The following is a 57671-nucleotide window of genomic DNA, read 5'->3' on the forward strand; positions in this document are numbered from 1 at the left end:
TGTAAAATTATTAATTGAAGAATTAGCCATCGCAGACCCACTTACTGGTTCTAAAAATTGGACAGACGTTAAACAATTTAACTTAATGTTTGGGACAAAATTAGGCGCTTCTGCAGAATCTGCAATGGATTTATATTTACGTCCAGAAACAGCACAAGGTATTTTTGTAAACTTCTTGAATGTGCAAAAAACAGGAAGAATGAAAATTCCTTTCGGAATCGCACAAACAGGAAAAGCATTTCGTAATGAAATTGTAGCTCGTCAATTTATTTTTAGAATGCGTGAATTTGAACAAATGGAATTGCAATTTTTTGTAAAACCTGGAACGCAAAAAGAATGGTACAATACGTGGAAAGAAACCCGCTTAAAATGGCATTTATCGTTAGGAATGGGTACAGAAAATTATCGTTTTCATGACCACGAAAAATTAGCACATTATGCCGATTCGGCAGCTGATATTGAATTTAAATTTCCCTTCGGATTTAAAGAATTAGAAGGAATTCATTCCCGTACCGATTTCGATTTAAAAGCACATGAAGATTTTTCAGGAAAGAAATTACAATATTTCGACCATCAAGAAAATAAAAGCTATACGCCTTATGTCGTAGAAACTTCTATCGGATTGGATAGAATGTTTTTAGCTGTTTTTTCAAATTCGCTACAAGAAGAAACCCTAGAGAACGGAACAACCAGAACCGTATTGAAATTACCCGCAGTTTTAGCACCTGTAAAAGCCGCTATTTTACCACTAGTTAAAAAAGATGGTTTGCCAGAGGTTGCTCGTGAAATTATGCACGATTTACAATGGGATTTTAATGTTTCTTATGATGAAAAAGATGCCGTTGGTCGTCGTTATCGTCGTCAAGATGCCAATGGAACACCATTCTGTATCACCGTAGACCACGATACCTTACAAGATAATATGGTTACCATTCGTCATCGAGATACCATGGAACAAAAAAGAGTGCCTATTTCAGCATTGAAAAATATTATTGAACAAGAAGTTGCCGTGAAAAATTGGTTGCAAAAAATGTAAAGATACGCTCAATTAAAAATAACATATAATCAAAAATCCTATCATTCATAAGATGATAGGATTTTTATATTTTTGTCAAAAGTATCTTCCAAAATTAAAATCAAACTAAAATTAAACTAATGAAAACAATCCTAAAAATATTATTCATCATCTTTTTACTTTGGATGCTTACAGGTGCCTATTTTTTAAATACAGAACACCTAAAAGCACCTATTATAATGGGACTTGGCGTTTTATATATGGCATTTATATTGATGCCCTTATTTATTTTTTATCGCTATAAAGATGGAAAATATAAAAAATATGTCATCAATACAGGACAACAAGTAAAAACTACTCAAAAGACAACAGGAAAAATATCAGAAAAATAAAAAAAGTTAAATAAACAGTATCGAAGCTCTTTTACAAAACGTATTTTTGCTCAAATTTATTATCTTGAAAATTATCCATTCCATTTTTGATTTTAAACCAACTCAAAAAACAATTGTAACTATTGGAACTTTTGATGGCGTACATATCGGACATCAAAAAATAATTCGAGAATTAGTTGCCGAAGCAAAAGATTTTGATAAAAAATCAGTGCTTTTAACTTTTTTTCCGCATCCAAGAATGGTATTGCAAAAAGATGCTACTATCAAACTTATCAATACCATTGATGAACGTGCCGAACATCTTGAAAAATTAGGACTCGATTATCTAATTATTCACCCGTTTAGCAAAGAATTTTCAACACTTACAGCACTCGATTTTGTACAGAATATCTTGGTAAAACAATTTAATACTTCCAAATTAATTATCGGATATGACCATCATTTTGGTAAAAATAGAGAAGGAAATATTACCCAATTAACCGAATATTCGCATTTATACGACTTTACAGTCGAAGAAATTCCTGCACAAGATATTGACCAAGTTTCCGTTAGTTCTACCAAAATTAGAAAAAACTTAGCCGATGGACACTTAAAAACTGCCAATAATTATTTAGGATATCCGTTTTCTTTATCAGGAAAGGTAGTTCAAGGAAAACAATTAGGTGGGAAAATCGGGTTTCCTACCGCAAATATCGAAATTCCTGAATCCTATAAATTAATTCCGAAAAAAGGCGTGTATGTTGTTAGCGCAATCATTCAAAATAATACCGTTTTTGGAATGATGAACATCGGAAATAGACCAACCGTTCATGGAAAAAATCAAACTATTGAAATCCATTTCTTCGATTTTAAAACCGATTTATATCATCAAAATATAACCGTCGAATTATTGTACTTTTTAAGAGAAGAACAAAAATTCGATTCGCTAAATGATTTAGTTATCCAACTTGAAAAAGATAAAAATACAAGCCTCGAATATCTGAAAAAATAAACTTGAAAAATTACGCCAAAAGCTACGTTAATAAGAACGCCCTCCCTGAACATCTAAATTAAAAATAACTTTTAAGCGTAATTTCGGGGGAAATAAGACCATTTACACTTCTTTTTTAAAGAATTTCTATCGAAAAATATAATTTTATTTAAAATAAAAAGTTGCGTTAAGAGCTAAATTTTAATATACACCCTTCACGATATAAAAAATAACAAGATAACTCTTAGACGCAACTCTTAGATAATCTTAAGTAATCTTTAAAAAAATATTTAAAGCAAATTTAAAGCATTGGTACTAGAGTAAAATGACATAGTTGTCATTATATTTTAAGATGTTTTTAAGAATTTTATGTCAAAAAATGATACTCTCCAAAGAAGAGATAATCCTAAAAAAAATGGTGCTTTGTCTTAAAATATTACGTGATAAAAATGGAATTAGTTCTAATGATTTTTATATTGATACAGGTATTCATTTAGCTAGAATTGAACAAGGAAGAACCAATATAACCATACTCACACTCGAAAAAATATGCGATTACTTCAATATAACCATGTTAGATTTTTTTATCATGCTCGAACAAATTTGAACAAATCAGCAAAAAACATCACTAAAAAACAGGTTGTTTAATTCTACGGCTTCTTATATCTTAGCAATTCTTAAAAAAGATAAAAGATGTTACAGGTTCAGTTTATTAGAGACAACAAACAAGTTGTTTTAGACGGTTTAGCAAAACGTAATTTTGCCAATGCCGAAACAATTATTAATCAAGTATTAACTTTTGATGAAACACGTAGAGCTACGCAGGTTTCTTTAGATAATGTATTAGCTGAATCAAACAAAATATCCAAAGAAATTGGTGGTTTCTTTAAAACAGGCGAAGTTCAAAAAGCCAACTTATTAAAAGAAAAAACAGGGCAATTAAAAGAAGAATCTAAGCAATTAACCGAAGCGTTAAATAACGCCAGTAATTCATTACAAGAAGTATTATATCAAATTCCGAATATTCCGCACGCATCAGTAAAAGCTGGAAAAAGTGAAGAAGACAATGAGAAAATTTTTAGTGAAGGAATTATTCCTGATTTAGGTGAAAACGCTTTACCTCACTGGGAATTAGCCAAAAAATATGATATCATCGATTTTGAATTAGGAACAAAAATTACCGGTGCAGGTTTTCCTGTTTATAAAGGAAAAGGGGCTCGTTTACAACGTGCTTTAATCAACTATTTTTTAGATAAAAATACCCAAGCTGGCTATAAAGAAGTACAAGTTCCACATTTAGTGAACGAAGCTTCAGGAATCGCCACAGGACAATTGCCAGACAAAGAAGGACAAATGTATCATGCAACTGTTGATGATTTATATTTAATCCCAACGGGAGAAGTGCCGATTACCAATATCCACAGAAATGATTTACTAAAAGAAACCGATTTACCGATTAAATATACAGGTTATACGCCTTGTTTCCGTAGAGAAGCTGGTAGTTATGGTGCACACGTTCGTGGATTAAATCGTTTACATCAGTTTGATAAAGTAGAAATTGTTCGCATTGAACATCCTGATAATTCGTACCATGTTTTAAGCGAAATGGTCGAACATATTAAAGATATTTTACGCGATTTAAAATTACCATATCGTATTTTACGTTTATGCGGTGGCGATACAGGTTTTACATCGGCTTTAACTTTCGATTTCGAATTATATTCAACTGCTCAAGAGCGTTGGTTAGAAATTAGTTCGGCTTCAAATTTTGAAACATATCAAGCAAATCGTTTAAAATTACGTTTCAAAAATAAAGATGGAAAAAGTCAATTTGTACACACTTTAAATGGAAGTTCTTTAGCCTTGCCAAGAGTTTTAGCAGGAATTTTAGAAAACTATCAAACAGCCGACGGAATTAAAATTCCAGATGCCTTAGTACCTTATTGTGGTTTTGATAAGATTGACTAAATTTAATTATAAATAGGATTCTTTTAAAATAAAAGGATTAAAAAAACTATCAGAATAAATCTGATAGTTTTTTTAATCCTTTTCTCTTTCTTTAATCTTTTTTTCTTTCTTTTTCAGAATATTTTCCCAAATAAATGTTAAATTCTTTTACAAATATACAAGGACTTTCTTTACTTAAAAAGGGGTTTACCGCAATAAAAAACGCAGATTACCGCAATATTCTAATCTAAAACACCTAATTCTTTTGCTTTTAATACTAAATCAGTATTATTATGCGCTTGTAAATCTCCTCGGAGTTTTGCTAATTTGGCTTCTATTGATCTTATTTTAACTAAAGATCCATCTGTTTTTTTTATAAATCCTTCTAAATTTATAATTTTAGCATGTTTTGGCAATTCTTTTAAAATTTGAATAGCAACCTCATCCATTTGAATTTCAATTAAAGCTCTTTTTAATAATTTCTGATGTATTTCATGTGTATAATACACCTCTCCTTTTACTATTTTTTTAATAGCAAATGTTAATTCATCTGTATTACAATTTCCTTTTAAAATATACGCACTAGGATTTAAATTATGGATAACATTAAAAACCCGATTGGTTTCAGAATGCCCTGTAATAACACCTGTTTTAATATCAATATTTTCTTTTTGAAGAGCTTTTATCAAAGCTTCGCCACCATCTAATGCCGTACTTCCTGCTGTATCATCGAAACTTAAATCAGTAAAAACAATATCAAAAGGCGTGTTATGAATTGCTGTTTTTATTTTAGAAAAAGCTTCATCGCAACAATTAGTGGTTTCTATAACTAAATTATTAATATTTTTTAGGCAGGAAAGTATGCCTTCGAGTATTAATTGATGATCATCAACTAAGAGTATTTTTATTGGTCCAAGCATTTAGGGGGATTTGAATAGTCGTTAAGGTTCCAACGCCTACCTCACTTTTTATATCTAGAGTTCCGTTTAACTCTTCAATACGTTCTTGTAGATTTTGTAAACCAATTCCTTTTTTGTTGATCTTGGCATCAAAACCAATACCATTATCTTCCATTTGCAAAAATACATGATTCTTATGCATCACAAAAGTTATTATTACTTTACTCGCTTTTGCATGTTTTTTACAATTCTGTATTGTTTCACGGATACTTAAATACAACAATCTGTTGATAGCATCATTTAGTGCTTCCCAGTTATTTTCTTGTAAACCTGTAACGGTTATTCTAAAATTGAGTTCAAAATAATCACTTACTAAATTAATTATTTGGTCTTTAAAGGACACTTTACCAAAACTAACACTACTTAATTGATGTGATAAATTACGTACATTTTCTTTTACGTCATCTAACTTTTGAGCTTCATCCAATAAGTTTGATTTCTTTAATTTTTGATGTAATAAACGTAAATCTCCTGCAACTTCGTCGTGTAATGATTTTGCAATTTGTTGTCGTTCATCTTCTCTAGCGGTTATTCTTTCTAATTGCGCTTGATATAATAGTTTTCTTTTTCTATAAAAATAAAATAAAACACTGCTCATAAATAATAATAAACCAGTCGCCGCAACTAATCGACCAATAGTTCGTTGTTGTTTATGATATACTATTTCTAGTTGTTTGCTTTTATTTTCTGTTTTTAAAACCGTATTTTCTTTTTCTTTTTTATCAGTTTCATACCTAATTTTAGCAAACTGATTTTTTAATCGACGTTCTTTTTCAAATAAACTGTCGTTAAGTTGTATATATTCTTCTAAATATTTTTTAGCTTCTTGTCCTTTATTAAGGTCTGATAAAAGTTTTAAACATTCTAAGACGATTTTATTATTTCTTGTTTTTCTAGCTAATTTTAAACCTGTTTTTGCATGTTTTTTTGCTAGTGCATCATTTTTGTTTTTTAGATATGCTTCTGATAAAAAAGCGTGAGAAAAACTTTCTGAGTAGGCATTTTTAAGTTTTTTTCTACTTTCTAAAACTATTTTATAACCTTCTATTGCTTTTTTGGTATCGCCTTGTAGAAAATAAATGGACGATAAGTTTCCTAAAAAAGATTGGTAATTTTTAGGATATTTTATTTCTAAACTATCAGTACGTAAGCCTTGTTCAAACAAGGAAACTGCTTTTTTATAATTACCTTGATCTTTATAAGTCATGCCTATATTGTTCAAAAGGTTTAAGTAATTTTTTTCTCTTTTGCGTTTTATCTTATTGTACTTCGCGATATTCTGTGCTTTATGATAATAGGCTCGGGCTTCTTTTGGTCTTTTTAAACTCGCTAAGGCATTTCCTAAGGTTTGATATAACGAAATTAAAACGCGATATTTCTTCAAAGGTTCTACATATTTTAAACCTTCAACCGTTGTTATTTCACAGCCTAAAAAGTCGAGTTCTTTTACCTGAATAATTGCCATAGACAAAAGCCTTCTGCCTATTTCGGCAGAATCTTTTAAAGCGACAGATATATTTTTTGATTTATGATAATAGTAAAAAGTACTATCTAAATTATTTTTTATTTTATGGTTTAAAGCGGCAAAATGATATGCTTTTGCCAAAGAGAAAGAGTCTTTTTTTATACCATAGTGTTTTAGTAATTTATTTTTTGAGAATGTTAAACCTAAGGTGTCTTTACTAAAATAACTTTGTTTACCATAGGCTATGCTTGTTTTCTTTAAAAGGGAATCTTTCTTTAAATCATTTGAAAGTATCACTGCTTTTTTAAGGTATGATAACTTCCTTATTCCTTTTGCATTGTTTAAATAAAAAGAAATAGAATCTTTTTGCTCTTGAGAGCAAACAAAAAAGGGAGTAAATAGTAAGAAAAAAATAAGAATTTTTTTCATAAGATAAAAGAGTTCTCTATTTTAAGTAAGATACAATATTTATTTTTCAGAAAAAAAACTAAGACATTTTCTGAAATAAATCCCAAATTACAATGCCTGTTGTAACCGATATATTTAAAGAATGTTTGGTTCCTAATTGTGGAATTTCGATACAAAAATCGGAAGCAGAAACCACTTCTTGTTGCACGCCTTTTACTTCATTTCCCATAACAAGGGCATATTTCTGATTTGCTTCTGGAGTAAATTCATTAAGCATTGTACTATTTTCAGCTTGTTCGATGGCTAGAATTTTAATATTTTCTTTTTTAAGTTTTTCAACGACATCGAATGTATTTTCAACATATTCCCACGCCACGGATTCGGTAGCTCCTAAGGCGGTTTTATGAATTTCTTTATTTGGTGGCGTTGCTGTAATGCCGCAGAGATATATTTTTTCAATCAAAAAAGCATCCGAAGTTCTAAAAACTGAACCTACATTATTTAAACTACGAATATTATCTAGAATTACAATAATCGGTGTTTTTTCAGTTTCTTTAAATTCAGCCACGGTAATTCTACCTAATTCATTATTTTTTAGTTTTCTCATAAAAAATCTTACCTTTAAAATCGAATATTTATCTTCGCAAAACTAATTTAAAAAATCTAAAAAATTGGCAAAAACAACGGCAAAAAAGGTAACGCCACTGATGCAACAATATAACGGAATTAAGAAAAAATATCCCGATGCGATGTTACTATTTCGTGTGGGCGATTTTTACGAAACCTTTGGAGAAGATGCCGTAAAAGCATCCAGTATTTTAGGAATCACCTTAACAAAAAGAGGTGCTGGAAGCCAAAGTGAAACGGCTTTGGCAGGATTTCCGCATCATTCGTTGAATACCTATTTGCCAAAATTAGTAAAATCAGGATTACGTGTGGCGATTTGCGACCAACTAGAAGATCCGAAGATGACAAAAACCATCGTAAAACGAGGTGTTACCGAATTAGTTACCCCAGGAGTTGCTTTAAATGATGAGGTTTTACAATCGAAATCAAACAATTTTTTAGCAGCGGTACATTTTGGTAAAAAATTAATAGGCGTTTCTTTTTTAGATGTTTCTACGGGAGAATTTTTAATTGCAGAAGGAACTCAAGAATATATCGATAAACTTTTACAAAATTTTTCACCAAGTGAAGTTTTGGTTGAAAAAAAATACAAACAACAATTTTCAGAAATTTTCACCGATCGGTTTCATACTTTTTATTTAGAAGATTGGGTTTTTCAAAAAGATTATGGAAATGATGTTTTAAACAATCATTTTAAGGTTAAAAACTTAAAAGGATTTGGTGTAGAAGAACTCCAACAAGGTATTATTGCTGGTGGTGTGGCAATCTATTATTTATCAGAAACACAGCACGATAAAGTTGCACACATACAATCGATCAGCAGAATTGCAGAAGATAAATATGTATGGATGGATCGGTTTACCGTTAGAAACTTAGAATTATATGGCGGAAATTCGCCAAATGCCGTTACTTTATTAAGCGTTATCGACAAAACAATTTCGCCAATGGGCGGACGTTTATTAAAACGTTGGCTTGCCTTACCTTTAAAGGATTTGGTACAAATAAAAGAACGTCATGAGTTGGTACAATTTTTAATTGATAACGAATCTTTTTTTGAAACGGTAACGTATCAATTAAAACAAATTGCCGATATCGAACGCTTAATCTCAAAAGTGGCTACCGCAAAAGTATCGCCAAGAGAAGTTGTTTTATTAAAAAACTCCTTAAAAGCCATTCTTCCGATAAAAATAACCGCAGAAAAAAGCAACAACAAAACCGTACAACAAATAGGTACACAATTACATGCTTGTCAAGAATTAATTGCTAAAATTACCACCGTTCTTTTAGAAGATGCGCCCGTAAATATTAACAAAGGAAATGCTATTGCAAGTGGCGTTTCTGATGAATTAGATGAACTTCGAAATATCTCGAATTCAGGAAAAGAATATTTAGAAAATATGTTGGCTCGTGAAACCGAAAGAACAGGAATTACCAGTTTAAAAATTGCTTTCAACAATGTTTTTGGCTATTATATTGAAGTTCGAAATCGATTTAAAGACCAAGTTCCACAAGAGTGGATTCGCAAACAAACCCTTGTAAATGCCGAACGATATATTACCGAAGAACTCAAAGAATACGAAACTAAAATTTTAGGTGCAGAAGAAAAAATTCAGCAAATAGAAACCGAAATTTTTTCAAAATTAGTCCATTTTATTATTGATTTTGTAAAACCTGTTCAACAAAATGCTCAAAATATTGCCCAAATAGATGTATTATTATCCTTTGCAAAATTAGCCATGGATAATGCGTATGTCCGTCCAGAAATAGATGAAAGTACTGATATTGATATCAAAAAAGGACGACATCCTGTGATTGAAAAACAACTGCCCATGGGCGAAGAATATATTGCCAATGATGTTGTTTTAAATAGAGAAAATCAACAAATTATTATGATTACAGGCCCGAATATGTCGGGTAAATCAGCAATTTTACGCCAAACAGCTTTAATTGTTTTGTTAGCACAAATGGGAAGTTATGTCCCTGCAAAAAGCGCCAGAATTGGACTTGTTGATAAAATTTTTACCCGAGTGGGCGCAAGCGATAATATTTCCATGGGAGAATCTACTTTTATGGTGGAAATGAACGAAACTGCATCAATTTTAAATAATATATCGGAACGTAGTTTGGTGTTATTAGATGAAATTGGGCGTGGAACTTCTACCTATGATGGAATTTCAATTGCGTGGGCTATTGCCGAATATTTACATGAACATCCATCGAAAGGTAAAACATTATTTGCCACGCATTATCATGAATTAAATGAAATGACTACGACATTTAAACGTATCAAAAACTTTAATGTATCGGTTAAAGAATTGAAAGATACTATTATTTTCTTGCGAAAATTAGTGGAAGGAGGAAGTAATCATAGTTTTGGAATTCATGTTGCAAAATTAGCAGGAATGCCCAATTTAGTCATCAGCAAAGCTCAAGAAATTCTAAAAAAATTAGAAGAAAATAACGCCCAAAAAGAAGTTAAAGAGGTTTTAAAAGATACGCAACAAGAAAATATGCAAATGAGTTTTTTTCAACTAGATGATCCATTATTAGAAGATATTCGAGATGAAATTTTAGCGACCAATATCGATACTCTTACGCCAATCGAAGCCCTGATGAAACTCAATGAAATTAAACGAATGCTTCTCAAAAAATAATTTCTTTAATAAAAGCTTTTAACAAATGCCACAAGATATTAGTTTTAAAAGGATTAATAAATTAGCTTTTCCTGCCTTAATCGCAGGCGTTGCCGAACCTTTATTATCCACCACCGATTTAGCAATTGTAGGAAATATTCCTATAAATGCCACCGAAAGTATTGCGGCTATTGGAATTGTAGGCGCTTTTTTATCAATGCTAATTTGGGTTTTTGGACAAACACGTAGTGGAATTTCTTCCATTATTTCGCAATATGTAGGAGCGAATAAATTAGCAGAAGTTAAAAATTTACCCGCACAAGCAACGGGTATTGTGGTACTAACAAGTTTGGTAATTTTAGGAATCACGTATCCATTTGCCAAAGAAATTTTTGAATTTTACAATGCTTCAGGAACTATTTTAAACTACGCAATCGAGTATTATAAAATACGTGTATTCGGTTTTCCATTTACACTGTTCGTAATTGCCGTTTTTGGCACATTTCGAGGACTTCAAAATACATTGTATCCAATGCTTATTGCGATTGTTGGAACGGTGGTAAATATTGTGTTAGATATTATTTTTGTCTATGGAATTGAAGGCTATATTCCTGCGATGAACATTACAGGAGCCGCCTACGCAAGTGTCATTGCTCAAATTATTATGGCATTGGTATCGGCATATTTATTACTGACAAAAACCGAAATATCCTTAAAATTTACACTTCCTTTTAACAAAGAAATCCCAAGGTTTATCAACATGATTTTAAACCTTTTTGTTCGTACAATAGCCTTAAATACTGCCCTATATTTTGCCACCTCCTACGCTACTTCCTACGGAAAACAATATATTGCTGCCTATACTATCGGGCTAAATATATGGCTAATGGGCGCCTTTATGATTGATGGATATTCATCAGCAGGAAATATTTTATCAGGAAAATTATTAGGAGCAAAAGCACATGCATCATTACTGAAATTAGGAAACAATTTATTACTTTACGGCTTTGTATTCGGTGTGTTTTTAGCTATTATTGGATTTGTTTTTTATGATTTTATAGGAACTATTTTCACCAAAGAACAAGCTGTATTAGATGCTTTTTATAGTACTTTTTGGATTATTCTAATCATGCAACCTATTTGTGCTATCGCTTTTATTTATGATGGAATGTTTAAAGGAATGGGAGAAATGAAGTATTTACGAAACGTATTATTACTCGCAACAGCACTTGTTTTTATTCCTGTTTTGTTCTTTTTCGATTCGTTGGATTATAAATTATATGCCATTTGGATTGCTTTTTATGCCTGGATAGTTGCTCGTGCAATTCCGTTGATTTTTAAATTTAGAAAAAGATTTTTATAAAATTATCAAAAGGCAAGTTTACTAAGATAATAACTTCAAAATAAATAATATAGCGTACATTGAACATAAAATCATAAAAATGACAACAACGACCACCACACGAGAAAACGGAAGTTTATATACACATATTGAAAATAATATTGCGACTATTGAATTTGGACATCCTGCAAGCAATTCACTTCCAAGAGAATTATTACAGCGTTTGGCAAATGAATTTAATAGTTTATCAAAAAATAATGACGTAGCAATTATCATTTTAAAATCGGAAAGCGAACGTGCTTTTTGTGCGGGTGCTTCTTTTGATGAATTAATCGCCATTGAAACGCTCGAACAAGGCAAAGAATTTTTCTCAGGATTTGCCAACGTACTCAATGCCATGCGTTGTTGTTCAAAATTAATTATTGGGCGTGTTCAAGGTAAAACCGTAGGCGGTGGCGTTGGATTAGTAGCAGCTTGTGATTACGTTTTTGCCACCGAAAATGCCAGTATTAAATTATCAGAATTAAGTATCGGAATTGGTCCTTTTGTGATTGCTCCTGCCGTTACTCGTAAAATAAATATAAGCGGTTTAGCCGAATTAACCCTCGATGCAACAAGTTGGAAAAATGCCTATTGGGCAAAAGAAAAAGGATTATACGCTCGTGTTTTTGAATCTATTGATGATTTAGATAAAGAAGTTGAAATTTTTACAGAGAAATTATCCTCTTATAATTATGAAGCCTTATCAGAAATGAAAAAAACTTTGTGGATTGGTACAGAACATTGGCAAGAATTATTACTCAAAAATGCTGAAATATCAGGAAAATTGGTTTTATCCGAAGCAACTAAAAAAGCCTTATCAAAATTTAAAAAATAAAATTTAACAAGCCAAAATTTAAAAAATAAAAATGCGTTTACTATTCTTATTTCAAGAAACAAAAAACATCCTAAATACCAAAAATCCAAAACCAGGACAGGAAATTGCAAGATGGCTTTATGAACATCCAGCTGTTTTTTTAGGAATAGGTGTGCTTATTTCCGTAGGTTTCGTATGGATTATTACTAAAATTGCAAAACAAATTCGTACTTTCGGCGAATAAAAAATTAAATTATGGGTGGAGATTATTTATTTGCCATTTTAGCAGCAGGAGTAGCAATCGTGTATTTTTATAATAAATACAGAGCAAACAAAAAATTTAAGAGATAGTGAATAATATTAGAATAACAAAGCAGTTTACTTTTGAAACAGGACATGCATTATACGGATATGATGGAAAATGTAAAAATGTTCACGGACATAGTTATAAACTTTTTGTAACCGTTACAGGACAACCTATTTCAGATAGTTCCAACGTGAAATTTGGTATGGTAATCGATTTTGGTGATTTAAAGAAAATTGTCAAAGAAGAAATTGTTGATATTTTTGATCATGCAACCGTTTTTAATCAAAATACACCACATATCGAATTAGCCAAAGAGTTAAAAGATAGAGGACATCACGTTATTTTGGTTGATTATCAGCCAACAAGTGAAATGATGGCGATTGATTTTGCTAAAAAAATTAAAGATAGGCTTCCTGAAAATATTAAGCTTCACGCAATAAAATTACAAGAAACCGACAGCAGTTTTGCCGAATGGTTTGCAAGTGATAATCAGTAAGAATTAGGTTGAAATATAAAATAAAAAGCGCTATAATTATATAAAATTATAGCGCTTTTTTTGTTTAAGAGCTTGTTTAAAAATCAAATAAAAGCCAAATTATCGTCATGCTGAATTTATTTCAGCATCGCATAAGGCTAAGAACTACGGCAAATCAGGATGCGAAACTGAAATAAATTCAGTTTGACGGATTCGATTTCCAGCTATAAAACGTTTTTAAATGAAATTTAAACAAATACTTAAAAAGTAAAAGTACTTATTTTAGTGAATTTTGCAATATTCGTGGCATCTAATTGATATTGATCAATGCTGTTTTCAGAAATAATAAACGCATGATTATTTCTGATAATAATATCTAACGCGCCTTTTGTCGTAATTTCATCAATATATTTAGAGTCTTTTGGGTTTGAAACATCAAAAATTTTAACCGTATCATCACAAACTAATAAGTAATTATCGGCATATAAACTTAATCCTTTAGGTTGTTTTAAACCTCTATTGTTTAATAATATTGGATTTTTTATATCGGTAATATCGTAGGTTTTTAATTCATTTACCGTTCCCTGACAACCCGAATTACTGTGCAAGGTTACATACGCATTTGTGCCATTAGCAACCACAGGATCGCAGGAAGTAAAATGATTCGATTGCGCTAATTTTTTAGGCAATTCTTTGTTTGTAATATCATAAATAAACATCGCATTTTGTGAACCGATGAATAAATAATTATCAAAACTAAATAAGGTTTCAATATTAAAGCCGACATCAATCGTATTTACTTTTACAGGATTTTTAGAGTCTGAAATATTAAAAACAGTTAATTTATAAAAATCAACGGTGTATAAATAAGCATCTTTTAAAATAAAAGTAGCTAAAGAACCACCCATTCCATCACCTGACGAATTGCTTGAAACATCGTTATTGCTCGAATCTTGACTGCAAGAAATTGTAAGCGTCAAAATAGCTATAATTAGTAGTGTATATATCTTTTTCATCGCCTTTATTTTTGTGTCCAATTAACAATAATTTCTTCATTTTTAACCGATTCATAAAAACCATCTGGTGATTCTAATTTCGGAAAAACATTTTCTAATCGTTTATTAATCTTGAAATTAAAGGTTTTCAAATCAATACTTAACGAAACTAAATCGGTTGCTTGGTTGATAAAAAAAGTATTGTTTCTGATAGCAATATCGGTTGCGCCTGGTATTTTTAAAAATTTCTTTTTGATGGGATTTTTTGGATCTGAATTATCAAAAATATGAAAGCCTTTTCTTTTATCGTTGATAAAAATATAATTGTCAAAAATGTAAATTTTAGACGATTCACTCATTACTTCTGCATCTTGAAAAACAATAGAAGTGTTTAAATCAGCTCTTTTGATAATTACAGGTTCGTAGGATGATTTAAAACTTTCACCTCCTACACAGCCAGTATCAAAACAACTAGAAAAGATTAAAAAAGAGAATAGTAGTAGTATTTTCATAGTCAAGTATTTAGACATCAAAAATAATACTAATTTTTAAAAAACAACTCTTTATTTATAATAATTATAAATAATTTTTATCAAAAAATAAGCCTAGAAAATAATATATTCTAAGTTTATTTGCCGTTAAATTCATTCATGGTATTTGCCATTCCTCCCGTGATAAAAGAAGTAACAGCGTTTACAGAAGTTGGAATACGTTCAATTAATTCACTTTCTTCCTCTTTGCTCCATTGTCCTAAAACATAATCTACTTGACGACCTCTGCCATAATCGGCCCCAACTCCGAAGCGAAAACGTGGATATGCGCCTGTATTAAATTTTGCTTGAATATCTTTTAAACCATTATGTCCGCCTGAACTTCCTTTTGGTTTGATGCGAAGTTTTCCGAAATCAATATTCAAATCATCGGTGATTATTAATAGGTTTTCAACTTGAATATTTTCTTGTTGCATCCAATACATAACCGCTTTTCCACTTAAATTCATATAAGTACTCGGTTTTAAAACGATGACAGTTTTTCCTTTGATTTTTAGTTTTGCAATGTCACCTAATTTTTCGGTTTCAAAATTAGCATCGTGTTCTTTTACAAAAGCATCGACTATTTTAAAACCTATATTATGACGTGTATTGTGGTATTGTTCTCCAATATTTCCTAAACCTACAATTAAAAATTTTTTCATCAGAGTTATTTCTAAAAAATGTTAACATTAAATTTCAAAAATAGAAAAAGCGTTACACATAATGTAACGCTTTTTTTATTTATAGTAAAACTATAGCATGTTTTTAAGCTTCTGCTTCATCTCCTTCTGCTGCTGCTTTCGCTGCATTACGAGACATACGTACTTGGGCAACTACAGTGTTATCTGGGTGTAATAAGGTATACTTATCATTTCTTAACTCAGTAACATATAATTTACTACCAATTGCTAATTCAGTAATTTCTGCTTCAATAAAGTCAGGTAAATTAGCTGGTAACGCTTTTACTTTTAACTTACGTAAGTTGTGACGTAACGCCCCTCCTAACATAATACCTTTTGCTACTCCTACTAAATGTACAGGAATATCCATCGTAAGTTCTTTATCATCAAATATTTGATAAAAATCTACGTGTAAAATAGCATCGGTTACAGGGTGAAATTGGATATCTTGTAAAACAGCATTATATTTTACACCATCTAATTCAATCGTAGCAGTAAATACATCTGGAGTAAATACTAAAGGCTTGAATAATTTTTCAGTTGCTGAAAAGTGTACAAGCTCGTCTCCTCCGTATAATACGCAAGGAACCTTTCCAGCATTACGTAAGGCTTTTGTTGCTTTTTTACCTACGCTTTCTCTTTTTGATCCGTTGATTGTAATTGATTTCATTACTTTGTTTTTATTAATTAATTATTTACATTAAAAATTCATCGCTAATTGACACGTTATTATGAACTTTACGCATCACATCAGCAAATAAAGAGGCGCAATTTACCACTTTTATTTTAGACACACTCTTTTTTAATGGAATTGTATTTGAAACAATCAATTCCGTTAACTTAGAGTTTTGAATTCTTTCGTACGCATCACCTGAAAGAATAGGATGTGTACAAATTGCACGCACACTTAAAGCACCTCTTTCCATCATTAAATCGGCAGCTTTGGTAAGCGTTCCTCCTGTGTCAATCATATCATCCACAAGAATTACATTTTTACCTTTTACCTCGCCAATTAATTCCATGTAAGCGATTACGTTGGCTTTTTGACGTTGCTTATAACAAATTACTACATCACTTTCTAAAAATTTAGAATACGCATAAGCTCTTTTTGAACCACCCATATCAGGTGAAGCAATGGTTAAATTATCTAATTTTAAGCTTTTTACATATGGAAGGAAAATAGTAGAACCAAATAAATGATCTACAGGTTTTTCAAAAAATCCTTGAATTTGATCTGCATGTAAATCCATAGTCATAATTCTGGTAGCACCTGCTGATTCTAGTAATTTTGCCACTAATTTAGCACCAATAGCTACACGAGGTTTGTCTTTTCTGTCTTGACGTGCCCATCCAAAATAAGGCATCACAGCGGTAATATGCCTTGCAGAAGCACGTTTAGCTGCATCACACATCAATAACATTTCCATTAAATTATCTGCTGATGGAAACGTAGATCCAATCAAAAATATTCTTCTTCCTCGAATAGATTCTTCAAACGCTGGTTGAAATTCACCGTCGCTAAAATGTGTTGTTGTTACATTTCCTAGTGGTATTCCGTACTCTTTAGCAATTTCTTTAGCAAGTTCTGTACTTTGTGAACACGCAAAAATTTTTGGACTTAATTGATCTATAGGCATTTAGAAAATATTCTTTAAAGTTAATGTTGTTGTTAGTGCAAAAGTAAAACTATTTTAAGAGTTTAAAAGTTATTTTAGCCGAATTAATTAAAAAAAATTATAGATTTGCATACCTAAAATTACCTTATTTTATTTCGATAAAATTTATCAGATAAAATAATAATGCTCGAGTGGCGGAATTGGTAGACGCGCTGGATTCAAAATCCAGTTTTTTCGGAAGTGCGGGTTCGATTCCCGCCTCGAGTACAAAAAAAATCGAGAATTTCTTCTCGATTTTTTTGATTTATACTTCTTAGTTTTTTTTAAATATTTAATTACTTCCTAATTTTAGAGCATCCAAAACATTGTCATATCTAGGAGTAAAAAAGAAATCTTCTAATATTTTCTTGATATCTCTTTTTTGAGGCGCAGGAGTTTCTTTCTTTTCTGAGATTATATTTGCTGTTATTTGGGGAGCAATTTCTTCTATTATTTCTGAAATTATAGGTTGTTTTATTTCAGGAATAATTTGTAAAACTTTGCGTTTATAAATATCTTGATACAAAGTTATATAATTTGTAAACTCGCTATCAAAAGTATATTTTTTTATGTTTACATCGTTATATACATCACTATAGTTCATTATCTAATTCTTTTTTGTGGCGACTTAATAAGGTTCTGGTAAGTGCTAAATTTGCCTTTTTAGAATCTACCGCTAAATAAATAAAATAGTCACCAGTTGGCGATAAATTAATAATATGTATTTGATTTTCTAAATTAAAGTAAACATCTTTGATGTCCTCCCCCAATCCTAAGGTACTGATTGCTTTACGCTTTGCATTGATTATCTCTACATTATAAGCACAGGCTAAAGCAGGATCAAAATCAGCCTGAGAAGAATGTGAAATAAGTGATTCTCCAGAAGCCATTTCAGCAATACTAATTGCGATATATCCAGGAATATCTTCTCTTACATTTTTAACTAAATTATCTAAAATTTGTTGCATTTTTTTTTGGTTTTTTGGTTTATAGTTTATTTATAGTCTAATCTTAAAATTCTTTCTTTAGCGTAATTTCTAGCAATCCTGTATTTATTTTTTTATCTGATAAGAAAAATAATATATAGCCATTATGTTTAACAATTAATATATTTTCATCATCCGATTTTAGCCTGATTTGTTTTAAAACAGTGTTAAAAAAAGTATTAAAAAAATGATTACTCATATTAAAAATAAGCGTTTGAAACACAATCATTTTATCTTGTAAATCTCCTAAATCATTTTCTTTAGGATAAAAATCAATCACCTCAGCTTCTCCATTTTCTTCTTTTAAAAGAAAGATTGCTTTTGATGCTGTTTTTTTTAAAAGTTCTTTTAAATCCAATTTTTAATTATTTAGTATATGCCAAATCTACAGCATTAAAAAGAACTAATTATTGAACGATACTATTCAATTATAGCACGATAGTTCTTTTATCTACATTTTTTAAAACATCAAAAAAACAACTAAAATACTAAAAATCAATAAGATAATTAAAAATATAAGAACTTAACAACCAATAAACATTGCACAATAATATGCTATAAAATAACCATTGAATTATCAATTAAAATAGTTGTTAAAGCATCAATAAAGAGATTTTTGTTTCAAAAAAAATGAAAATAAACGTAAATTAATTGTTGGTTATTTTTTTTTTTAAAGGAAGTTTTGTATTTTAAAAATCATTATTATTGATACCTAGAAATAAAAAAAAAATTAACCATTTACTTTAAATAAGATATTACATTGAATAATTTAAAAATAGTAGGAAGCGAAGAATGGTGTTCGTTCGAAAATTTTAGTATTCCAGCCATAAAAGCACGAGTAGATTCAGGTGCAAAAACCTCCTCGATACAAGCAAATAATATCACTCCTTTCTTTAAGGGAACTGAAGAATGGGTTCGTTTTGAGGTAAATCCATTACAAGAAAATAGAAGTATCAGTATTGCTTGTGAATCAAAAGTACATGCAAAACGTTCTATTAAAAGTTCTACTGGAATATCCGAAGAACGCCTTGTAATAAAAGCTCCTGTAACTTTAGGTGAAGCTACTTTTGATATCGAATTAACCCTTGCCAACCGAGATTCTATGGAGTTTCGAATGCTATTAGGACGTGAAGCCTTGTCAAACGGTTATTTAGTAAATCCATCAGAAACATATTTGCTTCCAGCCTTTAGTGAAGGAGATATTGATGAAAAATACGCTGCTTTTAAAAAAGAAAAAACAGGTTTAAAAATAGCCTTATTAGCCAGTAATCCTTTGTTATTTAGCAACAAACGTATTATGGAAGCAGGGCGTGCAAGAGGACATGAAATGGTCTTTTTAAATGTGCAGCAAGCCTATATGAAGTTTGATGCCAAAGAACCTCAAATACGCTACAGAGGCGGAAATATTATAGATGAATTTGATGCGATTATTCCTCGTATTAAACCCTCAGTAACCTTTTATGCCTGTGCTTTAATCCGTCAATTTGATGCGATGGGCGCTTATTGTTTAAACTCTGCGGATGCAATTAATCAATCAAGAGATAAATTATTAGCGACCCAATTATTTGCTAAAAACGATATCCAAGTTCCTATTACAGGTTTTGCAAATTCACCTTTAGATACTAAAGATTTAATAAAAATGGTAAACGGAGCACCGCTAATCATTAAATTATTAGAAAGTACCCAAGGAAAAGGCGTTGTTTTAGCAGAAACCACCAAAGCCGCAGAAAGTGTAATTAACGCTTTTAAAAGTGTTAAAACCAATATTCTTGTTCAAGAATTTATCAAAGAAGCCAACGGACAAGATTTACGCTGTTTTGTAGTGAACGGAAAAGTGGTAGCATCGATGCAACGACAAGCAGAAAAAGGGGAGTTTAGAGCAAATATTCATCAAGGAGGATCGGCATCTAAAGTTAAAATTACTTCCGAAGAACGAAAATTAGCCATCAAAGCAGCAAAAGTTTTAGATCTTCCTGTAGCAGGAGTCGATATTATACGCTCTAACAAAGGACCTTTATTATTAGAGGTAAATTCATCACCAGGATTAGAAGGTATTGAAGCGGCAACAGGGTTAGATATTGCCAATATTATGATTGAAGCTATTGAAAGAAAGCTAAAATTCAAGAATTAAAGAGGCACATTAAAAGCTAAAAAGTAAACAAATTCAAATCAACAGCCCATCTTATTAAGATGGGCTGTTTTTAGTTATAAAATTTTTATTAGAAGCAATTTCCCGCTTTGCGCACTCGCTTTTTTGCTAAATTTCAAGCATTTTTTTTGCCATTTCAAACTCTTCAGGCGTGTTAATATTTCGAATCAAATCATCATCAACTTCCACTATTTCAATATCAGAATTAATTAACATTTTTCGAGGGCATGAATATCCTTGAGCAATATATTGCAATAATTTAGTGTATGCTTTTGGCTCATAAATAGTAATTAAAGGCTCAGGAAACTCCCTGTTTTTTCCTTTAATAGCCGTAGCTATTTTACTAGGATTTCTTTTTTCTAACAATAATTTAATAAGCGATTTATCAACAAAAGGAACATCCGTAGCAAGTACCAACCAAGCCGAATTAGGGTCTTTTTGAAAGGCAGAACAAACCCCACTAAAAGGGCCTAAATTTAAAAAAGTATCCTGAATTTCATCCGAAGAAGCTTGTACCGAAGAAGCTTGTACCGAATAAAAAGTTTCTAAAAGAGTACTTTCTAACAATTCTTTAGCGTGTTGTTTTTGCGGTTTTCCGTAATATTCCAACACCGATTTATCCGTTCCCATGCGGGTACTTTTTCCGCCAACCAAAACCAAACCTTTTACAGGTGCAATATGTTCTTTGATTACATTTTCAATATGTTGTGTAATTTTATCAATTTCATCAATTTCGTAACAAGTTATATTTTTTATCTGTGGAAATTTTTCAAGTAAGCAATCAAAATAAGGAACATCCGAAGTACGTTTTATAATAAATTGAATGTTGGTTATTTGGTCTAATCTTTTTTCAATAGACGCTTCTTTTTCGGTATCTAAAATTAAAATTTGCTTGGCTCCTTGATAATGATTTCCGTTGATAAACACCAAATCATGATTTATAAATTGCAAGCGTTGTTCAAATTTATTAACAGAACTTGTGGTCTTAATTTCTAAATTTCCTTGCTGATGAAACGTGTATTCGGTTAGTGTATTTTGAGCAACATCTTTGGCATGAGAAGCATCAAAATAGGCTAAATTATAATTTGATAATTTTAAAGAAACATTCTGTACTAAATTGGCAATTATACCGCAATTTGTTCCTAAAATAGCTACTTCATTTGTAGCGAAAGTATCATTTTGTTTTTTAGTAATTTTTGCGTGTTTTTGATGTTTTTTCTCCATTTTAAGCGCTTTTAATATCAGATTTACCACCAGTTTTTTCTAGTAACTTTATTTCTTTAATAATCATTTTTTGATTGATCGCCTTACACATATCATAAATGGTTAAACAAGTTGCCGATGCGCCTGTTAAAGCTTCCATTTCCACGCCAGTTTTTCCTTCGATAGTAACTTTACAAAACACTTCTAAATGTTCATTATCAATAATATTGATGTCAATATCTACGCCGTTAATTAATAAAGGATGACACATGGGAATAATATCTGACGTTTTTTTTACCGCTTGAATCCCTGCAATAATTGCCGTTTGAAAAACAGGTCCTTTTTTGGTGATTACATCATTATTTTTAAAATGAGCAATAATTTCTGAACCCAAAAACATGGTTGCTTTTGCAATCGCAGTTCGTTTGGTAATTTTTTTATCAGAAACATTGACCATTTTAGGTTGATTCTGCTCATTTATATGGGTAAAGTTGCTCATTATTTTATTTTTTATATCTAATGAAAGGAAATAAATCTCCTTTTTTAAAATCGATTTGTTCAGTTGCTGGTATTTCTATAAATCCATCAGCATTTACTAAACTAGCTAAATCTCCAGAACCATTTGCTTTTATTGGAGTTGCTAGCATTTGTCCGTTTACGTTTTCTAATTTAACTTGTAAAAAGTACGTAAGATTGGGTTTAAAAATAATATTTTCAGAAAGAACAGCAAATTGTTTATCTTCTTTATTTCCGATTGATTTATAATACCAATCATAAAAATAAACCAAACAATTTACAAAAGTAGAAATTGGATTTCCAGGAAAAGCAAAGACAATTGCATCATTTTTTTTAAGTTTTGGATAAATATCCTGCTCACTAATGCCTAAAGACGCTATGCGTCCGAACCAGAAAGGTTTTCCTGGGCGTTGCGCTACTTTATGAAATAATTTATCAACACCTAATTCAGCAAATACTTCGGGTAAAAAATCAAATTTACCTTTACTAACTGCACCGCTACATAATAACACATCGTATTCTTGTAAATAGTTGCTTATTTTTTCTTTTAAAATTGATTTACTATCTGTAATATGAACAATTTCTGAAGGAATATGTAATTCCTTTAATAAGGAAACCAAGGTATAAACATTCGATTTTCTAATTTGATACTCTAGCGGATTTTCATGTACATCAACTAATTCATCACCAGTAGAAATAATCATTACTTTAGGCTGTTTGGCTACTTTTACAGTTGATTTACCAACCGTAGCAATTACACCAATTTCAGCAGAAGAAATAAGTGTGTTTTTATGGATTAAAACATCGTTTTGTAATTTGTCTTTTCCTTTGGGGTGTACATTTTGATTTGCATTAATTGTATCAATAGTAATTTTTGCAATTCCATTTTCGAGAAGAACATCTTCATATCTGATTACCGTATCGCAATTATTTGGTAATACAGCACCCGTCATTACTTCAATGCAATTTGCTGAATTTTTCAGGGTTAATTGTGCGCTTCCTGCAGGTTGAATTCCTTCAATTTTAAAAGTACGCTCTCCATTTTTAAAATGAATATAATTGATAGCGATTCCGTCCATAGCAACCCGATTGAAAGGAGGGAAATCTCTATCGGCAAGAATATCTTCTTTTAAAATTCGTCCAACAGATTCCATAAAAGGAATTTCTTCTGTTCCAAAATCCAACGTATTTTGTAGTATTATCTCTTTTGCTTCTTGTACTGAAATCATCTTTTTATATTTTAGAAATTTTTAAAAAATATTCTCAAAAATCTTAAAAAATTTATTGTGCAGTTATGGAGCAGGATTTGGAATTAATGCGTGTACTGCTTCAATTTCATTTAAAATTTCTTCGGATAAATCAATATTTATAGAATTGATATTTTCTTTCAACTGACTCATTTTTGTTGCACCGATAATATTACTGGTCACAAACGGTAATTGGTTGATATATGCTAATGATAATTCAGCAAGTGTTAAATCATATTTTTGGGCAATTTTCAAATATTCGGAAACTGCTTTTAACGAACCTTCGTTCATATAACGTGCTATAAAACGTGGAAAGAGCGTTCCTCTTGCTCCTTCGGGATGTTTTCCATCTAAATATTTCCCTGATAAAACACCTTGTGCTAGTGGAGAATAGGCTAATAAACCAATATTTTCACGCATTGAAACTTCACTCATTCCAACTTCGTATCCTCTATGAATTAAGGAATATGAATTTTGAACGGTACTCATTCTTGGTAAATTATGTTGTTCTGAGGTTTGCAAATATTGCATTGTTCCCCAAGGCGTTTCGTTGGATAAACCAATATGTTTTATCTTTCCTTGTTGTATTAAATCATGTAAAGTTTCTAAGATTTCTACATGATTTTCGGCTTCTTTTGCTGATGTTTGATACGGATAATCACGCACGCCAAAACAGTTTACGCCACGAGAAGGCCAATGTAATTGATACAAATCTAGATAATCGGTTTGCAAACGTCCTAAACTTCCTTCAACGGCATCAATAATATTTTGTCTTGTAAATCCGCCAGTACGAATATGTTTAGTATAATCTCCGCCTCCAGCAATTTTACTTGCCAACACTACTTTATCACGATTTCCTGTTTTCTTAAACCAAGAACCGATTATTTTTTCGGTAGTTCCATAAGTTTCAGGACTTGCTGGAACAGCATACAATTCGGCTGTATCAAAGAAATTTACGCCTTGTTCTAAAGCATAATCCATTTGTTCGTGTCCATCATTTTCTGTATTCTGATTTCCCCAAGTCATGGTTCCTAAACAAATTTTAGAAACTTTTACATTGGTATTTGGTAGTGTTGTGTATTTCATTTTATCAATTTAATTAGCATTCTATTTTTTCGACTATACTTTAGAGCCTGTTTAAATTTTAAAGAATCTGTCAGTTCGAGTGATTTTTTTCTTTTAGATGAAATTTAAACAGGCTCTTAAAAAGATAGCTTATTTTAAAATCGCTTCAATTCCGGGTAATGTTTTTCCTTCTAACATTTCTAACATTGCGCCTCCTCCTGTGGATACGTAACTTACTTTATCACCAAAACCAAACTGTTTTACAGCGGCTACAGAATCTCCTCCTCCAACTAAAGAAAACGCCCCATTTTCAGTTGCTTTTGCAATAGCATTTCCGAGTTCAATCGTTCCTTTTGAAAAATTATCTAATTCAAAAACACCTAAAGGACCGTTCCATAAAATGGTTTTAGATTTAGCGATTACTTCAGCAAATTTTTCTGATGTTTTTGGTCCACAATCAAGTCCCATCCAACCATCAGGAATTTTTGTAGTATCTACAATTTGCGTATTTGCATCATTCGAAAAAGCATCGGCAATTACGGCATCAACAGGCAAGTGTATTTCGGTATTTTTTTCTTTTGCTAATTTCAAAATAGCCAATGCTAAACTTAATTTATCATCTTCAACTAATGAATTTCCAATGTTTCCACCTAGAGCTTTGATAAACGTAAAAGTCATTCCACCACCAACAATAATGTGGTCTACTTTTTCGATAATATTTTCAATAACGCCAATTTTAGACGATACTTTTGCGCCTCCTAAAATAGCTGTTACAGGTTTTTCTGCATCATTTAAAACTTTATTAATGCTTTCTATTTCTGTTGATAATAAATTTCCAAAACATTTATTTTCTTGAAAAAATTGTGCAATAATTGCTGTTGAAGCATGCGCTCTGTGTGCCGTTCCAAAGGCATCATTTACATAAATATCACCCCATTTTGATAACTTTTCAGCAAAGGCAATATCTCCTGCTTTTTCTTCTGAATAAAAACGTAAATTTTCTAATAATAAGATTTCTCCATTTTGTAAATTGGCAACTGCTTGTTGAACTTTATCGCCAATACAATCGTTCACAAACTTAACTTTAACGCCTAAAATTTTGGTTACTTCAGCAACAATATGACGCAATGAGAATGCTTCTTCTTTGCCTTTCGGTCTTCCTAAGTGCGACATTAACACACAACTTCCACCATCTTCTAAAACTTTAATAATTGTTGATTTTGCTGCTTGAATTCTAGTTGCATCTGTTACTTCAAATGCATCATTTAAAGGGACATTAAAATCTACACGAATTAAGGCTTTTTTATTTTTGAAATTAAAATCGTTTAGTGTTTTCATATTTTTTTATCTATTTTTTGAGGTGTTGTTTGCTGTGTTTTGTTATTTACAAAAATAATTATTTAAATCCGATTCGTTTATAGAAGCTTTATAGAATTTGAAGGAATAAACGTATATATTTGTTACTTTTACCTCCTTTTACTTTTTTTTATTATTTTTTATTATTTTTCTTATTTTAAAGATATTTTAATTTTATGAATACCACTTTTATCAAAATTACTTCTGACACATTAAATTTGCAAGAATGTTATAATTTTGTAGTTGATGATACTTGTGGTGGAATTGCTTGTTTTGTAGGAACAGTTCGAGATTCAACACAACATAAAAAGGTTACTCAGTTAGATTTTTCAACTTATAAACCGATGGCAATTAAGGAAATGCAAAAAATTGCTGATTTAGCACTTACGAAATTTAGCATTAAAAAAATTGCGATTCATCATGCGGAAGGCTTGTTACAAATACAGGATATTCCTGTAATTATTACGGTTTCATCGCCCCACAGACAAGCTGCTTTTGATGCCTGTCAATTCGCTATTGATACCTTAAAAGAAACCGTTCCTATTTGGAAAAAAGAATATTTCGAAGATGGGGAAGTTTGGGTAAATGCGCATCCTTAATCAAGATATATTCTTTTAATATGGCAAATCGGCGGGTTCAATAAAAGGAATATCAATATTGAATATTTCTTTTAAAAATTCGTTTATTTCATCCATAAAATCGGCTAATCTTTCGGGAGTTATTTCATTATCTACGCCACCTTTTTTAGGTGAAAAATTCATATTTAAAAATCCACTTTTCAAGTTTTTAAACGATATAACACCTGCTTCAAAATTATTTGAAGTTTCTAAAGCACTAAGTTGTTTATTTTGAGTAAACAAAAACGCATATAGCATTACTTGAATGGCTTTATGATATTTTAAATCTCTTAAATTTTCAAAATCAGTCAGTTTTAATTTTGATGCATCAACAAGTCCTGTTTTATAATCGATGATTCGAAGTGTACCATTTAATTGGTCTATTCTATCGACTTGTCCGTGTATTTTTATGGGAAAATCGATGCCTTCTACATTTATTTCGGCACTTAAATACTGTTCGGTTGCGATAATTTTTAGTTGATTATTTTCATCTTGAACTATTTTTTTTTCTTTTGATAAAAAGTTCAATACAAAACGATTGGCAACTTCAAAAATCAACCTATTTTTTCCTGTTGAAATAGCACCATTTTTAAAGTGTTTTGAAAAATAATACGTTACTACTTTGGGTGTTTTTCCTTGCATTGTCGCTACATTTTCAGCGGTTAAAAACTGTCCGACAAAGGGTTTGTATAATTCTTTTAGTGCATCATGAACAACCGTTCCCATGGTATTTGTTGCGATGGTTTCTTCTACATTTTCAAACTCGCTAATATTTAAAATTTTCTGTTTATAAAAAGCTATCGGATTGTATAAATAAGTGGTTAAAGCCGATGGAGAAATACCTTTTTTGGCAAGTTCTTGTAAAGAAGCTACTATTTTTTCATCTTTCTTAATTTCCTTTAATTCAACAGGCGCTGTAACTAATTTCGGACTGATTGTTTTTTGAATAATATCGGTTCGCATCATTTCCAATTGGGTTACAAAACGACTTTTTTCACCGCTTCCAAAAACATCGTGTTCGGTATTATATAGGATAAAAATATTTTTGGCACGTTGCAATAATCTAAAAAAATGATACGAAAAAAGTGCCTCTTTTTCATTATGAGTAGGCAATCCGAATTCTATTTTCACATCAAAAGGAATGAACGTATTTTGCTGACTACTTGCGGGTAATACGCCTTCATTTACCGAGGTAATAATTACATTTTCGAAGTCTAACATACGAGTTTCTAAAACACCCATTAATTGCAATCCTTGCAAAGGTTCTCCTTGAAAAGACAAACTCTCAGATTGTATTAATTGTTTAAAAAATTGATGTAATGTTTTTAAATCTTGTACATAATTAAATTCGATATGCAAGGTTTGTAATTGCATAAATGCGGTATAAAATCGGAATAAATATTCTTTTTCTAAATCGGTTGCTTTATCTTTTAAAACACTGATTAATGCTAAAATTCGCGCTAAAAATTCGGAAATTGTAGTAAATGGTTTAAACATTTCTGCCATAATTTGTTGTATTTCGGGAGCTAATCCTTCGAAAAAAACAGCTATTTTGGCATTATTTATAAAGGTATTATTTTCTTGAACAATATTCAAAGCGATGGTATCGGCAATATTTTCAAGGGCATCAATTTGCAAAATTTTATAAATTGCAGGATCTTTTACAAACCGAATAATATCTTTATGATAAAATGCATTTACGTCTTTTTTCTGTAATTTTTCTTGATTGATAAATAATTGAAAAATAGCAAAAATCAAGCTTGTTGTCGGAATATCTTTTAGCGGATATCCCATGGTAATATTGATGGCTTTAACACTTTCGGGTAGTGAATTTAAGGTAATTGGCAAGAGCGTTTCATCAGCCAATACTAAAGCGGTATTGTTATAATTTGGTAATTTTGATAAAATTTCACCAGCGTGTTTTATTTGCGTTATATTTTTTGAAGCGCCAATTACTTCTATATTTTTAGGTGTTGCAAAATAATTTTTGATAGTTTCTAGCTCATTTTTGGTGCTTTTTTCATAGTATTTCCAGTTTTTTTTATATTTTCTTAAAAAACTTCCCGCTTGATGATTTCCTTGGTAAAATGTTTTATCAACATCCCAATATACGTTGGCATTTCCTGCGGATAAAAATTCTTGAAATAAAAATTCTTCGGCAGTATTTAAGGCATTAAATCCGATGAAAAAATATTTTTTATCTTGATTTTTTTCGATAAAACTCGCTACTTTCTTCGTTGCTTCTCGATACAAAACACCTTGATATCCTATTTTATTTTCCAATAAAAATTGATAAAAAATAGTGTAAAATTTTTCTAATCGTTCTATAAAAGAGAAATGGTCTTTGATGAGTTCGGTTTCTTTAAATTCTCCTTTTACCGACCATTTTTCTAAGCGATGAATATCTCGCAGATACACGAAAATTTTAGTCGGATCAATTAAATGTTGGTCGATTTCATTAAAATCTTGTAACACGGTAAATGCCCAAGTCGAAAAAACATCAAACGAAACAGGATGCTGTTCAACTTCTTTATAAATCGTATAAAAATGAAATAATAATTGAACAGCATCAGCTTTCTTTAATTCTGAAATTTCTTCTACAAAATTTCCAATATTCAGAATTTCAGGTAAAAAACCTGCTAAAATTTTATCTTTAAAAGATTGTTTTACAAAAACTCCCGCTCTTTGCGATGGAAGTACAAAAACCACATTTTCAAAGGATTTTGTCGTTTTTAAAATGGTTTCTAAGGTTTCAGAAATAAAGGAATTCATAGCGGTTTTTTTAATCAATCCAAAGTACAAATTTTATCTTATTTTTGAGAAGAATAATCACTTCATTTTTTAAATAATGACGACTCACAATACACTTAAAATAGCACTGATTCAATCGGATATTATTTGGGAAAATCCAACAATAAACAGGCTACATTTCCAAGAAAAAATAAACAAACTTTCTTCGGATATCGACTTGATTATTTTACCCGAAATGTTTACCACGGGTTTTAGCATCAAAGCAAATCATTTAGCCGAGACAATGAATGGTGATACGGTGAATTGGATGCTAAAAATAGCAAAAGAAAAAAATTGTGCTATTACAGGAAGTATTATTATCAAAGAAAAAGGCGAAAATTCACTTTATTTTAACCGATTATTATTTGTACATCCTTCTCAAAAAATAGATTATTATGATAAAAAGCATTTATTTACCCTCGCTGATGAACAAAAAGTTTTTACAGCAGGACATCAGAAAAAAATTATAACGTATAAAGGTTGGAAAATTTGTCCTTTAATTTGTTATGATGTGCGTTTTCCTGCATGGGCAAGAAATCAGGAAAATTATGATATCTTATTATATGTTGCTAGTTGGCCGAGTTCAAGAATTGATGCTTGGGATAGTTTATTAAAAGCACGTGCCATTGAAAACATGAGTTATACCATTGGCGTAAATCGGGTTGGAACAGACGAAAACGGACATCAATACAACGGAAATTCGGTTAGTTATGATAGCCAAGGAAAATGTATTGTTAAAAATAATACAGGCGAAGAAGTTTCTTTACTTATTGAAATAGATAAAAATAAACAAGATAAAATCCGTCGTAAATTTGGATTTTTAAACGATAAAGATGCATTTATTTTTGACTAATTTTCTTGATATTTTTTACATAAAAAAAGCAATCCTAAGATTGCTTTTTATAGTATTTTTTTTATTTATTATGCTGGAATCATCCATTTAAAATTGAACTTTGTATCAGGAATTGTCATACGTTCGGTAATTCGATACATTCTATCGGGTAATTTCATTAAATAATCACGGGCTTTTTCAGCTTCTGGCGTTAATCCTGTAATTTTATCAATCTCCCAAGCGGTGTTTAATTTTCTGATAATATCAACATAATCAAAACCTGTATAAACACCAACTCTTTGTGCAACAGTAGAAAAATCATCAAATAAACTTCCTTTTGCTTCAAAAGAATGTCTTAAATGATAGGCTGGCATCACGATTTTATGCTTCATCATGTGTTGAAAAGCCAACATCATTTCGCTTGGATCAATCGCAAAAATTTGCTTGATAAATTCGGTATATGCCAAGTGATGACGCATTTCATCTCCAGCGATAATTCGAGACATTTTTGCCAACGATTTATGCCCTTTTTCTCTGGCTATTTTCCCTACATTTAAGTGTGAAATATAGGTCGCTAATTCTTGAAAACTCGTATATACGAAGTTTTTATACGGATCACTTGCCGTTCCAATATCAAAACCATCGGTAATTAAATGCTGTGTGGTAATTTCTACTTCACGCATATTTACACGTCCTGAAAGGTATAAATATTTATTCAACACATCACCATGACGGTTTTCTTCAGCTGTCCAAGCACGAATCCATTTTGCCCATCCGTTATCGGGATGTTGGGTAACGCCATCTAAATCTAATAACCAAGATTCATAGGTTGGTAAGGCTTCTTCGGTAATGGTATCGCCTACTAAAACGACCCAAAAATCGTCATCTAATTCTTTCGATAATTCTCTAATTTCTTCTACTTCTGCGATAAAAGTATCTTTTTGTGAGTTTGGTAAAAAATCGGTTGGTTGCCAAATTTTCTCTGCTGGTATTAAAAATTTATCAACAAAAGTATCGATATTTTTTTCCAACGTTTTCATTACTTCCTTTCGGATATTTTGTATTGACATACTATAGGTGTTTATTGTTGTTTGTTTTGTTTCTATTTTAGCAATCGATTGCTTCTTTAATCGTTTTTTCTACACTGATTGCTAACTCATTAAACGGTAAACTGTTTACTTTTATTGGCTTGTGTGTTTTTATTTTGATAGGACTTCCTAAACCTAGTGGGAATTTACCATACTTAAATACTTTCCATGAATTATTAATCGTTAATGGCACAATGTAAGCTTCAGGATTGTGTTTTGTTATCATTTTTAAACCATTAGGCGAAAATGATTTTGGTTCACCATTTCTACTTCGTGTTCCTTCAGGAAAAATAGCAGCAGACCAGTTATTTTTAGCTATTCTTTTGGAAAAATTTGCCAATTCGGTTAATGCTTGTCTTGAATCTTTTCTATCGATTAAGGCGGCGCCTCCGTGTCTTAAATTAAAGGAAATACTTGGGATTCCTTTTCCTAATTCTTTTTTGGAAACAAACTTCGGATTGTGCTTTCTAAAATACCAAATAATTGGTGATATATCAAACGTACTTTGATGATTCGACACAAATATTAAAGTAGTATTTTCTGGTAAATCATGCTCATTTTCCACATCCACTCGGATTCCTAAAATTAATAATGATTTAATTAAAAACCAATTCATAATATTCACGACCTGTTGATGTCCTTTTTGACCAAATAATTTTAAGCCCAACCATTGTAATGGATGAAAAATTAGTAGTAATGAAAAGAAAACTACTGCAAATATTGCCGATATAATATAACTTAAAAACTTCATTAGTATCTTTTTAATAGTATACAAAAATAAAAAATCCCGCGAAAGCGGGACTATATATTTCAATTAAAACGAATTAAATCCAATTACTCCAAGGAATCCTTGATAAAATCAGCAATAATGCGATTCCGTAAAAAATAGCAAAGGTTTTAAATTTGTCTTCACTTTTTACTTGTTTCTTATGTTTTGACCAACCAACGGTAATTAATACAATCGCAATTATCATCATTAAAGGATGTTCTAAAGCTAATAATCTTACAGGAGCATCTTTCATTTGGCTTAATCCGCCTTGAAAACCGCCCATAAAATACACCACAAATCCTAGTAATAATTGAATATGTGTGGTTATCAAACTGAATAACCCTAAACGAAATTCTTTATGAGTAAATTCTTTTTTCTGTACCAATCCTACAATGGCATTGACCACTGTATAAATTAATATTCCGACCACTATATATGCCCAATAAGAGTGTAATACTTTAATCATAATATACTTGTTTAATTTTTGTTAGTTCTTGTTAGTTTTTATATCCTTTTTTGTTACTGACAAATTTAGTGAATTTTATGCATAAAAAAACCACCTCGATTGAGGTGGTTTTTAATAATCTTATTTTGTTTACTATTTAATAAAATTTATTATTAGAAACTAAATCTAACAGAAGCATTCCAAGTTCTTCCAAATCCGAACCATACTTGATTTTGAACATCAATACCATCATTAAGTACTGAACCTTCTCTTTCATGAATGTTTGTTTTCGATTCTGAAATATATTTTGTGTCAAAAACATTATTTACATTTACTCTAAATGATAAAGCGTGTTTGTCATCAAAATTCACTTTATAAGAAACTCCCGCATCAAATAAATTATAATTAGGTAACTCTATAGCACCCTTATTTTCTGGTTTTTCAAACTCTTCATCTATAGGAGAAAAGTCTGCGTATAAATTACCTGCATAATTCCAATCCGTATCTACTTTAAAGTTTTTAAGGATTTCATACGTAAGTCCTAAACTTGCGGTCATTTGTGCTGCATCTCCAACTTTTACATCTTTAAGATATAACGTTGATTCTCCAATTTTTTGTTGATTATCATCAAAAACGGTCGATGTTACATTGTCTTTATAAATCCAATCTCCATAAGAAAATGATCCTTTCACTTTTAGTTTTTCGATTGGTCGAACTGTTACTTCTAATTCTGCACCAGAATGTAATTGCTCAATACCATCAAAATTAGCAGTACCTGAAACTCCTGCTCCTAAATCAACTCCTCTTGTTAACCATCTATCTTTCCAAGAAGTTCTGTATAAGTTTACAGAAGCCGTTACAAATTCCGATTTAAATCCGTATCCTAATTCAAAAGAAGAAATTGTTTCGTTATCTAAATCTTCGTTTACAGTATTCGAAAAATTTGGAAAAACGGCATCAAATTTTGGTTGTCTTTTAATAAGTCCTGCGTTTGCAAATACGTTATGTTCTTCGTTGATATTATAATTAAGTCCACCTTTTACGTATCCTCCTAAAATATCTTCTTTTTCACTTTCTGCATTCGCTTCTGAATAGGCAAAATAATCTATTCGTTGGTATTTTTGATTTGATAATCCAGCTTGTAATACTCCAGATATTTCGTCATTTTTATACTCTAAAATTCCGTTAGTACCTAACCAATCAACTTTACCGATATTGTAGTATCCAATTTTAGGAGAATCTACGATATTAGCAAAAGGACTTGCATCAGAAGTTCCTGAAACAAATACACCATATACTGGCACAGTATTTCCATATTTATCAGTAGTAAATGAAGTATTTTTATTTTTATTAGCGACACTTACATAACCATCTAATCCTAATAAATCGTTTACAACTCTGTAGTGGTATCCTGTATATTTTCTATAATCGACACCAACACCAAAAGATAATTCTTCAGTAATATCATATTTCAAGTTAGAAATTACTCCGTACCAGTCATGAGAATTAATTGATGATCTTCTAATAGCAACATTATCGCTAATACCATCTACTTTAGAATATTCATTATTTGTTCCTATTTTTAATCCTTTGTAGAATTTATTATTTCCTGTATAAGAAGTTATTGATTTATTATTCGCAACAATTCCATCAAAATCGATAAGTCCTGTTGTAGCATTTCTATAATCTAATTGATTTCCTTTTGGATTTAACACGTCATCAGAAATTGATTTTTTATAAGGATAAATTTCGAAGTTTCTACCTCTAGAACCTGTTCCACCACCACGTCCCCAAGAACCGTAGGCAACAGTAGATAATCCTAAATTATCATTAATATCCCAATCCCAGTTTAACGATGCAATCGGTTTGTTATAGAAATTTCTTCTAAAAGAATATTCTCTTCCGTTTAAATATCCCCAATCGGCGTTATATTTTCTTCCAAAATTTAATTGATCTTCTAAAGTTAATGAAGCTGATCTTTGGTTATGCCATTGGCTTGATCCTGTTAAAGAGAAATTAAATGAATGTTCATCAGATGGCTTATATCCTACAGCTAAAAAGTAAGTATTTCCTTCTCCTTTAGTTCCGTCAACATATCCATCACCTTGCCATGCTCCAAACAAAGCACTAAATGCCCAACCTTTTTCACTTAATCCTGTATTGTATCCGACAACACTTTTAAAGTAATTATCATTTGCTGTAGAAAATTTAGCAAAACCGCCTTCTTTTTTATCAGCAGCTTTGGTTATCACATTAATTGTACCTCCCACAGAAGGAACGGCTAATTTAGAAGCTCCTAAACCTCTTTGAATTTGTACTCCTGAAGCAACATCTTGCAAACCAGACCAGTTAGACCAATATACTTTTCCATTTTCCATATCATTTACGGGTTGTCCGTTGATGATAATCGCAGTATTTGTTTGATCAAATCCTCTTACATTAATTCTAGAATCTCCAAAACCACCTGAAGATTTTGTAGCATATACAGAAGGAGTTGCTTTTAATATTTCAGGAAATTCTTGATTTCCCATTTTTTCTTGAATCTCTGAAGCTCTAATTGTAGAAACAGCTACTGGCGTTTCTCTTTCTTTAGCGATATCTAAAACACCTTTTCCAGTGATTACAATTTCATCTAAAACATTAGAAGGAGCTAATTTAATAGTTCCTACATTACTTTTTGAAGCTGAATACGTAATTTGTTTAGTAACATATCCAATAAAAGACACTATAATAACTCCTGATTTTAGTTTTGTATTTACTACAAATTTACCGTCAAAATCGGTAGCAGTTCCATTGGCAGTTCCTTTTACAAGAATACTAGCTCCAGGTAATGGTTGTCCTGTTTCATCAATTACGGAACCTCTAAGTTTTGTTTGTCCTAAAACTGTCGCTGTTACAAAGAACAGTAGCATTAATACTAGGTTTGTTAAATTCTTCATCATTAATATTATTAATAGTTATATTATTAAATTCAGCGACAAAGGTCTTCCATTTACATCGTGCTAATATTAACTTAATGTTAAGGTTTTTAAGAGTTCCTTAACTAAATTAACAGGAATATTGATATTTAAAGCGTTAAATTATTCATTAATTAATAATTTTTTAGCAAGTTCTTTACCAAGCTCTACACCGAATTGGTCAAAAGAATAGATATTCCAAATAACTCCTTGTGTAAAAATTTTATGTTCGTAGGTTGCGATGAGCATTCCTAAGGATTTAGGCGTTAATTTTTTTAGTGTAATTGCGTTACTTGGTCTGTTTCCTTCAAACACTTTATAGGGTAATAATTTATTTATTTGAGCTGCTTTATTTTGAGTTTTTAATTCTAGATGAATTTCTTCTTTGGTTTTTCCGTATGCCAAGGCTTCCATTTGGGCATAATAGTTTGCCATTAATTTTTCATGTTGGATTGTTAATCCGTGTAATGGTTCTTCAAAACCGATAAAATCGGCAGGAATTAATTTTGTTCCTTGATGCAGTAATTGCATAAAAGCATGTTGAATATCGGTACCAGCTCCTCCCCAAATAACGCCACATGTTTGATACTTGATTTGATTTCCTCCTCTATCGACACTTTTCCCGTTACTTTCCATAATTGCTTGTTGCAAATAGGCAGGAAGTTTGCATAAATATTGGTTATAAGGTAAAATTGCTTCGGTTTCTGATTTAAAAAAATTGTTAGACCAGATACTTAATACACCTAAAATTACGGGAATATTTTCATGAAAATCGGCTGTTTTAAAGTGATTATCAACTTTTTCTGCGCCGTTTAAGAGTTCTTTAAAGTTGTCGAAACCGACGGCAAGACTAATTGATAATCCGACAGCTGACCATAATGAGAAGCGTCCTCCAACCCAGTTCCACATTGGAAAAATATTTTTTTTACGGATACCGAAATCAATTGCTTGGTCGATATTAGAAGATACGGCGACAAAATGTTTGGCAATATCAGTAACTTCTGCTGATTTTAAGAACCAATTTCTAATAGTGGTTGCATTAGTGATGGTTTCATCGGTTGTAAAAGACTTTGACACGATTATAAACAAAGTAGTTTCAGGGTGTAACTTGCTTAAAATTTCGTATACATGATCGCCATCAATATTAGATACAAAATGAGAGTTTAATCTATTTCGATAAAACTGTAATCCTTGTACAACCATGCTTGGTCCTAAATCGGAACCTCCCACACCTATATTTACAATATCGGTGATTGGTTTTCCGGTATAGCCTTTCCATTTTTCAGAAATCACTTTTTTACTAAAGGATTTCATTTTTTTTAGGCAAGCTTGTATTTTAGGTTTGATATCTTCTCCATCGACAAAAATGGGGGTATCAGAATTGCTTCTTAAAGCGGTATGTAGTACGGCTCTTTCTTCGGTTACATTAATTTTGGCTCCAGAAAAGCATTGATTTATGGCATCTTTTAGTTTGGTTTCTTTGGCTAAGGAGATTAATAAATCGAGTGTTTTTTGGGTAATATGATTTTTAGAAAAATCAAGTTTTAATTCTTCTAATTGAACAGAGAAGCGTTCTTTTCGTTGTTTATCATTACGAAAAAGTGTTTTTAACTCATACTTTTCAGCCTCACTAAAATGATTCGTTAATTTTTTCCAGGCTTCTGTTTTAGTTGGATTAATGTTCTGTAAAGGCATAATAAATGTACGGTTAATAATTATTTTTCAACAATGGTACTACTTGATTTCACAGCAATAATAGGACTCGAAATTGGTGTTTTTGCAGGCAACTGTATACGTTCTAATTGTTTTTTTAATGGGGCAATATACTCCATAAATATCGGCTTAATTTTAGGCTTTAAAGGTGCTGCGGTAGGAAGTTTTTGTTTAAAAGGATCAACTTGTTTACCATTTTTCCAAAATCGATAACAAACATGAGGACCGCTGGTATTTCCTGTCATTCCTACAAATCCTATAATATCACCTTGTCTTACATAATCTCCTACTTGTACATTTCGGCGTTTCATGTGTAAATATTGCGTTGTGTAGGTATCATTGTGTTTTACTTTTACATAATTCCCATTCCCTCCACGCCTTGCAGAAGCAATTACAGTTCCACTTGAAGTAGTCATAATAGGTGTTCCATATTTTGCAGCAAAATCAGTTCCTTTATGTGGTCGAACTCTTCCGTAAAGGGCTATTTTTCGTCTTAAATTATAACGTGATGAAATACGATATTGAAATTTAATAGGTGATTTTAAAAATGCTCTACGCAACATTTCTCCTTTTTCGTTATAAAATTCAGGTACTTTAGTTATCGAATCACCTACAAATTGATAGGCATATAAATCTTCTCCTTTATGATTAAAAACAGCAGCTTTTACCTTTCCATATCCAACAAAAATGCTATCATTTATAAATTTTTCTTCATAAATTAATTTAAAATGATCTCCTTTTTGTAATCTATAAAAATCGAGTGTCCATGCGTATATATCGGCAACGGTATTGGTTAAATTGGCGCTTAATCCTAAGCTATCCATCGTTACCGATAAATTTGATAGAATTTCTCCTGCAACCTGTTTTTCGATTGTTTTTATTTTTTCACGAACTTTATAAGCTGAAATGATAGAATCATTAAAATTGATAATCGTGGCATCTACTTTATTGTGTTTGTAGATAAATATTCGTGCTTTTTGTAGGGAATCGTTAGAAGTAAGTACGGTATATTTTTTTCCTGAACGAATACGCCTCACATCAAAAGTATCTTTAATAGTGGTCGCTATTTCATTAATTTTAGGATACATCACATGATGACGGTCTAAAATAGCCCCAAAACTTTCACCATTTTTTATGGTGTCATTAATCATTTTAAAATTATCTAAATTAAAACCGTATGCATAGATTGATGCTGGTTTTTCAATTTGTATTGTTTTTTTAATGGTTGATTTTTCTTCTTTTTTACAAGAAAAAAAAATACTAATCATTAAAAAAACAGAAAAAAGGAGGAGACTATATTTTTTCAAAAAAAGTTGTTTAGAATTAAGTTTGCTCGCAAAAATACAAATAAAAAGTTTTGATTATTGCACTTTAACAATAAGTAAACAACTTATTTACTATTAATTTAAAACAAGGTCAAAAGGATTTGCCAAGCCTTTGTATTGATCCAACTCAGCTCTTAGAGAACCTACCGATAAAGAAGCATTTATTTTTACGGGTATTTTATTTTTATCGGCAGTTATCCAGATGGTAACGCTTTCTTGGGCTTTAAATACGCGTCCTGCTTGTACGATAGGTCTAAATTTTTGAGTTTTTATTTTTCCAAATTTTGTTTTTACGATTTCATTTCCTAAAAAACGTAATTTGAATGGATAACTTTTATTATCAAAAAACATATCAATTTCTATTTCTTCGCCTTTTTTCATGTTTTTGGTGTTGTAACTTCTCAAAAAATAGAATGAAGAAATCATATCTTGTACATTTACGGCAGGAATGATGGTATCTTTTTGTTTGATAAAATCTTGAATATGTGCGGTATTTTTTTGTTGATTAAAGCTAATTTGTTTATTTTTTTGATGTCCTCCTTCGTTTATTTTTCGTTTAAAGAGGTATGGTTTTCCTGATTTTTTATCAAAATACGATTGATATTTATCTTCAACTTTAAAAAACCATTTTATCATTCCTGTAGTCCATCCTTTTCCAATTGCATGAAAAACGGGTTTATTTTGTATTGTTTTTTCATGTAAGGATAAGGTTGCATTTCCTGCTTTTAGGAATCCGCTATAGCTCATTTTAAATTTCAGCCATTCTCCGTGTTTAAAGGCAGGTGTTTTTTGTTGATTTTCTTGATTCTTTTGACTAAAAATAAGCAGACTACAAAATAACAGGCAAATAAATATGATATTTTTTTTCATAATATTAAAACTTATATTTTATATAAGTAAAACAAATATTGTTCCAAAAAAAGCCTGTTTAAATTTAAACAGGCTTTTTATATCTATTTTGTATTTTTAGCTTAAAAAACACCCCAATTTTTTAACTCTTCTTCGCTCCATAAATCAGGGAAAAATATTCTTCGTTGATATTTAGGATGCATATATTTACGCCAATTACTTCCTCCAGTAGCTTCTAAATCTTTATCGCCACCACCTAAATATTTTCCTGCCGCATCGTAATGAGCCATCACCCATTTTATATTTACGGTATAATCGTAATGACGCATTGCTTGTATCAGTTCGTCACTTTGTTGTACTTCTTTAGGTAATTCTTTAAATTTTTTAGAAAGATTACAATTTTTATAATTTTCTATCGAATCAATAAACTCTTTTTTATATTTTTTTTCAAATAATTTAATTAAAGTTGATTTTTCTCCTGTTTCATGGTTTACTCCTGCTGCTTGCCAATACAAATGATTATAGGTATTTTCAAGCGAAGCATCAACATCAAAAGTAGCTCTATATCGTGCATCTATCAAGTTAATAATTTCTGTGGATGCAAATTCTATTTGACGATATTGTGCGCTTTGAAAACCACTTGCAGGCGTTAAAGCAGTTCGAAATTTCAAATATTGATCAATATCCATTCCATCTTGCATTACGTTAAAAGAATTGCAAAGCATGTCAAAATAATTACTAACACGCATTAAATGTTTCGAAAATTTTTCGGCAGTAATCGCATCTTTTGTAAGGGCAATTTGATCTAGTTCCCATAAAATCATTTTAAACAATAACTCATTTACTTGATGATACATGATAAAAACCATTTCATCTTTTTCGGTTGTTCTAGGAATTTGTAATCCTAATAAAGCATCGGTTTGAATATAATCCCAATAGGTTATTGGACTGCTATGAAGCAATCCTTCGAGCATTGTTTCTAATGGAATATCTAATTTTTTATATTTTTCTTCTATTGCTTTTAAAATTTCTTCTTTATTCATTTTTATATTTTATATAAAAATTAGTATTAAAAGAACCATTAAAATAAGCTGTTTAACTTATTATAATGGCTCTTAATTTATCTATATTATAATTAGAATCTAATTATAACGTTCCTCTTTTTGACTGTTCTCTTTCTATTGATTCAAATAAGGCTTTAAAATTACCTGCTCCAAAACCTTTAGCGCCCATTCGTTGAATTATTTCAAAAAATAATGTTGGGCGATCTTCTACTGGTTTTGTGAAAATTTGTAATAAATACCCTTCTTCATCGGCATCAATCATTATTGATAATTCTTGTAACTTAGAAATATCTTCTTTCATCATACTCATATGTTCTCCTAAACGCTCAGGAATTCCATCATAATATGCTTGTGGTGGTGGTGGTAAAAATTCTATTCCGTTTGCTTTTAATTGTGATACTGTTTTAATAATATCATCGGTAGCAACTGCAATGTGTTGTACTCCTTCACCTTCGTAAAAATCTAAATACTCTTCAATTTGTGAACGTTTTGCTGCTTTTGCTGGTTCGTTAATAGGAAATTTAATTCGCCCATTTCCGTTACTCATTACTTTACTCATTAAAGCAGAATATTCGGTATGAATTTGCTTGTCATCAAAAGATAAAAAGTTTACAAATCCCATAACATCTTCGTACCATTTTACCCAAACATCCATTTGATTCCAACCAACATTACCAACCATATGGTCGATATATTTTAAACCTGCACTTGGCGGGTTATAATCTGATTCCCATTCTGTAAATGCTGGCAAAAATACGCCTTTATAATTTTTTCGTTCGACAAATATATGAACTGTTTCGCCATAAGTATAGATACCTGCACGAATTACTTCACCATGTTCATCTTTTTCTACGGTTGGCTCTAAATATGATTTTGCACCTCTTTTGATGGTTTCTTCATACGATTTTCTTGCATCATCAACCCAAAGTGCAACTATTTTTACACCATCGCCATGTTTTACAATATGGTCGTTTATTGGTGATTTACTATTTAATGGAGATGTTAATATTAAACGAATTTTATCTTGTTTTAATACATAACTTACAGAATCTTTCGAACCTGTTTCTAAACCTTTATAAGCATGCGACTGAAAACCAAAAGCTGTTTTGTAAAAATGTGCCGCTTGTTTTGCATTTCCTACATAAAACTCTACATAATCTGTTCCTAAAAGTGGCAAAAAATCTTGGGCACCTTCAAATATTTTTTCTAAACCGTAATTTACTGATGTTACTTTTTTTGCCATTTTGTTTTATGTTTTTATAAATATCTATCTTTAAATGATAAATTACTAAATATAGTAGATGAGTTTAGCCCTGATTGAACGGTTTGTTTGAGCTCTTTTTTATTTTTCTTAAAAAAAGCGAGTAGTGAAAGCAGGATTAGCTTCTAATAATTATTTTAATAAATCTGATTTTAGTGTTCTAACCACGATTTATAATAATTTTCATCAGCAATTTTCATGGCTTCTTCCGTAATTTTTAAGGGTTTAAAAGTATCAACCATAACGGCTAATTCTTCGGTTTCTGTGTGTCCGATACTTCTTTCGGTTGCTCCTGGATGTGGTCCGTGAGGAATTCCTGAAGGATGTAAAGAAATATGTCCTTGGTCGATATCATTTCTGCTCATAAAATCGCCATCAACATAATACAAAACCTCATCAGAATCGATATTGCTATGATTGTAAGGTGCAGGAATTGCGTTTGGATGATAATCGTACAAACGAGGAACGAAACTGCAAATTACAAAGGCATTCGTTTCAAAAGTTTGATGCACTGGCGGCGGTTGATGAATGCGACCTGTGATAGGTTCAAAATCGTGAATTGAAAATGCATACGGATAATTATAACCATCGTAACCAACCACATCAAAAGGATGCGAAGCGTAAATCATTTCTATAATTTCGCCTTGTTTTTTTACTTTGATTAAAAAATCGCCTAACTCATTATAGGTTTCTAATTCTTCTGGTCTTCTTAAATCTCGTTCACAAAAAGGGGCGTGTTCTAATAATTGTCCAAAATGATTTCGGTATCGTTTTGGCGTGTAAACAGGCGAATAAGATTCAACAATAAAAAGTCTGTTATTCTCATCATCAAAATCTAATTTGTAAATAATCCCTCTTGGAATTACTAAATAATCGCCATATTTAAAGTTGATATTTCCTAACATGGTACGTAATTTCCCTGTCCCTTTATGGATGAAAATTACCTCATCGGCATCTGTATTTTTATAAAAATATTCTTTTGTTGATGTTTTTGGAGCTGATAAAATAATGTTGCAATCAGTATTTGTTAAAACGATTTTTCTACTTTCTAGATAATCATTTTCTGGCGGTACTTGAAATCCGCGAAAGCGATACGATTGTATATTATTTGCCTTGGCTATTTTAGGCTTTACAGAGTATTGTTTACGTATTTCTTTGACCATAGTTGGTCTGTGTTCATGATAAGAATTGGTAGACATTCCGTCAAAACCAATAGTTCCAAATAGTTGTTCGTAATACAACGTTCCGTCTTCTTTGCGAAATTGCGTATGACGTTTTGGTGGTATTTTTCCTAATTTATGATAAAATGGCATAACTTTTAATGATTGAATTAAAATTTAACGACAATTTTTTAAGCTATTTAATATTTTAAAGATACCTTCTAAATCATGACTTAATTATTCGAAAAATCAGTTATAATGATTTTGGATTTTATCAAAAAAAATAAATGTATTTTCACAAATATACCAAATTTAAAAAACAATATATCTTGTTAAAAATCAAATATTTTTTTAATTTAAAATTAATCTAAATAAAGTTTGTTGTTTACTTTTTAATAAATATATTTGTAGTGTCAAATAAATACAACCCCGTTATTTGTCTCTCATTTTAAATTTGAATTATTTTTCTAATGCAAAAAACTCTGATGTTACATCAGAGTTTTTTATTTTTTGAATTATTTTATAGATGATGATTCGTTTAGTTAAAACGAAGTAAAATAAGATTATTTTTTATTTTTTAAAAAGATAAAATGATACATTAATCCAACTAAAACACTTCCTCCGATAATATTTCCTAAAATAACAGGAATCAGATTTTTTAACATTCCTGAAACACTTAAAAAGTGTGTAGTAATTTGAACATCACTAAAAGTTTTAATCAACAAACCTACTGGAATGATGAATAAATTAGCAATACTATGTTCAAAACCTGCCGCGACAAATAAAGTAATCGGAAATACAATCGCTAAAATTTTATCAGTAATTGTTTTTCCGCCCATTGCCATCCAAACACCAAGACATACCAGAATATTACATAGCATTCCTCTAAAAAAAGCCGTCATAAAAGGCAATCCACATTTTGCATCTGCCATTTTTAGATACGTTTCTGCTATTGCTCCATGATTCATATCAAGATGCCCTGAAAAATAAACCATAACCGCTAAACTTAACGCACCAATCATATTACTAAAGAAAATAATAGCCCAATTACGCATCATTTCTTTGGTAGAAACTTTCTTTTCTGCCCAAGCAATTGCAATTAAATTATTTCCTGTAAATAATTCTGCTCCTGCAATAACGACCAAAATTAATCCCAATGAAAACACAAAACCTCCCAAAATTTGTTTGGTAGCAAAACTATACGTTTCATCAGCCTTAACAATCGTATAAAATAACGCCCCTAAACCAATAAAAGCACCTGCCAAAACACCTAATAAAAAACTTGTTATAAATGGTTTTTTAACTTTTTTAACACTCGACTGTAATGTTTGATGCACTATTTCCTCTGGGCTAAATACTTTTGTCGACATCTATTTTGATTATATATTTTTAACTCTCAGGAGCTAATTCAATTTCTAAACCATCCATTTCGGGTCTTATTGGTAATTGGCAACCTAAACGGCTATTATCTTCTACATGAAAAGCTTCGGCAAGCATAGCATCTTCATCATCGCCCATTTCAGGCAATTCATGTGCCGACTTCACATAACATTGACAGGAAGCACACATCGCCATTCCGCCACAAATTCCAATCGTTCCTTCAGGGGCTAATTCATAAGAACGGATAACTTCCATTAAATTCATTGCCATATCGGTAGGTGCAATAACTTCGTGTAAAACGCCTTCTCGATCAGTTATTTTTAGTGTAATATCTTGTACTTCCATTCTATGCATTTAATTTTAATCAACCTCACACAAATATACCAAATTAAAAAAACATTATATCTGCTTAGAATTCAAATAGTTTTAAAATTTTATTTAAAATTAATCTAAATAAACTTTTTAATTCAAAAACAAGTAGATACTTTTGCATCTTTAAAATTTATTAAATCTAAATAAAATGAAAATATTTTTAACATTAATCGTTTCTTACATATATATCGCAAGTTCATTTGCTCAAGTAAGTGGAAAAATAATAGGGAACAACAATAATCCTTTAGAAGATGTAAATGTTATACTAAAAGGTACCCAAAAAGGTACTACAACAAATAACAAGGGACATTTTCAAATTAACAGCATAACCAAAGGACAACATACGCTTGTCGTATCTATGTTAGGTTATAAAAATAAGGAAGTAAAATTTACGATGAAATCTACGAGTAAAATACTACCTCCTATTAAATTAAATGAAAATAGTAACGAACTAAGTGTAATTCATATTCAGGGAAAAAGAGATAAAACAAAAGTAACCTCTTCTTCACTACGATTACAAAATAGTATCCAAAAAATCCCGCAAAACATACAAGTTGTAAGTGATGAAATTTTAGAATCACAGATGATTACAAATATGCTAGATGCACCTTTTAAAAATGTTAGTGGTGTTACCAATGTTGAACACTGGGGAAATTTCGCGAACCTAAAAATGCGTGGTTTTAGATTACCTGCCTTTAGAAACGGTGTAAATATACAAGATTCATGGGGACCACTATCAGAAGATATGTTTATGGTCGATAAAATTGAATTCGTAAAAGGTCCTTCTGCTTTCATGTTGTCGGCAGGTGAACCAGGAGGATTATACAATGTCGTAACAAAAAAACCTACGTCAAAGAAAACTGGAAAAATTTCGCTACAAACAGGCACGCAAGATACTTATAGAGGTGCTGTAGATTTTGGTGGAAAAATTAGTAATGATGAACGATTCTTATATCGATTAAATGTAATGTACCAATCACGAGGAACTCATAGAAATCATCAAAAATCAGGTACTAGATTTGGAATAGCTCCCGCTTTGTCCTATCAAATAACACCTAAAACAAATTTTTTAACCGAATATTCATTACAGAAAGTTAATGATTATATAGGTAATGCTTATGTATTTAATACTCCAGAGAAAGGATATGCTAGTTTAGATCAAAATTTTTCAATGATCGGTGAAAATTTCCCGCAATCCAATATGACAGAAGTAAGCCTATTAAATAGATTAACACATAATTTTAATAGCAATTGGTCTGCCGAGGTAAAATATGTAATGATGGATTACAAACAAGAAGGAGCATCATATTGGATTAAAGAAATAAATCCGAATGGAAATGTACAATTGTCTGCAAGTAAATCTGACGCTAAATCAGAAGGTAATTATTTTCAAGTATATATAAATGGTAAGTTTTCAACAGGAAATATTACTCATAAAATATTAGGAGGTTTTGATTTCTCAGAAAAAAGATACTGGGGATTATTTGACAAAAGTATAACTCCTATGAATACTTTTAATTTAAATAATCCAACTTATAGCTCCCTACCTAAAGTAAAATTTAATAGAGATTATAAGAATTTTAAAGAAATGGCATCCTACAAATATGGTAAAAATATTCGCTCCTATTATCTACAAGATCAGGTAAGTATGTTAGATGATAAAATAAGACTAACCCTAGCAGCTAGATATACATTACTAGATCCTATAAAAAGTAAAAGTATTGATAAAATCACCCCTAGAATTGGTTTAAGTATTGATATATTACCTCAATTAACAGCTTACGGATTATTCGATAAATCTTTTTTACCAAATAATGTAGATCCTAAAAATGTAAAACCAGGTACTGTTTTTGATCCTGTTGAAGGAATTATATACGAAGCTGGATTAAAAAGTAATTTATTTAATAATAAATTAAAAAGTACCATTAGCTATTATCAAATTACTAAAAATAATTTAGCATTAACAAGTAAAGAAATAAACCCAATAACTTCAGAACCATATATTTTTCCTGAAAGTGAGATAATATCTAAAGGTTTTGAGTTTGACCTTCAAGGTAAAATTACTGACCAAGTAAGTTTAATCTTAAACTATGCCAATACCAATGTTGAAGATTCACAAGGTAAACGTATCGCTGGTCATGCAAAGCATATAACAAATGGATGGTTTACCTATGATTTTAATGAAAATACCAAATTAAAAGGATTTGGTGTATCGTTAGGATTTCAACATCAAGTAGACAGGTCAACTTGGGCATGGGCTGGAGCCGATCAAAAATCTGATTTACCAGACTACTTTAGAATGGATGGTGCTGTAACTTGGAAAAATGATAAATGGCGCGTTGGTTTAAACATAAACAATCTACTCGATAAATACTTATATTCTGGAGCAAATTATGGCTCATATCTTTATTGGCAATCTGAACCAGGAATCAACGGAAGAATATCATTAACCTACAACTTATTTTAACATGAAAAATAGCATAGTAACCTTAATATTCTTGTTTTCTTTTTCATCCGTATTTGCTCATTATGTATGGATTGAAACAGCGCAAAAAGGAGTTTTAAATGAAGAACATTCCATAAAGATACGTTTTGGAGAATATACGCAAGGACTTGTAGAAAAAACGAATAGTACTGCTTTTAAAAATTTAAAGGATTTTACATTATGGGTAATTACTCCTCAGGGTACAAAAGAAGTCCTCGATACTTTTATAAAAGATGATTATTATTTAGCTAAATATACACCAACCCAAAATGGTACTTATACAATTGCTTTTGATACTAAAGAAATAAAAGTGTTGGATTATACCATGTATGATTACACTATTTTTAAACCTCAATATCATGCAAAATCAAAATTTTATGTAGGCGATAAATTATCTGTGATAAAAAAAACAAATACTGAAAGTATTGAAATTATTGATCAAACTACGACTCCTTTTTCCTTAAATAGCAAGGTTGAGTTAAAAGTTCTCTACAAAGGAAAACCTTTAATTAATAATGAAATTAGTCTTTTTATGAAAGATTCTTGGCTCAAAAAATTAAAGACAGATAAATTCGGAATTGTTTCTTTTAATCTTCCATTTCAGACTAAGTATACCCTTGAAACTACTTTTGAAGAAAAAGTAGCTGGTACATTTAAAGGAAAAGAATATCAGTTAATTTGGCATTGTGCTACTTACTGTATTGATTTTTAATTCCTAAATTAAGAAAAAAAGTCCCCCTATTTTTAGCTTTTTAACCTAACCACACTGTGTTTTTTATTCAGTGTGGTTTAATTTCTATAAAAATGATCGTCTTAATTATTTTATTAAATTTCTTAGGAAGTTTTTGTTTGTACAATACTTCTGAAAAAGCAATATTAAATAATAATATATTTATTGAAAAATGGCTACAAGAAAATAATTTAAAAGCAAAGATTATAGGTATAATATGCTACATTATTTCTTTAGTGTTCTCAATTAACCACTTTGGAATTACCGCAGGTATTTTATATTTATTAATAACAACAACGGTAATACTTTCTTTACTAATTATTGGTATGCCAACTCAAAGAATACATTATAAATACATTTTTATCACCTTTTTTGTTTTGTTTATTATTCAATTTTTAAACCTATAGAAAATGCCAGCAAACCCCAAATATTTAACAAAATCACCAGGGCAAAAATTCGCTAAATTATCCGCAGGTATTTTAGGTGGTTATATTATTACTGCATTAATCCACATGATTTTTGCGCTTATACTTCCATATCATGTAGAGGTCATCATTTTTTCAACATTCACATTTTTTATGATTTGGGTTGTAATGCTTATTATTCCTTATTTATTTATTAATGGATGGAAAATTTGGGCTGGTTATTTAGGTATTATTATACTTTTATATGGGCTCTATTATATTGCTAATCAACAAAATCCTTTTATATAATGAGTAAAAGAAATTATAGTGTTTTTTTTAATACACATACTGTAAGCGGAATAATAATAAGTATCGGTTTATACATCATTTTTTTTGCTGGTTCTTTTTCTTTTTTTAAAGATGAAATTAAACTTTGGGAACAGGGAAAAGAAATAAAACACCATACTGTTTTAGCAACTAATTACAATGCTGTTTTAGAGCAGTTAAATACAACAGAAAATCTTCAGGGTAGAGATGTTTCGATTACACTAACTCAAGATAATGATAAAGTTAGAGTTCGTTTAGGTGCAACAAAAGATACGATTACAAATCCTAAAGGAACTACGTCTAAATTTTATTATCTAAATTTAAATGATTTTTCAACAAAGAACTATCAACAAAATTACAGTTTATCCGAGTTTTTATACCGATTACATTTTCTAGATCAAATTCCTCGTCCGATTGGTCTTTATTTGTCTGGTTTTATTGCTTTTTTCTTTGTTTTTGCGATTGTTACAGGAATAATTGTTCATTGGAATAAAATAATTTCAAACTTTTATACTTTTAATCCAAAAATAATACTAAACAGATTGTGGGCAGATGCACATACTGCTTTAGGAGTGATTGGTTTACCATTTCAATTTATGTATGGGATAACAGGTGCTTTTTTTATGATTAAAATTTTTATTTTAATCCCTGCAACACTTTTATATGGTGGAGATAAAGACAAAATGATTACTGCTATATTACCTGAAACAAAATCGTATAAGTGGCAGTCAGCATCAACAGCAAATCCGATTAAAATAAATACGATACTTAAACAAACCACTAAACTTTGGGAGGATACTCAAATTACACGTTTTTCAGTTTCTAATTATGGAGGAACTAATATGAAATATAGTATTGAGGGAAGTTTAGATAGTAAAAAGCGTTTTGCAGGAACTGGAAGAGTTATTTATAATTCTTATACAGGTGCTATTATTTCACATAAAAATCCAAATAAATTAAACTATATAGAAGATGTTTTAAATATACAATACCGCCTACACTTTGCAGATTATGGTGGAATTTCAACTAAAATTTTCTATTTTATCTTTGGTTTACTTACTTGTTTTGTAATTATTACGGGCGTATTAGTTTATGTCGAAGCACGGAATAAAAAAAGTAAAACGCTAAAACAACGATTATACACAGCAAAAGTAGGTCATATATATCTTGCTATTTGCTTATCAATGTTTCCTGTAACTGCCTTAGCATTTTTATTTTCAAGAATAACCTATGGTACATTTGAAAATCCTAAAAATGCGATATATTGGTTTTACTTTATCTCTTGGCTTGTTTTTACACTTTATTTTAGATTTAAGCGTGATAATTATTTCACTAATAAGGCTTGTTTACTATTAGGAGCTATTTTTGGTTTTTTAGTTCCTATTTTAAACGGGATTACTTCTAATAATTGGTTTTGGAAAATGTATGCTAATCATCAGTACGAAATTTTTACTGTTGATATCTTTTGGATAGTACTATCCTCATTTGCCTTACTTTTTTATTTGAAAATAAAACCAAGTATAAAAGAACAAAGTTCATTTTATAAAAACCCCATTGATTACAAAAATTTAGAAGTTGAAAAAAAGGAAGATTCTATAAAAATAACGACGCTTTCTAAAAATAAAAAAAACAATTATATACCTATGAAAACAAAAATTATTAGTCTTTGGATATTGATTATCTTCGGATATATTTTTCATCATATTTACGGATTAGCAACCGTATTTTTTAATCAAACTGTTTTTATTGATGGGTCAACTGGTGAAACGCCAATGTGGGCACATCAATGGCGTATTTTAATGGAAGGAACGGCATTTTTATTTGCTTTATTAACCCTTCAATTATCAAAAAATTGGTTTAAAATAACATCCTTAATTTGGGCAATAATTGTTGCATTATTTAACTGTTATCATGTCATTGAAGAGGTAATAGGACATCCGAACGAACTTTCAAAAATATGGATATTATTACTTACTGCCATTGCTAGTATACTTTTAGTTGTAAACTTAAACCAGTGGAGAAAAACAGCTTTTATAAAAAAACAATCTTAAAAAACAAACTATGAAAACAATCGGTTTAATTTATGGATCAGATACAGGAATGACGGAAGAAATTACGAATTCTATTGTAGATCAGTGGAGTTATAGCGATATAAAAGTAATCGAAGTATCAGAGGCTAAAAAATCAGATTTTGAACAATTTGATGTTCTTATTTTAGGATTATCTACTTGGTATGATGGTGATTTACAAAGTGATTGGGAAGCTTATTTTGATGAATTTAAAACCATCAATTTCACCAATAAAACAGTTGCTATTTACGGATTAGGAGATCAATATGGTTATGGTGAATATTTTATAGATGGTGTTGGAATGCTTGCTGAAGTAATTTTAAAAAATGGTGGAAATATTACTGGTTTTTGGCCAGTAAAAGGCTATGATTTTACAGCATCAAAAGCACTTTACAACAATGATTATTTCTATGGATTAGCCCTTGATGAAGATAATCAACCCGAATACACCCAACAAAGAATTACAGATTGGCTTTCAATTTTAGAAGATCAATTTTCAATATTATTGAATTAGCTCTCAGGAGCTAATTCAATTTCTAAACCATCCATTTCGGGTCTTATTGGTAATTGGCAACCTAAACGGCTATTATCTTCTACATGAAAAGCTTCGGCAAGCATTGCGTCTTCATCATCGCCCATTTCAGGCAATTCATGTGCCGATTTCACATAACATTGACAAGAAGCACACATTGCCATTCCGCCACAAATTCCGATAGTTCCTTCAGGAGCTAGCTCGTAGGAACGAACAACTTCCATTAAATTCATTGCCATATCGGTTGGTGCAATAACTTCGTGTAATACGCCTTCTCGATCGGTTATTTTTAGTGTAATATCTTGTAGTACTTCCATTTTTACAAATTCATTTTTTTACGTAACGTTTTCGCGCGATGATCTTCGCCATCGTGTGACCAACCAGGTGAATTAAATATATAATTTAATTTGTCTGAAAACTTATTGGCGCGTTTAACATCTTTCCAAATAGCAACATATTCATGTGTTGCTACTTTTATAGGATTTTTAGTTTCAATATTTACTGTTAACCCATAAACAGGTTTTTCAACAATTTTTAATTCTTTTGAAAAAGTACCAAAAAGTCGATCCCAAATAATTAAAATACCTGCATGATTACAATCTAAATATCGAATATTAGACGCATGATGCACTCTGTGATGTGAAGGTGTGTTAAATATAAATTCAATTGGTTTGGGTAATTTATCAACCAATTCTGTATGTACAAAAAATTGATATATTAAACTAATTCCCATCATGGTAAACATCATTAATGGATCAAAACCCAATAAGGGTATCCACAACCAAAAAAAGAATTTATGAATTCGCTCTCCTACACCTTGGCGCAATGCAGTTCCTAAATTCATATATATTGATGAATGATGCGGTACATGCCCTGCCCAAAACAACCGCACTTCATGGTTTAAGCGATGAAACCAATAGTATGAAATATCATCGGCAAATAGCAATAAAATCCAAGCCCACCATTGACGTTGAACAACATCTTTAAATGGGCTGATTTCATGTATATATACAAATACAATAAAAGCTAAAATCTTTGGAATAAATTCTATAATAGCCGAAAAAACCATCATTAATAGCGATATTCCAGTATCTTTTAGCTGGTATTTTTCTTTTGCGAATTGATATTCAACAAACATGCTTATAAAAAATATAGGCAAGGCAAAATACAAGAGTTTATCTTCTGATAATTGCGCTATATATTCGATAAAAATCATGTTTAAAAAACGTTTATTCTATTTTTTTAATCACCGCCTTTGGCGCTTCTTTTCGAGTTCCATCAAAACCATCAACACCGCCTACTGTGGTGTATTTCATTACGTATTTTTTATCTGGATAAATAATTTTAAACGCACTTTGACACATTAAAGTTGCTTCGTGAAAACCACATAAAATCAACTTTAATTTCCCAGGATAGGTATTTACATCGCCAATGGCATAAATTCCTGGAATATTTGTTTGATAATCTAACGCATTATTTACTTTAATCGCATTTTTTTCAATCTCTAAGCCCCAATTTCCGATAGGTCCTAATTTAGGTGATAAACCAAAAAGAGGTATAAAATGATCACAGTTTAGTGTGTATTCTTCTTTATCTTTTTCAGCAATTACAACGCCTTCAATATGGTTCTGCCCAATAATTCCTTTTATTTCCGCAGGTGTTATTAAGTTGATTTTTCCTGCATCTTTTAATTCTTGCACTTTATCAACAGAATCTAAGGCACCACGAAATTCATTTCTTCGGTGAACTAAAGTAACCGATTTTGCAATGTCGGTTAAAAAAATTGACCAATCTAAAGCAGAATCTCCACCACCAGCAATTACCACGTTTTTATTGCGATATAATTCTGGTTCTTTAATCATGTATTCCACGCCCTTATCTTCAAAATCAGCGATGTTTGGAATGGGTGGTTTTCTTGGTTCAAAACTTCCTAAACCTCCTGCAATTGCTACTACGGGTGCTTGGTGTTGTGTTCCTTTATTGGTGGTTACCAGAAAACTTCCGTCTTCTTGTTTCTCGATAGTTTCGGCACGTTCGCCTAAGGTAAATCCTGGTTCAAATTGCTTGATTTGTTCCATTAATTTATCCGTTAAATCACCTGCTAAAATCTCAGGATATGCAGGAATATCATAAATCGGTTTCTTCGGATAAATCTCCGAACATTGCCCTCCTTGTTGTGGCAATGCATCAATTAAATGACAGCGTAATTTTAGTAATCCTGCTTCAAAAACAGTAAATAATCCTGTTGGACCTGCCCCTATAATTAGAATATCTGTTGTAATCATGTTACTTTATTTTTTCTACTAAACTTTTGGTAAATTCGTTTAATGTTTCAACTTTGTGTTCAAAATCGCCTTTCAGCGTTTTTCTATATTTGTTTAAATTTTGTACTAAATCGTCAATATTATCAGGAATTACTTCTTCAAAAAATTGACGTAATCTTTTAGCAGTTGTCGGCGATTTTCCATTGGTAGAAATAGCAATTTTCACATTTCCTTTTGTTACGATTCCTCCCATATAAAAATCACAATATGGTGGATTATCAGCTACATTTACTAAAATATTTTTTTCTTTACAGTTTTTATATACACTTATATTAACAGGTACATTATCTGTAGTGGCAATAACAATATGTTTGTTTTCTAGATATTTTTCTTGATAAATATCATTAATCATTTCTATTGCATATTTATTTGCAAATGCTATTGTTTCTTCTCTAAAAAAAGGAGCAACCATTTTAACTTTTGCATTTGGGCTAGACTTTAATAAAAAAGTTAATTTTTCTAAAGCTACATTCCCACCACCTACAATCAATACATTAAGCTGATCCATTTTTAAAAAAATAGGATACAGATTATTTCTTTCTTGACCTATCATGCTAATGCAGTTGTTTTTATTTGTGCTTGTACTTGCTGTAATTCTTGTCTGTGTTTTACAACCTCTCCTAATACAATAATTGCAGGATTTTCTAGTTGCTTATCAAGCACAATTTGCTCAATAGTATCAACAGTTCCTACGCCTATTTTTTCTTCGGATGTAGTGCCGTTTTGAATAATTGCGACGGGTAAATCATGTTTATTTTCATGTTGAAAAAGACTTACAATTTCTGATAATTTACCCATTCCCATTAAAATAACAATTGTTGCGCTAGATTTTGCAGCTAACGCAACGTCATTTGAAATTAAATGTTGTTTTGTTGTACCTGTTATTACCCAAAAGCTTTCTGAATATCCACGTTTTGTTAACGGTATATTTTGTGATGCTGGCACGGCTAATGATGATGAAATTCCTGGAACAACGGCTACTTCCAAGCCAAATTTTACTGCATATTCCATTTCTTCCGAGCCACGTCCAAAAATAAAAGGATCACCTCCTTTTAAACGTACCACATGACCATGTGATTTTGCTCGAGCTACAATTAATTCATTAATTTGCTCTTGCTGATAACTATAACAGCCTCTTCGTTTTCCTACGAAAATAACTTCTGCCTTAGGGTTTATGTATGATAACAATTCGTCATTTACCAAAGCGTCATATAAAACAACATCTGCTTGTTTTAAAACTTTAACTGCTTTTAAAGTTATTAAATCAACATCACCAGGTCCTGCACCAACTACGGTTAATTTTGGTAAATTTCTCATTGTTAATTACTTATTTAATTTTCTAATGCTAATTTTCTGTAAGAATCTACTGCTTTGTAAAAAGCTTTTGTATTTGCTAAATATTCGCTAGCAAATGCTTCAGTAGGTTCGTTTTCTTTTAGTTGATATATAAACTCAGTAAAAGAAGTTGATACAGGTAAAGATATTTTGTTTGTTTCAACAAATACTTTATCAAAATTAGTTATAATTCCTGCTTGTGTATTTGTTTTTTCTCCTTCAGCAGTTAATAAAGCTTTTGCAGTATTAACAATTGCTGAATATGAATGATAAATACTATCTGACCATTGTTTTTCATTTAAAGCTGCACCTGCATTTTCAATTTTCTCTTCACTTTCAAATAAAAGTGTAGCGATTAAATCGATAACAACACCAGCACATTCACCAACTCCAATTGCTTTTACATAATTTTCATCATGTCCCCAATCAATAAAATCATCTTCGGATAAATTAGAGGTATCCGACAAATGTTTTAACAAATCATAGAAATATGTTTTTCCTTTTCTATCATAATATGTTAAAAAATGCTCATTATCATCTTTATTATCTTCAAAATTATTTAATAAAATACGTAAGGATTCTGGTCCTCTTTTACTCGGTATTTTTACTAATTTATCAGAAAAACGCCCTTTTCCATTACCAATTACACCACCACCAACTAAAACTTGTAAAGCAGGTGCTAATAAATTACCAACTTTTACAGACATTCCTTGAAAACCAATGTGAGCCATATTATGTTGACCACAAGCATTCATACATCCACTAATTTTAATAGCAAGCTCTTTATTGTTTACATACTCAGGATATTCCGATTTTAAAACACGCTCTAATTCTGTAGCAATACCTGTACTACTAGAAATACCTAAGTTACAAGTATCTGTTCCAGGACAAGCTGTAATATCATTTAAGCTATTGTAACCTGCTTCTGTAAATCCTAACTTATTTAATTCTGTATAAAAGAAAGGTAACGATTCTTCACGGATATGACGAATTAATATGTTTTGACGTAAAGTAAAACGTAATTCGTTTGCACCGTATTTTTTAATCAAATCAGCTAATAAACGTGCTTTATCAGTATAAAAATCACCTAAATGAACTTTAATTCCAATAGCAAATAAACCTGCTTGCTTTTGTTTGATAACATTTGACTGTTTCCATTTATTATAGCTTTCTTCATCATCGATAGTTACTGAAGGAATTTCAGCAGTTTCAAATGTGATTTCTTGCTCAAAAGCAGTAGTATCTACTGGATAAGTACTGTATGAAAATGATTTTTGCTCTTCTTTAACTAATTGTAAAAAAGCTTCAACACCTAAATCTTTTATTAAAAACTTTAAACGAGCTTTTGCTCTTTTTGCACGTTCTCCGTATCTATCAAAAACACGTAAAACACCTTCAATAGTAGGAATTAATAAATCTGCTGGTAAAAATTCATAAATAACATCGGCATGACGAGGCTGTGAACCTAATCCACCGCCTAATAAAACTTTAAATCCTTTAACATCTTGCCCATCAATATTTTTTATTTTGGCGATAAAACCTAAATCGTGCATAAAACTTAACGCTGTATCTTCATCCGTAGCTGAAAACGACATTTTAAATTTTCGTCCCATTTCTTGACAAATTGGATTTCTTAAGAAAAATTTAAACGTAGCATCGGCATAGGGCGACACATCAAAAGGTTCATTTACATCAATTCCTGCGGTTTCCGATGCGGTTATATTTCGAACCGCATTTCCACAAGCTTCTCGTAAAGTAATGTCATCTTTTTCTAATTGCGCCCATAATTCTGGCGTTCTATCTAAACTCACATGATGAATTTGGATATCCTGACGCGTTGTAATATGCAAACGCCCACGAGAATATTCGTCAGAAACATCGGCAATTCGATGTAATTGTTCACTAGAAACTTTTCCGTAAGGTAACTTTATACGAATCATTTGCACGCCTAATTGACGCTGTCCGTAAACTCCTCGTGCTAATCGTAAACTACGAAAGCGTTCTTCATCAATCTTTCCTTCTTTAAAAAGTTCAATTTTTCGTGCTAATTCTAGAATGTCTTTTTCTACAATTGGGTTTTCTATTTCGGTTCTAAAACTTTGCATAATTTTATTAGGTATCCGCTTTTAAAAGCGTTTTATTTTGATATAATTTGATTACTCTATAAAGCCAACTCCTGCGGTATTATTGGTTTTCGGATCGATTAAAATAAACGAACCTGTTGCTTTATTTTTACTATAACTATCAAAAAACAACGGTTTATTTACTTTTAAAGAAACTTCGCCAATTGCATTTAAAACCAATTCTGATGGGTTTTCTTCTTTCCCCGAAAAATCGGTTTTTATAATTGATGTTAAAGCAGTTATTTTTGCCTGCACTTCATTTACGCCATGTTTTATAATGTATTTTGAAGATGCTTGTAAAGGCGTTTTATCCATCCAACAAATAGTGGCATTTAATTGTTTTGCAATGCTTGGTTCTTGGTCTTTTTTAACCAACATATCGCCTCTACTGATATTTATATTATCTTCTAAAGTGATGGTTATTGAACTTCCCTGAGTTGCTTTTTGATATTCTTTATCGAAAAAGTGAATGCTTTTTATTTTAGATTTTGTTTCAGAAGGTAATACCGTAATGGTATCGCCAACGGCTAAATCGCCACCATAAATTTTACCAGCATACCCTCTAAAATCGTGATATTCTTCTGTTTTTGGTCTGATAACCGTTTGCACAGGAAAACGCATTTGAGACGCTTCTGAAACATCTTCAAATTCTAAGGTTTCTAAATGATTTAATAAAGTTTCACCTTTATACCAAGGCATTTTAGTTGAAGCATCCACAACATTATCACCTTTTAATGCCGAAATAGGAATAAAGGTTAATTGTTGATTTTCATACCCACTTTTACTTGCTAAATCTTGAATTTCTTTTTTGATTTCATTGAATTTATCCTCAGAAAAATCAACCAAATCCATTTTATTAACTGCAATTACCACGTCTTTTACTCGTAATAAGGTATTGATAAAAAAATGACGGTACGTTTGCTCAACTACGCCATTTCG

55 protein-coding genes and 1 tRNA gene (2 of these 56 cut by a window edge) are annotated in these 57671 nt (G+C 30.9%); 20 read left to right on the forward strand and 36 right to left on the reverse strand.

Annotated elements, in window-relative coordinates; translation table 11 throughout:
- The 5 genes from L0U72_RS05650 to serS all read left to right on the forward strand — a co-directional run.
- Window positions 1–1036: the 3' portion of a glycine--tRNA ligase gene (locus L0U72_RS05650; protein WP_233898630.1), read on the forward strand. It extends 506 nt beyond the left edge of the window; the window shows 1036 of its 1542 coding nt (coding positions 507–1542); its start codon lies off the left edge, out of view; the stop codon is at window positions 1034–1036.
- Between the two features lie 119 nt (window positions 1037–1155).
- Window positions 1156–1407, forward strand: coding sequence for a hypothetical protein (locus L0U72_RS05655; protein WP_233898631.1), 252 nt, complete (start codon window positions 1156–1158; stop codon window positions 1405–1407).
- A 64-nt stretch (window positions 1408–1471) separates the two neighbouring features.
- Window positions 1472–2398, forward strand: a complete 927-nt coding sequence (locus tag L0U72_RS05660) for a bifunctional riboflavin kinase/FAD synthetase (protein WP_101918413.1) — start codon at window positions 1472–1474, stop codon at window positions 2396–2398.
- Window positions 2399–2756: 358 nt separating this feature from the next.
- Complete coding sequence (locus tag L0U72_RS05665; RefSeq protein ID WP_159459605.1) at window positions 2757–2984, forward strand: helix-turn-helix domain-containing protein; 228 nt, start codon at window positions 2757–2759, stop codon at window positions 2982–2984.
- A gap of 86 nt (window positions 2985–3070) precedes the next feature.
- Complete coding sequence (gene serS, locus L0U72_RS05670; RefSeq protein ID WP_233861729.1) at window positions 3071–4345, forward strand: serine--tRNA ligase; 1275 nt, start codon at window positions 3071–3073, stop codon at window positions 4343–4345.
- 221 nt (window positions 4346–4566) lie between these two features.
- Here serS and L0U72_RS05675 read toward each other — a convergent pair whose 3' ends face one another.
- The 3 genes from L0U72_RS05675 to L0U72_RS05685 form a co-directional block, all read right to left on the reverse strand.
- On the reverse strand, window positions 4567–5244 hold the full coding sequence (locus tag L0U72_RS05675; protein ID WP_233861726.1) for a response regulator transcription factor: 678 nt from the start codon (window positions 5242–5244) through the stop codon (window positions 4567–4569).
- Complete coding sequence (locus tag L0U72_RS05680) at window positions 5213–7045, reverse strand: tetratricopeptide repeat-containing sensor histidine kinase (RefSeq protein ID WP_233898632.1); 1833 nt, start codon at window positions 7043–7045, stop codon at window positions 5213–5215. Before L0U72_RS05680 ends, L0U72_RS05675 begins: the two co-directional genes overlap by 32 nt.
- A gap of 190 nt (window positions 7046–7235) precedes the next feature.
- On the reverse strand, window positions 7236–7763 hold the full coding sequence (locus tag L0U72_RS05685) for an RNA methyltransferase (protein ID WP_233861722.1): 528 nt from the start codon (window positions 7761–7763) through the stop codon (window positions 7236–7238).
- A gap of 64 nt (window positions 7764–7827) precedes the next feature.
- Between L0U72_RS05685 and mutS the strand changes: the two genes are divergently transcribed.
- From mutS to L0U72_RS05710, 5 genes are all read left to right on the forward strand, one after another.
- The gene (gene mutS, locus L0U72_RS05690) at window positions 7828–10437 is read left to right on the forward strand and encodes a DNA mismatch repair protein MutS (RefSeq protein ID WP_233898633.1); all 2610 of its coding nucleotides are present in this window, start codon (window positions 7828–7830) and stop codon (window positions 10435–10437) included.
- A 25-nt stretch (window positions 10438–10462) separates the two neighbouring features.
- Complete coding sequence (locus L0U72_RS05695) at window positions 10463–11779, forward strand: MATE family efflux transporter (RefSeq protein ID WP_101918420.1); 1317 nt, start codon at window positions 10463–10465, stop codon at window positions 11777–11779.
- Window positions 11780–11858: 79 nt separating this feature from the next.
- On the forward strand, window positions 11859–12635 hold the full coding sequence (locus tag L0U72_RS05700; protein WP_101918421.1) for an enoyl-CoA hydratase/isomerase family protein: 777 nt from the start codon (window positions 11859–11861) through the stop codon (window positions 12633–12635).
- Window positions 12636–12666: 31 nt separating this feature from the next.
- Window positions 12667–12858 (forward strand): hypothetical protein, encoded by a 192-nt coding sequence (locus L0U72_RS05705; RefSeq protein WP_193700250.1) that lies wholly within the window; start codon window positions 12667–12669, stop codon window positions 12856–12858.
- Window positions 12859–12964: 106 nt separating this feature from the next.
- On the forward strand, window positions 12965–13417 hold the full coding sequence (locus tag L0U72_RS05710; protein WP_101918422.1) for a 6-pyruvoyl trahydropterin synthase family protein: 453 nt from the start codon (window positions 12965–12967) through the stop codon (window positions 13415–13417).
- Between the two features lie 239 nt (window positions 13418–13656).
- Here the strand turns inward: L0U72_RS05710 and L0U72_RS05715 are convergent, their stop codons facing one another.
- The 5 genes from L0U72_RS05715 to L0U72_RS05735 form a co-directional block, all read right to left on the reverse strand.
- Window positions 13657–14412, reverse strand: coding sequence for an LVIVD repeat-containing protein (locus L0U72_RS05715; protein ID WP_233898634.1), 756 nt, complete (start codon window positions 14410–14412; stop codon window positions 13657–13659).
- 5 nt (window positions 14413–14417) lie between these two features.
- The gene (locus L0U72_RS05720) at window positions 14418–14903 is read right to left on the reverse strand and encodes a hypothetical protein (RefSeq protein WP_233861718.1); all 486 of its coding nucleotides are present in this window, start codon (window positions 14901–14903) and stop codon (window positions 14418–14420) included.
- A gap of 116 nt (window positions 14904–15019) precedes the next feature.
- Window positions 15020–15586, reverse strand: a complete 567-nt coding sequence (gene pth / locus L0U72_RS05725) for an aminoacyl-tRNA hydrolase (RefSeq protein WP_233898635.1) — start codon at window positions 15584–15586, stop codon at window positions 15020–15022.
- A gap of 103 nt (window positions 15587–15689) precedes the next feature.
- Window positions 15690–16274, reverse strand: coding sequence for a 50S ribosomal protein L25/general stress protein Ctc (locus tag L0U72_RS05730; RefSeq protein WP_233883094.1), 585 nt, complete (start codon window positions 16272–16274; stop codon window positions 15690–15692).
- A 25-nt stretch (window positions 16275–16299) separates the two neighbouring features.
- Window positions 16300–17241, reverse strand: coding sequence for a ribose-phosphate pyrophosphokinase (locus L0U72_RS05735; RefSeq protein WP_233897544.1), 942 nt, complete (start codon window positions 17239–17241; stop codon window positions 16300–16302).
- Window positions 17242–17405: 164 nt separating this feature from the next.
- Between L0U72_RS05735 and L0U72_RS05740 the strand changes: the two genes are divergently transcribed.
- Window positions 17406–17487, forward strand: a tRNA-Leu gene (locus L0U72_RS05740).
- Window positions 17488–17551: 64 nt separating this feature from the next.
- Here the strand turns inward: L0U72_RS05740 and L0U72_RS05745 are convergent.
- From L0U72_RS05745 to L0U72_RS05755, 3 genes are read right to left on the reverse strand one after another with little or no spacing between them, the layout of a single operon-like run.
- Window positions 17552–17863: a hypothetical protein gene (locus tag L0U72_RS05745; protein WP_233898636.1), complete on the reverse strand. Its 312-nt coding sequence runs from the start codon at window positions 17861–17863 to the stop codon at window positions 17552–17554.
- Window positions 17853–18227, reverse strand: a complete 375-nt coding sequence (locus L0U72_RS05750; RefSeq protein WP_233883100.1) for a hypothetical protein — start codon at window positions 18225–18227, stop codon at window positions 17853–17855. The genes L0U72_RS05745 and L0U72_RS05750 overlap by 11 nt, the downstream gene beginning before the upstream one ends.
- A gap of 43 nt (window positions 18228–18270) precedes the next feature.
- The gene (locus L0U72_RS05755) at window positions 18271–18603 is read right to left on the reverse strand and encodes a hypothetical protein (protein WP_101918430.1); all 333 of its coding nucleotides are present in this window, start codon (window positions 18601–18603) and stop codon (window positions 18271–18273) included.
- Window positions 18604–19005: 402 nt separating this feature from the next.
- On the opposite strand from L0U72_RS05755, the gene rimK reads away from it, so the two are divergent.
- Complete coding sequence (gene rimK, locus L0U72_RS05760) at window positions 19006–20376, forward strand: 30S ribosomal protein S6--L-glutamate ligase (RefSeq protein ID WP_233883102.1); 1371 nt, start codon at window positions 19006–19008, stop codon at window positions 20374–20376.
- A gap of 126 nt (window positions 20377–20502) precedes the next feature.
- Here rimK and L0U72_RS05765 read toward each other — a convergent pair whose 3' ends face one another.
- The 5 genes from L0U72_RS05765 to L0U72_RS05785 form a co-directional block, all read right to left on the reverse strand.
- Window positions 20503–21618 carry an NTP transferase domain-containing protein gene (locus L0U72_RS05765; protein WP_233898637.1) on the reverse strand — a complete coding sequence of 372 codons (1116 nt, stop codon included), beginning with the start codon at window positions 21616–21618 and terminating at the stop codon, window positions 20503–20505.
- A gap of 1 nt (window position 21619) precedes the next feature.
- Window positions 21620–22096, reverse strand: a complete 477-nt coding sequence (moaC, locus tag L0U72_RS05770; protein WP_233898638.1) for a cyclic pyranopterin monophosphate synthase MoaC — start codon at window positions 22094–22096, stop codon at window positions 21620–21622.
- Between the two features lie 4 nt (window positions 22097–22100).
- Window positions 22101–23342 (reverse strand): molybdopterin molybdotransferase MoeA, encoded by a 1242-nt coding sequence (locus L0U72_RS05775; RefSeq protein ID WP_233898639.1) that lies wholly within the window; start codon window positions 23340–23342, stop codon window positions 22101–22103.
- 63 nt (window positions 23343–23405) lie between these two features.
- Window positions 23406–24446, reverse strand: coding sequence for an aldo/keto reductase (locus tag L0U72_RS05780; protein ID WP_233898640.1), 1041 nt, complete (start codon window positions 24444–24446; stop codon window positions 23406–23408).
- Between the two features lie 129 nt (window positions 24447–24575).
- Complete coding sequence (locus L0U72_RS05785) at window positions 24576–25763, reverse strand: phosphoglycerate kinase (RefSeq protein ID WP_233898641.1); 1188 nt, start codon at window positions 25761–25763, stop codon at window positions 24576–24578.
- Window positions 25764–25957: 194 nt separating this feature from the next.
- Here L0U72_RS05785 and L0U72_RS05790 point away from each other — a divergent pair, with 194 nt between their 5' ends.
- Window positions 25958–26380 (forward strand): molybdenum cofactor biosynthesis protein MoaE, encoded by a 423-nt coding sequence (locus L0U72_RS05790; protein ID WP_101918437.1) that lies wholly within the window; start codon window positions 25958–25960, stop codon window positions 26378–26380.
- 15 nt (window positions 26381–26395) lie between these two features.
- Here the strand turns inward: L0U72_RS05790 and L0U72_RS05795 are convergent, their stop codons facing one another.
- Window positions 26396–29170 carry a PD-(D/E)XK nuclease family protein gene (locus tag L0U72_RS05795; RefSeq protein ID WP_233898642.1) on the reverse strand — a complete coding sequence of 925 codons (2775 nt, stop codon included), beginning with the start codon at window positions 29168–29170 and terminating at the stop codon, window positions 26396–26398.
- A gap of 76 nt (window positions 29171–29246) precedes the next feature.
- Between L0U72_RS05795 and L0U72_RS05800 the strand changes: the two genes are divergently transcribed.
- Complete coding sequence (locus L0U72_RS05800) at window positions 29247–30041, forward strand: amidohydrolase (RefSeq protein ID WP_233898643.1); 795 nt, start codon at window positions 29247–29249, stop codon at window positions 30039–30041.
- A 68-nt stretch (window positions 30042–30109) separates the two neighbouring features.
- On the opposite strand, the gene L0U72_RS05805 is transcribed toward L0U72_RS05800, so the two are convergent.
- The 12 genes from L0U72_RS05805 to L0U72_RS05860 form a co-directional block, all read right to left on the reverse strand.
- Window positions 30110–31090, reverse strand: a complete 981-nt coding sequence (locus L0U72_RS05805) for an acyl-ACP desaturase (RefSeq protein WP_101918440.1) — start codon at window positions 31088–31090, stop codon at window positions 30110–30112.
- A gap of 37 nt (window positions 31091–31127) precedes the next feature.
- The gene (locus tag L0U72_RS05810; protein WP_233883116.1) at window positions 31128–31859 is read right to left on the reverse strand and encodes a lysophospholipid acyltransferase family protein; all 732 of its coding nucleotides are present in this window, start codon (window positions 31857–31859) and stop codon (window positions 31128–31130) included.
- Window positions 31860–31932: 73 nt separating this feature from the next.
- Window positions 31933–32340: a hypothetical protein gene (locus tag L0U72_RS05815; RefSeq protein WP_101918663.1), complete on the reverse strand. Its 408-nt coding sequence runs from the start codon at window positions 32338–32340 to the stop codon at window positions 31933–31935.
- A gap of 155 nt (window positions 32341–32495) precedes the next feature.
- Window positions 32496–35261 (reverse strand): TonB-dependent receptor, encoded by a 2766-nt coding sequence (locus L0U72_RS05820; protein WP_233883117.1) that lies wholly within the window; start codon window positions 35259–35261, stop codon window positions 32496–32498.
- Between the two features lie 141 nt (window positions 35262–35402).
- Window positions 35403–36974 (reverse strand): glucose-6-phosphate isomerase, encoded by a 1572-nt coding sequence (pgi, locus tag L0U72_RS05825; RefSeq protein ID WP_233898644.1) that lies wholly within the window; start codon window positions 36972–36974, stop codon window positions 35403–35405.
- Window positions 36975–36994: 20 nt separating this feature from the next.
- On the reverse strand, window positions 36995–38260 hold the full coding sequence (locus tag L0U72_RS05830) for a peptidoglycan DD-metalloendopeptidase family protein (protein ID WP_233883119.1): 1266 nt from the start codon (window positions 38258–38260) through the stop codon (window positions 36995–36997).
- A 132-nt stretch (window positions 38261–38392) separates the two neighbouring features.
- On the reverse strand, window positions 38393–39187 hold the full coding sequence (locus L0U72_RS05835) for a DUF3108 domain-containing protein (protein WP_101918445.1): 795 nt from the start codon (window positions 39185–39187) through the stop codon (window positions 38393–38395).
- A gap of 101 nt (window positions 39188–39288) precedes the next feature.
- Window positions 39289–40209 (reverse strand): tryptophan 2,3-dioxygenase family protein, encoded by a 921-nt coding sequence (locus tag L0U72_RS05840; RefSeq protein ID WP_233898645.1) that lies wholly within the window; start codon window positions 40207–40209, stop codon window positions 39289–39291.
- Between the two features lie 103 nt (window positions 40210–40312).
- On the reverse strand, window positions 40313–41473 hold the full coding sequence (gene hppD, locus L0U72_RS05845; RefSeq protein WP_233883130.1) for a 4-hydroxyphenylpyruvate dioxygenase: 1161 nt from the start codon (window positions 41471–41473) through the stop codon (window positions 40313–40315).
- Between the two features lie 170 nt (window positions 41474–41643).
- On the reverse strand, window positions 41644–42804 hold the full coding sequence (locus tag L0U72_RS05850) for a homogentisate 1,2-dioxygenase (protein ID WP_233898646.1): 1161 nt from the start codon (window positions 42802–42804) through the stop codon (window positions 41644–41646).
- Window positions 42805–43214: 410 nt separating this feature from the next.
- Entirely contained in the window at window positions 43215–44021 is an 807-nt protein-coding gene (locus L0U72_RS05855; protein ID WP_233898647.1) for a formate/nitrite transporter family protein, read from the reverse strand.
- A gap of 19 nt (window positions 44022–44040) precedes the next feature.
- Entirely contained in the window at window positions 44041–44376 is a 336-nt protein-coding gene (locus L0U72_RS05860) for a 2Fe-2S iron-sulfur cluster-binding family protein (RefSeq protein ID WP_101918450.1), read from the reverse strand.
- Window positions 44377–44551: 175 nt separating this feature from the next.
- Here L0U72_RS05860 and L0U72_RS05865 point away from each other — a divergent pair, with 175 nt between their 5' ends.
- The 6 genes from L0U72_RS05865 to L0U72_RS05890 all read left to right on the forward strand — a co-directional run bounded on the left by L0U72_RS05865 (window position 44552) and on the right by L0U72_RS05890 (window position 50932).
- Window positions 44552–46870, forward strand: coding sequence for a carboxypeptidase-like regulatory domain-containing protein (locus tag L0U72_RS05865; RefSeq protein ID WP_101918451.1), 2319 nt, complete (start codon window positions 44552–44554; stop codon window positions 46868–46870).
- 1 nt (window position 46871) lies between these two features.
- Complete coding sequence (locus L0U72_RS05870) at window positions 46872–47600, forward strand: DUF4198 domain-containing protein (RefSeq protein WP_101918452.1); 729 nt, start codon at window positions 46872–46874, stop codon at window positions 47598–47600.
- Between the two features lie 92 nt (window positions 47601–47692).
- Window positions 47693–48025, forward strand: a complete 333-nt coding sequence (locus tag L0U72_RS05875) for a hypothetical protein (protein ID WP_233861692.1) — start codon at window positions 47693–47695, stop codon at window positions 48023–48025.
- A gap of 3 nt (window positions 48026–48028) precedes the next feature.
- Entirely contained in the window at window positions 48029–48331 is a 303-nt protein-coding gene (locus L0U72_RS05880; RefSeq protein WP_101918454.1) for a hypothetical protein, read from the forward strand.
- Window positions 48331–50400, forward strand: a complete 2070-nt coding sequence (locus L0U72_RS05885) for a PepSY-associated TM helix domain-containing protein (protein ID WP_233898648.1) — start codon at window positions 48331–48333, stop codon at window positions 50398–50400. Before L0U72_RS05880 ends, L0U72_RS05885 begins: the two co-directional genes overlap by 1 nt.
- Before the next feature lie 10 nt (window positions 50401–50410).
- The gene (locus L0U72_RS05890) at window positions 50411–50932 is read left to right on the forward strand and encodes a flavodoxin (RefSeq protein WP_101918456.1); all 522 of its coding nucleotides are present in this window, start codon (window positions 50411–50413) and stop codon (window positions 50930–50932) included.
- Here L0U72_RS05890 and L0U72_RS05895 read toward each other — a convergent pair.
- The 7 genes in view from L0U72_RS05895 to L0U72_RS05925 are tightly spaced (at most 51 nt apart) and all read right to left on the reverse strand, a layout consistent with a single transcriptional unit that may run on beyond the window.
- Window positions 50929–51267, reverse strand: a complete 339-nt coding sequence (locus L0U72_RS05895) for a 2Fe-2S iron-sulfur cluster-binding family protein (RefSeq protein WP_101918457.1) — start codon at window positions 51265–51267, stop codon at window positions 50929–50931. The two genes, L0U72_RS05890 and L0U72_RS05895, sit on opposite strands and share 4 nt — an antisense overlap.
- A 2-nt stretch (window positions 51268–51269) precedes the next feature.
- A complete protein-coding gene (locus L0U72_RS05900) occupies window positions 51270–52166 on the reverse strand; it encodes a sterol desaturase family protein (protein WP_233898649.1) in 897 nt (298 codons plus the stop codon).
- A 13-nt stretch (window positions 52167–52179) separates the two neighbouring features.
- Entirely contained in the window at window positions 52180–53235 is a 1056-nt protein-coding gene (locus L0U72_RS05905; RefSeq protein WP_233898650.1) for an NAD(P)/FAD-dependent oxidoreductase, read from the reverse strand.
- Between the two features lies 1 nt (window position 53236).
- Window positions 53237–53827 carry a precorrin-2 dehydrogenase/sirohydrochlorin ferrochelatase family protein gene (locus L0U72_RS05910; protein ID WP_233885161.1) on the reverse strand — a complete coding sequence of 197 codons (591 nt, stop codon included), beginning with the start codon at window positions 53825–53827 and terminating at the stop codon, window positions 53237–53239.
- Window positions 53824–54591: a uroporphyrinogen-III C-methyltransferase gene (gene cobA / locus L0U72_RS05915; RefSeq protein WP_233898651.1), complete on the reverse strand. Its 768-nt coding sequence runs from the start codon at window positions 54589–54591 to the stop codon at window positions 53824–53826. The genes L0U72_RS05910 and cobA overlap by 4 nt, the downstream gene beginning before the upstream one ends.
- 14 nt (window positions 54592–54605) lie before the next feature.
- Window positions 54606–56714 carry a nitrite/sulfite reductase gene (locus L0U72_RS05920; RefSeq protein WP_233898652.1) on the reverse strand — a complete coding sequence of 703 codons (2109 nt, stop codon included), beginning with the start codon at window positions 56712–56714 and terminating at the stop codon, window positions 54606–54608.
- A 51-nt stretch (window positions 56715–56765) separates the two neighbouring features.
- Window positions 56766–57671, reverse strand: the 3' portion of a protein-coding gene (locus L0U72_RS05925; RefSeq protein ID WP_233898653.1) for a sulfate adenylyltransferase subunit 1. Its footprint extends 342 nt past the window's final position; 906 of the gene's 1248 nt are visible here — the last part of the coding sequence; the start codon falls outside the window, past its right edge; its stop codon occupies window positions 56766–56768.

Source organism: Tenacibaculum piscium (genome assembly GCF_021390755.1).
Classification (GTDB): domain Bacteria; phylum Bacteroidota; class Bacteroidia; order Flavobacteriales; family Flavobacteriaceae; genus Polaribacter; species Polaribacter piscius.

Coding starts and splice junctions, on each gene's coding strand:
- hppD (WP_233883130.1), bottom strand. CDS start 41,473: ATGGCAAAAAAAGTAACATCAGTAAATTACGGTTTAGAAAAAATATTT.
- L0U72_RS05910 (WP_233885161.1), bottom strand. CDS start 53,827: ATGATAGGTCAAGAAAGAAATAATCTGTATCCTATTTTTTTAAAAATG.
- L0U72_RS05665 (WP_159459605.1), top strand. CDS start 2,757: ATGATACTCTCCAAAGAAGAGATAATCCTAAAAAAAATGGTGCTTTGT.
- serS (WP_233861729.1), top strand. CDS start 3,071: ATGTTACAGGTTCAGTTTATTAGAGACAACAAACAAGTTGTTTTAGAC.
- L0U72_RS05830 (WP_233883119.1), bottom strand. CDS start 38,260: ATGATTAGTATTTTTTTTTCTTGTAAAAAAGAAGAAAAATCAACCATT.
- L0U72_RS05875 (WP_233861692.1), top strand. CDS start 47,693: ATGATCGTCTTAATTATTTTATTAAATTTCTTAGGAAGTTTTTGTTTG.
- pth (WP_233898635.1), bottom strand. CDS start 15,586: ATGAAAAAATTTTTAATTGTAGGTTTAGGAAATATTGGAGAACAATAC.
- L0U72_RS05810 (WP_233883116.1), bottom strand. CDS start 31,859: ATGAAGTTTTTAAGTTATATTATATCGGCAATATTTGCAGTAGTTTTC.
- L0U72_RS05805 (WP_101918440.1), bottom strand. CDS start 31,090: ATGTCAATACAAAATATCCGAAAGGAAGTAATGAAAACGTTGGAAAAA.
- moaC (WP_233898638.1), bottom strand. CDS start 22,096: ATGAGCAACTTTACCCATATAAATGAGCAGAATCAACCTAAAATGGTC.
- L0U72_RS05790 (WP_101918437.1), top strand. CDS start 25,958: ATGAATACCACTTTTATCAAAATTACTTCTGACACATTAAATTTGCAA.
- cobA (WP_233898651.1), bottom strand. CDS start 54,591: ATGAGAAATTTACCAAAATTAACCGTAGTTGGTGCAGGACCTGGTGAT.
- L0U72_RS05685 (WP_233861722.1), bottom strand. CDS start 7,763: ATGAGAAAACTAAAAAATAATGAATTAGGTAGAATTACCGTGGCTGAA.
- L0U72_RS05840 (WP_233898645.1), bottom strand. CDS start 40,209: ATGAATAAAGAAGAAATTTTAAAAGCAATAGAAGAAAAATATAAAAAA.
- L0U72_RS05920 (WP_233898652.1), bottom strand. CDS start 56,714: ATGCAAAGTTTTAGAACCGAAATAGAAAACCCAATTGTAGAAAAAGAC.
- L0U72_RS05735 (WP_233897544.1), bottom strand. CDS start 17,241: ATGCCTATAGATCAATTAAGTCCAAAAATTTTTGCGTGTTCACAAAGT.
- L0U72_RS05720 (WP_233861718.1), bottom strand. CDS start 14,903: ATGAAAATACTACTACTATTCTCTTTTTTAATCTTTTCTAGTTGTTTT.
- L0U72_RS05870 (WP_101918452.1), top strand. CDS start 46,872: ATGAAAAATAGCATAGTAACCTTAATATTCTTGTTTTCTTTTTCATCC.
- L0U72_RS05695 (WP_101918420.1), top strand. CDS start 10,463: ATGCCACAAGATATTAGTTTTAAAAGGATTAATAAATTAGCTTTTCCT.
- L0U72_RS05865 (WP_101918451.1), top strand. CDS start 44,552: ATGAAAATATTTTTAACATTAATCGTTTCTTACATATATATCGCAAGT.
- L0U72_RS05880 (WP_101918454.1), top strand. CDS start 48,029: ATGCCAGCAAACCCCAAATATTTAACAAAATCACCAGGGCAAAAATTC.
- L0U72_RS05750 (WP_233883100.1), bottom strand. CDS start 18,227: ATGCAACAAATTTTAGATAATTTAGTTAAAAATGTAAGAGAAGATATT.
- L0U72_RS05890 (WP_101918456.1), top strand. CDS start 50,411: ATGAAAACAATCGGTTTAATTTATGGATCAGATACAGGAATGACGGAA.
- L0U72_RS05765 (WP_233898637.1), bottom strand. CDS start 21,618: ATGGAGAAAAAACATCAAAAACACGCAAAAATTACTAAAAAACAAAAT.
- L0U72_RS05855 (WP_233898647.1), bottom strand. CDS start 44,021: ATGTCGACAAAAGTATTTAGCCCAGAGGAAATAGTGCATCAAACATTA.
- L0U72_RS05675 (WP_233861726.1), bottom strand. CDS start 5,244: ATGCTTGGACCAATAAAAATACTCTTAGTTGATGATCATCAATTAATA.
- L0U72_RS05775 (WP_233898639.1), bottom strand. CDS start 23,342: ATGATTTCAGTACAAGAAGCAAAAGAGATAATACTACAAAATACGTTG.
- L0U72_RS05905 (WP_233898650.1), bottom strand. CDS start 53,235: ATGATTACAACAGATATTCTAATTATAGGGGCAGGTCCAACAGGATTA.
- L0U72_RS05785 (WP_233898641.1), bottom strand. CDS start 25,763: ATGAAAACACTAAACGATTTTAATTTCAAAAATAAAAAAGCCTTAATT.
- pgi (WP_233898644.1), bottom strand. CDS start 36,974: ATGCCTTTACAGAACATTAATCCAACTAAAACAGAAGCCTGGAAAAAA.
- L0U72_RS05745 (WP_233898636.1), bottom strand. CDS start 17,863: ATGAACTATAGTGATGTATATAACGATGTAAACATAAAAAAATATACT.
- L0U72_RS05860 (WP_101918450.1), bottom strand. CDS start 44,376: ATGGAAGTACAAGATATTACACTAAAAATAACTGATCGAGAAGGCGTT.
- L0U72_RS05795 (WP_233898642.1), bottom strand. CDS start 29,170: ATGAATTCCTTTATTTCTGAAACCTTAGAAACCATTTTAAAAACGACA.
- L0U72_RS05730 (WP_233883094.1), bottom strand. CDS start 16,274: ATGAAATCAATTACAATCAACGGATCAAAAAGAGAAAGCGTAGGTAAA.
- L0U72_RS05900 (WP_233898649.1), bottom strand. CDS start 52,166: ATGATTTTTATCGAATATATAGCGCAATTATCAGAAGATAAACTCTTG.
- L0U72_RS05700 (WP_101918421.1), top strand. CDS start 11,859: ATGACAACAACGACCACCACACGAGAAAACGGAAGTTTATATACACAT.
- L0U72_RS05705 (WP_193700250.1), top strand. CDS start 12,667: ATGCGTTTACTATTCTTATTTCAAGAAACAAAAAACATCCTAAATACC.
- L0U72_RS05715 (WP_233898634.1), bottom strand. CDS start 14,412: ATGAAAAAGATATATACACTACTAATTATAGCTATTTTGACGCTTACA.
- L0U72_RS05780 (WP_233898640.1), bottom strand. CDS start 24,446: ATGAAATACACAACACTACCAAATACCAATGTAAAAGTTTCTAAAATT.
- L0U72_RS05885 (WP_233898648.1), top strand. CDS start 48,331: ATGAGTAAAAGAAATTATAGTGTTTTTTTTAATACACATACTGTAAGC.
- L0U72_RS05655 (WP_233898631.1), top strand. CDS start 1,156: ATGAAAACAATCCTAAAAATATTATTCATCATCTTTTTACTTTGGATG.
- L0U72_RS05835 (WP_101918445.1), bottom strand. CDS start 39,187: ATGAAAAAAAATATCATATTTATTTGCCTGTTATTTTGTAGTCTGCTT.
- L0U72_RS05800 (WP_233898643.1), top strand. CDS start 29,247: ATGACGACTCACAATACACTTAAAATAGCACTGATTCAATCGGATATT.
- L0U72_RS05820 (WP_233883117.1), bottom strand. CDS start 35,261: ATGAAGAATTTAACAAACCTAGTATTAATGCTACTGTTCTTTGTAACA.
- L0U72_RS05850 (WP_233898646.1), bottom strand. CDS start 42,804: ATGCCATTTTATCATAAATTAGGAAAAATACCACCAAAACGTCATACG.
- L0U72_RS05895 (WP_101918457.1), bottom strand. CDS start 51,267: ATGGAAGTACTACAAGATATTACACTAAAAATAACCGATCGAGAAGGC.